Raw genomic sequence first — 55,322 nt, forward strand, 5'->3', positions numbered from 1 at the left:
GGCGTCCGGCAGGAAGCGCTGCAACAGCTGGAAGAACCCTTCGTAGAACTTGGGCCGCGACACGGTCTGGCTGGCCGTCTTCACCAGCGAATCATCGCTGGACCCGAACGGCATCGACACCTGCCCCAACACGCTCACGCCCACGCTGGCGGAACTGCTGGTGCGCTTGATCGAGTAGCGGTCCTGCACGGCATTGGCGAATACCGTGGCGCGCTGGTTGGCGCTGCCATCCGAGGCGCAGTCGATATTGAAATTGATCTGGGTATGCAGCCCATCTTCACCCTGGAAATTCTTGTGCCCCGACACCCGCGCCGGATCGAACCGGTCGATGTTGTAGCCCTGGCTCAGCAAGGCGCGGCGGCCCGCGTCGCAGGCGGTGGTGCTGGCGGTGGGGAACGTGCGGGAAAACACGTCGTTCTGGGTGAAGTCCTCGCGTTCGTAGGCCGGTTTAGGGGAAGTGCATCCCGCCAAAACGACCGACAGGATGGCGAACAGAGGCAAAGCAACACGACGGGTAACGCAGGGCATAAGGGGTCCGGCTGGGAGCAACAGCAAGCATTATCGGCCAAGAATGAAAATCCATATCAGGGACAGATTGCGCCGGTGATAGGTTGAAACAGGTTTGCCGCCGCTACTGGGTCTCGGCCACCCGGATGCACCGTACCTCGTGCCCCGGCGCCACGGGCTCGATATTGGGCACCGCCGCCTGGCAGCGGGGCTGCGCCAAGCTGCAACGGGGCGCGAACGAACAGCCGGGCGGCAAGGCAGCCAGGTCAGGCGGCGAGCCCGGAATGGTTTCAAGTCGTTGCCCTTTGCGCATCGCGCCGTGCGCCCTGCCCTTCAGCAAAGCCTGCGTGTAGGGGTGGCGCGGTGCCCGCAACAGGTCGGCGACCGTGCCTTGCTCGACGATCCGGCCGCCATACATGACGGCGACGCGGTCCGCGATTTCGGCGGCCGCGCCGATGTCATGGGTCACGAAGACGATGGACAGGCCCAGTTCGCGCTGCAATTCGCGCAACAGCAGCAGGATCTGAATCTGGACGGTGGCGTCCAGCGCAGTCGTGGGCTCATCGGCCAGCAGCACCTTGGGATTGCACGACAGGGCCAGCGCGATCATCGCGCGCTGACGCATGCCGCCGGACATCTCGTGCGGATAGGCCTGCAGGCGGCGCTCCGGGCTGGGGATGCGCACCCGTTCGAACAACGACAAGGCCTGCGCACGCGCTTCGGCGGCCGTCTTGCCCGTATGCCGGCGCACCATTTCTTCGATCTGGCGGCCCACGGTGTAAACCGGATCCAGTGCCAGCAGCGGTTCCTGGAACACCATGGACACCACCGGCCCGCGCATGTCCGCCAGTTCGCGCGAGTTCATCGCCAGCACGTCGCGCCCGTCCACCTGCATCTGGCCGCGCATGCGCGTGCGGCGCGGCGGATGCAGCCGCATCAGCGCGCGCAACGTTACGCTTTTGCCCGAGCCCGATTCGCCGATCAGCGCCACGGCCTCGCCACGGCCGACTTCCAGGTTCACGCCATTAAGCGCATGCACGGTCTTCGCGCCGGCCTGGAAAGCGACTTCCAGGTTGCGGATACTGACAAGCGGTTGCGGGGCGGACGTCATGCCAGCGCTCCTGAGGCGGCGTAGCCGGAATCGGGTTGATGGATCAGGCAGCGCACGGCATGGCCGTCGCCCTGCCGCGTCAGGTCGGGCGCCTGCTGCGCACAGACGGCGCGCGCCTGGGCGCAGCGTGTGTGGAAGCGGCAACCCGAGGGCGGATCGATGGGGTTGGGCGGGTCGCCCGACAAGGGCGCGGATTCGGTGCGCTGCCCCGGCTCCATCGACGGCATGGATAGCAGCAAGGCCTGCGTATAGGGGTGACGCGGCGCGTCGAACACTTGATCCACGGGGCCGAGTTCGACGACTTCGCCCAGGTACATGACCATCACGCGGTCAGAGATGTACCGCACCACATTCAGGTCGTGGCTGATGAACATGTATGTCAGCCCGAAATCGTCCTTCAGGTCCAGCAGCAGGTTCAGTACCTGCGCCTCGACGGACTTGTCCAGCGCAGAGACCGCTTCATCCAGGATGACGAGACGCGGATGGAGCGCCAGCGCACGCGCGATGTTCACGCGTTGGCGCTGGCCGCCGGACAATTCATGCGGATAGCGGCCGGCGAATCGCTGCGGCTCCAGCCCCACGCGCCCCAGCAGTCCGCGCGCCACCGCAATGGCATCGTTCCTGGGCGTGCCGTGCACCAGCGGGCCAAAGGCGACCGAATCTTCGATAGTCATGCGCGGGTTCAACGACGAATAGCTGTCCTGGAACACCATCTGCGTCTGGCGGCGGAACTCGCGTAGCGCCAGTGCACGCGAGCCGACCGCCATGCCGTCAAACACCAGTTCGCCGCGATCCTGGGTGATCAGCTGCATCACGAGCCGTGCGGTGGTGGACTTGCCGCAGCCCGACTCCCCCACCACGCCCAGGGTTTCGCCTTTCTTCACGTCGAAGTCGACGCCGTCCACCGCACGCACGGCGTTGCCGCCCCGCTTGCGCGACAGCGGGTCCCGCTTCAGCGGAAAGTGCTTGACCAGCCCACGCACGCTCAGCAGCGGCTGGGCCGGCCCGCCCACATCGCCGTGGGCGGCGCGTGCCGTCTCGATCAGTGCGCTCATTCCTTGACCTCCATGGCGGACCGCAGCCCGTCGGACAGCAGGTTGAATGACATGGACGTGATGAAGATCATCACGCCGGGCAACGCCGCCACCCAGGGCTGGGTGTAGATCGCGGTACGCAGGGTGTTGAGCATCAGCCCCCATTCGGGTTCCGGCGGCCGCACGCCCAGGCCCAGGAACGACAGGCCCGAGGCCAGGATCATGGACACCGAGATCAGGCTGGTGGAATACACGAAGATCGGACCCAGCACGTTGGACAGCACGTGCGCCCGCACGATCGTGAACGGCGAGGCGCCCGACGCCCGCGCCGCGTCGACGTAGTCGCTGCGCCGCACTTGCGCGGTGACGCTTTCGGCCACGCGCACGACCTGCGGGATGAAGACGACGGTCAGCGACACGATGGCGTTGAAGATGCCCGCCCCCAGCGTGCCGGACAAGGCGATCGCCAGCAGCACGGACGGAAACGCGTAGAACACGTCCACCACCCGCATGATCAGCGTGCTGGTCCAGCCGCCCGCGTAGCCCGCCAGGATGCCGATGGCGCTACCCACCACGAAGGCCGCGATCACCGGGACGATGCCCATGAACAACGAGAGGCGCGCGCCCAGCATCAGGCGCGACAGCATGTCGCGCCCCAGTTCGTCGGCGCCCAGCGGATAGCCTTCGCTGCCGATGGGCCGCAGGCGCTTGAGCATCGACGCCTGGAACGGGTCCGCCGGCGAGATCCAGGGCGCCAGGATCGCCATGACGATCAGCGCCAGGATGACGGCGCCGGCGGCCAGCGCCACCGGATCGCGCCGCAGGCGGCGCAGCACGTTGGACCAGTAACCGGGCGACCGCGCCACCGGCGCCACGGCCGGGGCGGCCGCCAGGCTTGCAAGGGAATCGGTCATACGATCAGCTCCTTTCGATACGCGGGTCGAACAGGCCTTGCAGGATGTCGACGGCCAGGTTCAAGACCACGAAGAACAGCGCCAGCACCAGGATCGTGCCCTGCAGCAGCGGCAGGTCGCGCTGGAAGATGGCGGCATTGAGCAGAAAGCCCGTGCCCGGCCAGGAAAAGACGGTTTCGATCAGGATGGAGCCGCCCAGCAGGTAACCCAGCTGCAGGCCCATCACGGCCAGCGCGGTGGGCGCGCAGTTCTTGGCCACGTGCAGGAAGACGCCCAGGTCGGTCAGCCCGCGCGCGCGCAGCCCCACCACGAATTCCTGCGACAGGGTCTCGGCCACCAGCGCGCGCACGGTGCGGGCGATGATGCCCATCGGGATCACCGACATGGTCACGGCGGGCAGGATCATGTGGCGGAAATGCGCCCAGTCCGCCACCCACTCCCCCGAACCGCCCGGGCCCGCGCCGGTAGGCGGCAGCCACATCAGTTGGGTCGAGAACACGATGACCAGCACCATGCCCAGCCAATAGTGCGGCACGCTGACGCCGACGACGGACACGAACGAGGCGACGCGGTCCATCGGCGAGTTGCGGTAATAGCCGCCCACGAAACCCAGGAACGCTCCCACGACGAAACCCAGCATCGTCGCCAGACAGGCCAGCCGCAGCGTATTGCCCACGGCGTTCAGCACTTCGGCGGCAACGGGGCGGCCGGTAGCGATCGAGGTGCCCAGATCGCCATGCAGCGCGCGCCACAGCCAGCCCGCGAACTGCTCGACGAGCGGACGGTCGAAGCCGTAGAGCTGCATCAGTTGCCGCTGCAGGTCGGCGGACGCGTCGGGCGGCAGGATGGATACCAGCGGATCGCCGGGCGCCAGGTGGATCAACAGGAAACAGAGCAGCGCGACCCCCACCATGATGGGCAGGGCGTACACCACGCGCCGGAAAATGTAAGACAGCATAGGCGTCACCGGCTAGTGCGGGAAGGACGCCGCGCCAGGCGCCGTCCTTCCCGCGTTCAGGGTCAATCCATCGACATCGTGGCGATATCGATGAACCAGCTCTTGGGCTGCACCACGCCCTTGACCTTCGGCGACATGGCCCGCGGGCCGACGTCATGCGCAATCCAGACGAACGGCGCCTCTTCGACCACGCGCGCATGCAGCTTGGCGAGCGCGGCGTCGCGTTCCGTGGGCGTGAAGGTCGTGCGCGCGTCCTTGATCAAGCCGTCGATCTCGGCGTTGCCGAAATAGCCCCAGTTGTTCGACGTGGGCGGGAAGGTCTTGGTGCTGACGAAGCGCACGATGGCGAAGAACGGATCCATGGCCGCGAAGCTGACGTTGATGGCGTCGCTGCCGTTGGCCGACGGGTCCTTGGCGCCCTTGCGCCAGTTGGTGAACAGCGTGTTCCACTCCACCACGTCGAAGCTCACGTCGAAGTAGCAGTCTTTCAAGTTCTGCTGCACGAACTCGTTCATGGGCAGGGGCTGCATCTGCCCCGAGCCCGAGGCCGAGGTCTGCACCTTGACCTTCACGGGCTTGGCCTTGGAGTACCCCGCTTCAGCCATCAGCTTGCGGGCGGCGTCCGGGTCGTACCTGATGTCGAACTTGGGGTTGCCCCACCAGGGATGGCCCGGCGGCACCGTGCCCTTGGGCTCGGCCATCATGCCGCCCAGCAGCTGCTTCAGTTCGCCCCGGTTCACGCACAGGTTGGCGGCCTGGCGCACGCGCTGGTCCAACCACGGAGACCCTTCCTTGAACGACAGTTGCCACGGCCACACGTGCGGCTGCTCATTGGAATAAATGACGAAACCCCGAGCCTTGATCGCGTCGAACGCGTCGGGCGCGGGCGCCTCGATCCAATCGACCTGGCCGGACATCAGCGCGGCCGTGCGCGAGTTGGCTTCGGGCAGCGGCAGCATCACCACGCGGTCGATCTTCGGCCGGCGCTTCTCGTCCCAGTACCCGTCGTACTTCACGACTTCCAGCCTTTCGCGCGGCACGAACTTGGCCATCTTGAAGGGGCCGGTGCCTGCGGCGTCGGCCGCAAACGCGGCCCAGGCCTTCTGCGAGCGCTCGGCAGCGTCCGTCACCGACGCCGGAACCGCGGCCAGCTTCTTCTGCCATTGCGCAGGCGACGCCATGTACAGGTTGGTCAGATTGATCGGCAGGAACGAATCGGGCTCCGACGTGGTCAGCTCCACCGTCAGGTCGTCGATTTTCCGGGCAGACACCAGCGTCGGCATACGCGATGCCGTCACGCCCACCTGGCTGGGATCGAACTGCGGCGCGCTCTTGTCGAGCACCTTGCCCACGTTCCACACCACCGCGTCCGCATTGAAGTCCGATCCGTCATGGAACTTCACGCCTGGGCGCAGCTTGAACACCCACTTGGTCTTATCGGCGGCATCCACGTCCCAGGACAGGGCCAGACCGGGAATCAACACACTGGGGCCGTCCTGCTTGGACAGGTCCCACTGGGTCAGGCCGTCGTACATCGGAATACCGGTGAAGCGGTTGCCCTCGAACCCCTGGTCAGGCTGGCCCAGCGTGCGCGGGATGTCCCCCGCCGTCATGCCGATGCGCAGCACCTTTTCGGCATGCGCCGTGGCCGGCGAGAAGGCGGTGGCGCCCGCTGCCGTCAGCGCGAGCGCGGCGGCCAGGGATTTGATGCGGATACTCCGTGTCTGCATTGTGGTTCTCCAGGTACACGTGCACAGAGTTAGTACACAGAATTTGTATAAGCAAGTTCTGTGCCATGTGCAGGGCATCGGAGCGCCCGGGGCAGACACCGGGAAATGCAGTCAGGAACGGCGTGGGCCCGTGGCCGGCGGCACCACGTCAGCGCAGCGTGCGCCGCCGTGGTGCGGGCATGCGCGTCAGCGGATCATGCCGCCACGCCGGCTTGCGCCAGCATGGCGCGCAGCAGGACATTGCATCCCGCCTCCAGGTGCTCGGGGCGCGCGTCCTCGATCTCGTTGTGGCTGATGCCGTCCTTGCAGGGCACGAAGATCATCGCGGCGGGCGCCACGCGCGCCAGGTACACGGCGTCATGCCCTGCCCCGCTGACCACGTCCATGGCCGACAGCGACAAGGACTTGGCGCCTTCGCGTACCGAATCCACCAACGCGGGAGCGAAAGGCTGCGGCGCAAAGTACACCACTTGCTCCACCTGGGCGGCAACGCCCCGGGCCGCCGCCGCGGCATCCACCGCTGCACGCAACGCGGCGTCCATGGCGGACAGCGTGGCGTCGTCGGCCGCGCGCAAGTCCACCGTCATGCGCACGCGGCCGGGTATGACATTGCGGGAATTCGGAAACACGTCCATCCAGCCCACAGTGCCGCGCGCATCCGGCGCGTGCGCCAGCGCGATCTCGTTCACGGCCAGCACCAGGTCGGATGCGGCCAGCAAGGCGTCGCGGCGCAGCGGCATGGGCGTGGGGCCCGCATGTGCTTCCACGCCTGTCAGCACCACGTCGTACCAGCGCTGACCCAGGGCGGCCGTCACCACGCCGATCACGGTATCGGCCGCTTCCAGCACCGGGCCTTGCTCGATATGCGCCTCGAAGTACGCGCCCACGCCGTCCGGCTGCACCGGCGGCACGGCGGCGTCGCCGTCGTAGCGGATGTCGCTCAAGGCCTGGCGCACGCTGACGCCGTCGCGGTCCTGTTGCGACAGCGCGTGCTCCAGCGTGAAGGCGCCGGCATACACGCCAGAGCCCATCATCACCGGCACAAAGCGCGACCCCTCTTCATTGGTCCATACCGCCAGTTCCAGCGGCGCCTCGGTCTGCACCCCGGCGTCGTTCAGCGTGCGCAGCACCTCCAGGCCAGCCAGCACGCCGTAATTGCCGTCGAATTTTCCGCCGGTGGGTTGGGTGTCGATATGGCTGCCCGTCATGACCACGGGCAAGCGGTTATCGCGCCCTGGCCGGCGCGCGAAGATATTGCCGATGGCGTCGACGCGCACCTCACAGCCGGCGTCCATCGCCCAATTGACGAACAGGTCCCGGCCCTGCCGGTCCAGGTCGGTCAGCGCCAGCCGGCACACGCCCCCTTTCTCGGTGCCGCCGATGCGGGCCAGGTCCATCAAGGATTGCCATAAGCGCGCGCCATCCACGCGCAGGTCGGCCAGGGTGTGGGTTGCGGAGGCAAGCGTCATGGGAGTTCCTGTTCAGGGGACGGCCGCAGCATGCGGCATCGGTACGGGCCATTCTTGACTGTGTACCAGCGCCCTGCAAATACACAATCGCATCGCGCCGGCCTCACTGTACAGGTCGTTGCCGTCCGCCTGTACAGGTCGCGTGCGGCCCCCATGCCCTGCCTTCCTATCCGTTCAGGGCATCACCTGCGCAGGCCGCAAGGCCGCCTGCGTGCTGTCCTCCAACGCCAGGCTGCGCCGGTAGCGGGCGCACCCCGCGGCCAGCAACACGATGCACAGCACCGTCGCGCCGCCCACCAGGATGGAGAGCGACTGCCCCACCGCCGCCGGCTGCTTGAACAGGCGGTCGGTCAGCAACGCGACTGCCGTGGTTCCCAGCCCCAGGCCGATCAGGTTCGAGATCAGCAGGAACAGGGCTGACACCTGCGCGCGGATCTGGTTGGGCGGCAGGATCTGCATGGCCGCCGTGGACGTCGGCATGGGAAACGATGCGAAGAACATCGCGGGCAGCAGCAGACCCACCGACAGCCACAGGCTGTCCACCTGCGTGAAGGCCACCGCCGGCAAAGCCATGCCGACGGCGCCGATCACGCCGGCGCGCAGGGGCGCATCGCTGTAGCCGCGCTTGGCCAGCCAGTCCATCAGCCAGCCACCGCAGAACACGCCCGCGGTATTGGCTACCAGCACCACCACGCCCAGCATGTAGCCCACCTCTACCGGCGACATGCCGAACTTCCGTATGTAGAACGCGGGCGTCCAGCCCAGCAGCGCGAACAGCACCATGGCATAGAACGAAAAGCCCAGGTAATGGCAGAAGAACGTGCCCCGGTGCCGGCCCAGGAAGCGGACGGTGTCGCGCAACGTGGGCTTTTGCGCCTGGCCAGCGGCATTGCGGCGCAGGCCAAGCCGCTGCGGATCGCGCACCGTCAACAGGATCAGCAGCGCCACCAGCAGGCCGGGCAAACCCACGATGAAGAACGTGACCTGCCAGGGCCGCATCGCGCCGATCCACGGCACCACCACCGTGTCCACGCTTTTCAGCAGGTCGATGACATAGCCGCCGATCAGAAAGGCCATGCCGCCGCCGATGAACGACCCGATCGAATAGATGCCCACCGCACGCCCCAGCTTCTCACGCGGGAACATGTCGCTAAGCATGGAATAGGTGGCGGGCGACAAGGCGGCTTCGCCCACGCCCACGCCGATGCGCGCCAGGAACATCTGCGCGAAATTGCGCGACAGCCCACAGGCGGCCGTGGCCAAGCTCCAGAACGCCACCCCGATCGCGATGATCTTCGGCCGCGAATAACGGTCGGCCAGCAAGGCGATCGGAATGCCCATGAAGGCGTAGAACAGGGAAAAGGCCAGGCCGTGCAGCAGGCTGAATTGCGTGTCGGACAGCTGCAGATCGTGCTTGATCGGTTCGATCATCAGCGCCAGGATCTGTCTGTCGACGAAGGAAAATATGTACGCTAGCATGCATATCACGACGACGTACCACTCGTAGGCGTAGCTTCGTCTTGTCCCTTGCTGCCGGGTGGCGTCAGTCATGTTTTTCCCTTGGAGTGTGCCGGGATCGGGCTGCGTCCCGTTTGTCCATCTGTTGTAGGTCTTTGCGCAACAGGACTCTATACGCCGGACGCAACGACTGTTCCCACCGCGCAGGAAAGCATGTTCAACGACACCTATCCGCTGAACCGCCATTGCTTGCTCGACTCGGGCAACGCCACCGAGATCAAGGACCAGGTCAGCCAGCACCTGTGGTCGCACCGTATGTGCGTCGCTCAGGGGAAACCCTTGCAGTCACGGCTGTACGGCGTGTTCTTCGGCAGCGCGGCGCTGTTCGACCTGCACTACGGCGCGGAAGTCGAAATCGATGCCGGCGACATCGCCAGCTACTACCTGATCCGCATCACGCTGCAAGGCTCCGGCCTGGTCACGCTGGGCAAGCGCCGCGCGCTGATGCGCGAAGGTGGCCTGACGATCTCGTCGCCCTCGGAACCCAGCGTGATCAGCATCGGGCGGGATTGCCGCAACCTGATCCTGCGCGTGGAACGGCAGGCGCTGGAACACCAGTTGCAACGACTGCTGGACCGGCCGATCCGCCATGCGCTGGTGTTCGACCTGGAAGTGGACCCCGATGCGCCGGGCCTGGCCGCCGTGCGCGAAACGCTGGACTACCTGTGCCGGCTGTACCAGCACCCCGCGATCGACGGCGTGACGCAGACACTGGCGGCAGGCTTCTCCGACTATCTGCTGGCCCTGCTGCTGACGCAGTTGCCCCACAATTATTCGGACCTGCTGCGCGCCGATCGCAGGCAGCCTTTGCCCCAGCATGTGCGCCGGGCACGGGAATACATCGAAACCCACGTCGACGAATCCATCTCGCTGGCGGATCTGGCGGCGCACTGCGGCGTGTCGATCCGTACGCTCCAGAACGGCTTCACGCAGTTCCTCAAGCAAAGCCCCAGCGACTACGTGCGCAACCAGCGGCTGGCGCTGGTGCATGCGGCGCTTGAATCCGCGCGCACGGGCGACAGCGTGACCGACATCCTGCTGCGCCATGGCGTGACGAGCTTCGGCCATTTCGCCACGCATTACCGCAAGCGCTACGGCTGCCTGCCGTCGGACACCTTGCGGCAGCATCGCGGATAAGCGCGGCCCATTCCCTTGCCGGATCGGAACGGCGCTTGCGCGTTTTGCGCAGCCCGCGCCGGACGCCGCCGCTAGGATCAAGCTTCAATCGAAGGAGCTTGATCATGCGAATCAGCGTAATAGGCGGCGGCCACGGCTGCTATGCGGCGGCGGCCGAGCTGGCGGAAAAGGGGCACGAGGTGCGCTGGTGGCGCCGCGACTGCAGCGCGTTCCAGGGTTTGCGGGATGCGGGCGCGTTGACCGTCACCGACTACCGCGGCACACGCCAGGTCCCGGTGGGCGCGGGCCCTGGTCATCTGCAGCTGACGGACGCTCTGGAAGACGCGGTGACCCATGCGCAACTATTGGTCATCCCGCTGCCCGCCACGACGCACGAGGCGCTGGCGCCGGCGCTTGGCCCGCTGTTGCGCAATGGACAGGTCGTGTTCCTGCCGCCGGGCACCTTCGGCAGCTACCTCTTCGCCCGCGCCCAGAAAGACGCGGGCAATCCGGCCCGCGTCGCCTATGCGGAAACCGGCACGCTGCCCTACCTGGCCCGCAAGCACGGCCACCAGGTGGTAATCAGCGGCTACGCCACCCGCCTGCCCACGGGCGTATTCCCCAGCCGTCTGTCGGAGGACGCCCTGGCGCTGCTGCGGCAGGCCTATCCGGCCATCGAACCCATCGAGGACGGCCTGTCCGGTGCGCTGATGAATGCCGGCCCCATCATCCACCCGCCCCTCATCATGATGAACGCCGGCCCGCTGGAACATTTCGACAAGTGGGACATCCACAACGAAGGCACGCAGGCCTCGATCCGCCGCGTGACCGACGCGCTGGACGCCGAACGCATCGCCATCCGCGTCGCGCTGGGCTACGCCGCGCCGCACTTTCCGCTGGCCGACCATTACGCCCGCGAAGGCGACGAATGGATGTACGGCCGCGGCGCCCACGGCAAACTGACCGATAGCGGCGACTGGCGCGAAACCATCGACCTGCATACCCACCGCTACATGATGGAAGACACGCGGCTAGGGCTGTCGTTCCTGGTGTCTGCCGGCCGTTGGGCGGGCGTGCCCACCCCGGTGGCGCAAGGGCTGCTGAGCGTCGCCAGCGCCATCACGGGACGCGATCTGTACGCCGAAGGCCGCACGCTGGAAGGCCTGGGGCTGGACGCCCTGTCGCGCCGTGGCATGGCCGAATTGCTGGCACAAGGATGCTGACCATGGCCGACAGAATCTGCGTGATCGGCGCCGGCCGCATGGGCGAAGGCATCACCCTGTCATACCTGCTGGCCGGGCGGGACGTGACGCTGATCGACATCAAGCCGCGGCCCCCTGCGGAACAATCCGCGCACGACGCACGCGTGCTGGCCAACCTGCGCCGCGAGCTCGCCACGTTCGGCCAACTGGGGCTGCTGGACGCCGGCCAGGCGGATGCCGTGATGGGCCGCGTGCGGCTGTGTCGGCGCGACGACGCCGCGGCTGACCTGCAAAGCGCGCGCATCGTGTTCGAGGCCGTGCCGGAGCGGCTGGACGCCAAGCGCGATGCCTTCCAGTGGCTAGGGGAAACCTGCGCGCCAGACGCCGTCATTGCATCCACCACGTCCACCTTCCTGGTCACCGAACTGGCCGAACTGGTGACGCACCCCGAGCGCTTCCTGAATGCGCACTGGTTGAACCCCGCCGCCTTGATTCCGTTGGTGGAAGTCAGCCAGGGGCCCAAGACGCGCGACGCTGCTGCCCAGCAGTTGCTGGAGGCACTGCGCCAAGCGGGCAAGGTGCCGGTGCAGTGCGCGCCGTCCGCCGGCTACATCGTGCCCCGCATCCAGGCACTTGCCATGAACGAGGCGGCCCGCATGGTGGAGGAAGGCGTCGCCAGCGCCGAAGACATCGATACCGCCGTGCGGCTGGGCTTCGGGCTGCGCTTTTCGGTGCTGGGCTTGCTGGAATTCATCGATTGGGGCGGCGGCGACATCCTTTACTACGCCTCGCGCTACCTGTCCGAAGCCATCGGCCCCCGCTTCGCCTCACCTGAAGTCATTGCTCGCAATATGGAGAAAGGCCGCAACGGCCTGCGCGACGCCCAGGGCTTTTACGACTACGCCGGCATGGACGTGGACGCCTACAAATTGGAGCGTCTGGGGCAGTTGTGCCAGCGGCTGGAAATCATGGGACTGCTGCCGCGGGCGGGCAGAGCCCCTGCCGAACCCCGAACCGCCGCTGACGCTCAGCGTGCGAGTTCTTCCAGTATCCGGTAGGCCAGCCGCACGCGGGCCTCGTTCGGATAGTTCTTGTTGGCCAGGATCACGACGCCCGCCTTCCTGGCCGGCACGAACGCCACATAGGCCCCGAAGCCGTTGGTCGATCCCGTCTTGTTGATCCACACGGCATCCTGCGGTGCAAGCGGGGGAGTCAGTTCGGCCGCCGGATGGCTCTGGCTGTTCAGCGTGCCCGCATTCGCTGTCAACAGCGCATCCAGCGTGGCGGGATAGGCAAGCTGCTCCCAGGCCAGGTCCTGCGTCATGTCCCCTATCCGGTAATAGCCCACGTGCGTGCGGGCGACGGCGCGCTGGATCGCGGCGTCGCCCGCCGTATTCAGATTGGCCTCGACAAAGCGCAGCAGGTCGCGCGCGCTGGTCTTCACGCCATAGGCCTCCGCCGCCAGCACGCCCGGATTCACGCGCACCGGCGCATCCTGTTTGTTGTATCCCTGAGCGTAGTCGCCCATCGCGGCGGCAGGCACGTCGATGTAAGTGTGCGACAAACCCAATTTGGGAAACAGCGTCTTTTCCATGGCGTTGGCGAACGGTTCGCCCAGGCTCTTGGCGGCCACCACCCCAAGCATCCCGATGCTGGGATTGGCATAGGTGCGGTACGTGCCCGCTGGGTACTGGGGCGTCCAGGCCTTCAGGTAATCCATCAACTGCGCGTCGTTGCGCACGGCGTCGGGCACCTGCAGCGGAAAGCCCCCGCCGGTATGCGTGCCCAGATGGACGAGCGTCAGCTTCCCGAAATCCGACCCCTGCAAGACGGGCAGGAAGCGCGCGGGGCTGTCGTTCAACGACAGCTTTCCCAGGACTTCGGCATAGGCTGCCAGGGTCGCGGTGTAGGTCTTGCTGATCGAGCCCACCTCGAACAGGGTGTCGCGGCTGACTTTGGCCTGGGTCTGGCGCGAGGCCACGCCATAGCTGTAGAACTGCTGCCGGCCGTCCCGGGTGATGGCGATCGCCATGCCCGGCACGCCGTATTCGCGCATCACGGCCTGCGCGGCTTCGTCGATGCTGCGGCTGGCCGTGGTCGGGTCCACGGGAGGCGTCGGCGCGGCAAACGCCTGCGCAGCGCCTGCGCCCAGCGCCAAAACCGCCAGCCCCGACAAGGCGATGCGCCGGGTCCTTTCAACATGCATTCTCATGGTCCTATCCCTTCATTTCCAGCCGCTGCCGACCGCCCGACATAGTACTTACCCTGAATCCAATCCGACAAGAACTTGGCTATTCTCTATTCCGTCGATTCAAAACCGCGCAGAAGAGACTGGCCCTTGCGGCCGGCGCCGACGGAGCAACCGCCCCGGAAACTCTCAGGCAACAGGACTGCGCGCGTCTAGACAATCTGGAGAGAGGCGCCGTGCGCGCCCACCGAAGGGGATCCCGCCGCCGTCAGCGCAGCGGGTGAAGCTCTCAGGTACCAAGACAGATGGGGTGCGGCGGCCAGTTCGGGCCGCGGCCACTCAATCTGGAGCCATCATGCCCCGCATCGCCATCATTGGCGCCGGTATCACCGGCGTCACGTCCGCCTACGCCTTGTCCAAGCTGGGATACCAGGTCACCGTCTACGATCGCCAGCGCTATCCCGCCATGGAAACGTCCTACGCCAATGGCGGCCAGCTGTCGGCCAGCAACGCCGAGGTCTGGAACAGCACCGCCACCGTCCTGAAGGGCCTGCGCTGGATGTGGCGCAAGAACGCGCCGCTATTGCTGAACCCCAAGTTCAGCTGGCACAAGTATTCGTGGCTGGCGCAGTTCATGGCGCAGATCCCGAACTACCGTGAAAACACCATCGCCACCACGCGGTTGGCGATCGAAGCGCGCCAACATCTCTTCGACATGGCAGAAGCCGAAGGCATCGACTTCGACCTGGAACGCCGGGGCATCCTGCACATCTACCACGACGCGGCCAGCTTCGACGCCGCCCGCCGTTCGAACGCGCTGCTGCAGGCAGGCGGCCTGGAGCGGTACGCGGTATCCGGCAGCGAAGCCCGCAATATTGAACCCACGCTGCAAACGGATTGCCACGGCGGTTTCTACACGCCGTCGGACGCCACCGGCGACATCCACAAATTCACGAGCGGCCTGGCGCGCGCGTGCGAACGCCATGGCGTCACGTTCGTGCAGGACGCCGACATCGAGCAGATCAGCCGCGACAGCCGTCCCTATGTGCTGGACGTCCTGCGCGAAGGCGGCACCCTGCGCGAGCAGCATGAAACCGATGCCATCGTCATCTGCGCCGGCGCCGTCAGCCGCAAGTTCGCGCGGCAGATGGGCGACACGCTGAACATCTATCCGGTCAAGGGCTATTCCATCAGCGTCCACCTGGACGACGCGCAAAGCCGGGACGCCGCCCCCCGTGTCAGCCTGCTGGACGAAGCGGCCAAGATCGTCACCAGCCGGCTGGGTGACCGCTTCCGCGTGGCCGGCACGGCGGAATTCAACGGCTTCAACATGGACATCCGCGCAGAACGCGTGCAGCCGCTGATCGACTGGACGCGCAAGCATTTCCCCAACATCCGGACATCGCGCGTGGTGCCCTGGTGCGGCCTGCGCCCCATGACGCCCAACATGATGCCGCGCGTCGGCCCGGGCAAGCGCCCGGGGGTGTTCTACAACACGGGCCACGGCCACCTGGGATGGACCCTGTCGGCGGCCACCGCGCAGATGCTGGCGGCAAGCGTCGGGAAGACGCTGCCGCCGGCCTGACGCCGGCGATCCATCGACGCTCAGTGCGCGCCCGGCGCCGGCCGGCACGCCATGGTGAACCCAAAGGTGTTGACCCCGTTTTCGCTGCGCACGAACACGTCGCCCTGGTGGATCGACGCGATGGCCTTCACGATGGACAGGCCCAGACCGTGGTGCTTGTCGCTTTGCGTGCGTGCCGATTCCACCCGGAAGAAGCGTTCGAACAGGCGCGGCAGCGATTGGGCGTCGATGGGCTCGCCCACATTGGAAACGCACACTTGGGCCATGCCGGCCTGCGCTTGCATCGCGACCGCGACGTCGGTCCCCGGCTTGGCGTAGAACGCCGCGTTTTCAAGCAGGTTCGCCAGCGCCCGGTGGAACAGCCTGCGGTCGATCAGCGCCCGCGCATCGCCCCTGAGCGTCACCGTCAGGTTCTTGTCTCCGAACAGCGGTTCGACATACTCCGTGGTCTTGGCGGCCTCTTCGCGCAACGACACATCGCTCAGGTCCATCGCCATGCGGCCGACTTGCGCGTGCGACAGGAACAGCATGTCGTTGATGATGGACGTCATGCGCTCAAGCTCCTCCAGGTTGGACTGGAGCAGCTCCTTGAATTCGTGCACGTCCTTGCCCACCGCCAAGCCCAATTGGGTTTGCCCCACCAGGTTGGTCAGGGGCGTGCGCAGTTCGTGGGCCACATCGGCGTTGAAGCTCTCAAGCTGGCGCCACGCGACCTCTTGCCGTTCCAGCACGCCGTTGAACGACACCGCCATGTCCTTGATTTCCGAGGGCAGATGCTCGGTACGCAAGCGCTGGCCGGAGTTTCCCGGCGCCAGACCGTGGGCTTGCGCACTCAGCCGCCTGACCGGGAACAGGCCCAGGCGGGCGATGAAGTAACCCAACAGCGCGACGAACAGGGTGCCGGCGACCGACATGCCGACGAGCGTGCTGGTGAAGGCGCCCAACGTCTCCATATAGGGCGTGGAATCCAGCGCGACAATGAAGCGGACCTCGGGGCGGCTGCCGACAGGCGGCAGGGTCGTGACGAAGACATTCAGCGGGCGGCAGTCGCCTTCAAGCGGCAGCGTGGAATAGCCGTCGGGCACGGCGCGCCAATCCACGCCCCGTGGTGCGTCGACGCCGTAACGGTAAAAAGGGTCTTCGCTGACCACCCAGTGCTGCGCGTCGGGACCGTCGTCCGGCGCCAGGGCGTTGAGCTTGTTGATGACTTTCGCCCAGGACGCTTGCGAATCGCGCGACATCAGCCAAGGATCCAGCAGTGAGTGGCGCAATTCCAGTTCGTTGCGCATCTGCTGCTGCAACGATGCTTTCAACGATCCATGCAGCAGCACCGCACATACCGACACGATCAGCACCACGGACAGGCCGAACATCAACGCCAGGCGCGTCGAGATGGACGCCCTCATCGTTCAGTCGACCGGTTGCGCCACACCGGGCACATCGCGGCTTTCCAGCAGATAGCCCATGCCGCGCACCGTATGCAGCAGCTTGTTGTCGTAGGGCGCGTCGACCTTGACCCGCAAACGCCGCATGGCCACTTCGACCACATTGGCATCGCTGTCGAAATTCATGTCCCAGACCTGTTCTGCGATCATCAGCTTGGAGAGGATCTCGCCTTCGTGCCGGGCCAACAGGCTGAGCAGCGCAAACTCCTTGGCCGTCAGGTCCAGCCGCTGGCCGCCGCGCATCGCCCGGCGCGCCATCATGTCGACCTGCAGGTCGGCAACCTGAAGCAAGGTGGATTCGCCGCTAGCGCCCGCGCCCCGGCGCAACAGCGCCTGGATACGCGCCACCAGTTCCGTGAACGAGAACGGCTTGGGCAGATAGTCGTCGGCGCCCTTGCGCAGCCCTTTGACCCGCTCATCGACCGAGCCCCGCGCCGACAGCATGAGCACGGGCGTCTTCTTGCGTGCACGCAGCAGTTCCAGGACGGTGTAGCCGTCGTGGCCGGGCAGCATGACGTCCAGGATGATGCCGTCGTAGTCCTGCTCCAACGCCAGGAACAGACCCTCGGTGCCGTCGTCGGCCACATCCACGGTGTAGCCCAGTCCGGTCAGGCCGCGTTTGATGTACGAGGCCGTCTTGGCCTCGTCTTCCAGTAGTAACAGGCGCATTTTCTTCGAGGGCCTTCTCAGTAGGTCTTGATTGGACGCGGCTGCCGCCGGGTTCCACCGCCGGTACGCCCCCCTGCGCCGGCGACAACGGCGCGCCGTCACTCTAGCCCGGCAACCCCGTCAAGAACATGACCTGAACCTGACGCAATTGTCAGCAAGGGTTTTGTCAGTTTTTTGACGCCCTCCCGTCAGCAGCGGGTCACGCTAGGGTAAGTCGAGCCTGACTAGAGTGCCAGGAATCCAAACCTTCAAGCAAGTGCCGCCCGCCTTGCGGGCGCCCTGCGCCTGGCGACCATGAAAATCCTCTACACCAACTACCACAAGGGCGATGGCGGCGGGCACACCACCTATCTCACCACCCTGATCCAGCATCTGGGACCGCGGTATCACGTCACCCTGGCCGCGCCGCAGGCGAGTCGCCTGTACCGGGAAACGCGACAGGCCGGCCTTGCCGAAGCCATGGCGGTGAACTATTCCAGCCGGATCTGGCACACGCCCGCCCTGGTATCGCGCCTGGCGGACATCATGGCGGCCGGGGAGTTCGACATCGTGCACGTCAACGGGTCGCTGGACCACCGCTGCGCGATGCTGGCCAGGATGAAGCTGGCTGGACCGGGGCCGCGGATCGTCTATACCAAGCACGACAACCATGCGGTCTCCGGGCTGGGATCCTTTCTGCGCGCAAGCCTGGCCACCGATCACGTGATCGCCGTCTGCGAAGACACGCATCGGAAACTGCAGCGATCGGCCTACGCACGGCGCCCCATCTCGACGGTGAAGAACGGCGTGGACACCGACCGGTTCCAGCCCTATCCGCAGGCGGCGGGCGCCAGCGTGCGCAGCAGTTGGCCCGTCCGCACGGCGGGCCGCCTCGTCATCGGCAGCAATGCCGGCACCGCCCCATACAAGAACTGGCTGCATATGGTGCAAGCCGTCTCCCTGCTGCCCGCGCCCTTGCGCGAACAGGTGCTGGTCGCGGTGGCCGGGCAGCCGCCCACCGTCGAGCAGCAGGCCCGCGTCCTGGCGCTGGGCATGGCGGACCACGTCTATTACGCGGGCCACCTGTCCGATGTGCGGCCGTTCGTGGCGGCGCTGGACATCGGGTTTGTGCTGTCGACCCGGATCGAGACCATTTCGTTCGCCTGCCGCGAAATGATGGCGATGGGCAAGCCGGTGATGGTCAGCCGCTACGCGGGCCTGCCCGAAAACATCACCGAGGGCGTTGACGGCTGGGTGGTGGATCCCGGGTCGCCGGCCGCCATCGCGCAATGCCTGGCGCAGATCCTGACGCAACGCGAACGCCTGCGCACCATGGGCCAGGCGGCGCGCGCGAAAAGCCTGGCCGAGTTCGGCGTCCAGCGTTTCGTCGGCCGCACGCTGGACATCTACGATCGCGTGCTGGCCACCAACCATCAACGTGCCAGGGCGGCGGGCACGTCGCATTGATCACGGCTACGAACCCGGACGCGCCTCAGCGCGTAGCCGGCCAACTCACGACCGCTGCGGCGTCAGGTTGCGGTTGCGGGCCGCGGCGCGCGCGGCGTCGCGCTCGTCCGTGGGCAGGTACACCGCGCACAGGAAGTTCGCGCCGGCGATGACGGCGAACATCAGCGCCAGGGGCGGCCAGTTCAGGCCGAACTTGTGCGCCACCCACAGCCCCACCAGCGGCGTGGTGCCACCGAAAATCGCGCCGCAAAGCTGGAAGCTGAGGGAAATGCCGGTATAGCGCATCTCGATCGGGAACGCGCGCGGCAGGTATGGGGCCAATACGGCGTAATAGGCGCCGATCAGGAAGATGGCCACGAGGATGCCGATCGCAATGTTGGTGATGTTGCCCGTCAGGATGAGCATCATCATCGGCACGGACCACAACGTCGCCAGCGCCGTCACGTACACGAGGAAGCGGCGCTCGCCGATCTTCATCGCGATGTAGGAAGCCAGCGGGAAGCTGATCAGTTCGACCACGCCTGCCCAAGTCACCACGTCCAGGATCTGCGGGCGGGTGATGTTCAGGTACGTGGTGGTGTAGGTGATCATCAGGGTCGTCACGAAGTAGAACCCCGAAATTCCCAGGAGGCACAGGCCGATTCCCAACGCCAGCGCGCGCTTGCGCTCGCGCAGCACCAGGCCGATCGGCGCAATGTGCTCCTTGCGCTTTTCCTTCAGCCGCTCTTCCATTTCCGGGCTTTCGTTCACGCCGCGGCGGATGATGAAGGCCACCAGGACCAGCAGGCCGCTCACGATGAAAGGCAGGCGCCAGCCCCAGCTCAGGAAGTCTTCCTTGGGCAGGTCGGAGACGATACGGAACACGCCGGTGGCGAGGATCAGGCCGATGGGGCTGCCGTATTGCGGCGCGGACGCCAGCAACGTGCGCCATTTGGGCGGCGCGTGCTCGGCCGCGATCAGCACGGCGCCTCCCCACTCGCCGCCCACGGCGATGCCCTGCACCAGCCGCAACGCCACCAGCAGGATGACCGCTGCCAGGCCAATGGAGTGATACGACGGCAGCAGCCCGATCAACGTGGTCGCAATGCCCATCACCATCAGAGTGATGATCAGGCTCTGCTTGCGGCCGACGCGGTCGCCCAGGTGGCCAAAGATCAATGCGCCGAACGGGCGCGCGAAAAAGCCGATGGCGAATGTGCCCAGCGAAGCCAGCGTACCCATGAAGGGATCGTCGGTCGCGAAAAACACGTCGCCAAACACCAGCGCCGCGGCGGTGGCGTAACAGTAAAAGTCATACCACTCGATCATGGTGCCAAAGAATGCTGCCGAAGCTGCGCGAACCGGCTGGCGCCGGCTGCTCTTGCTGTCCATTTAATTCCCCTTGTATGCCTTGATGGCTGTGATTGACGATAGCAGCGACTGGCTATATCTTGTATAGCCACAAACGCCAATGTTCTAAGGCCACTTGATGAAAGAAGTGCTCCTCTCTGATCTCCTGGCCGGGGCCCTCTCGCGGGAATCCGAGCTGCCCTTGCAACGGCAGATCTACGAGATCGTGCGCCGCGGCGTGCTCGACCACACCCTGGTCGCCGGGCAGCGGCTGCCGTCCTCGCGAGCGCTGGCTGAAGAGCTCGGGATTTCACGCATTACGATCTCCCTGGCTTACGACAGGCTGATCGCCGAGAGCTATCTCACCGCCCGCGAGGGCAGCGGCACTTTCGTCGAACACACCGGCGAGCGTCCGCTGGCGGCGCCTTCCCCGGAAACGGCGGCCCGCCAGCGCCTGGGGCTGTCCACCCGCGGCGAAGTCACGGGCGGCGGCACGGGCGGACTGGGACAGCACACGGGCGCCTTCGTGCCGGGCATCGCGGACGCGACGCTGTTCCCTTTCCATGTCTGGAAGCGGCTGCTGTCGCGCCACCTGGGCAAATCCAACCTGGCGCTGGCGGGCTATTCCAAGGACGGTGCGGGCTTCGTGCCGCTGCGCGAGGCCATCGCGAACTACCTGCGCATTTCGCGCTCGGTCGTCTGCCAGCCGGAACAGGTCATCCTGACGGCCGGCACCCACCAATCCATCGACCTCTGCGCGCGCCTGCTGGCCGACACCGGCGACGCCGCGCTGGTGGAAAGCCCCTGCCACTGGGCCTTTCCGCCGCTGCTGACCGCCGCGGGCATCCGCGTGCAACCCGCCCACGTCGACGAAGGCGGGCTGAATCTGTCCGCCAGCAAGGTGCCGAAGCGCGCGCGCCTCGTGATCAGCAGCCCTTCTCATCAATATCCCACCGGCGTCGTCATGCCGCTGGCGCGCCGTCTGGAACTGCTGCAAGCCGCGCGCGCAAGCGGGCTGTGGATCATCGAAGACGACTACGACAGCGAATTCCGCTACGACGGCGCGCCGATTCCGTCCCTGCAGGGCCTGGACACCGATGGCCGCGTCATCTACATGGGCACGTTCAGCAAGACCATGTTCGCCGGCCTGCGGATGAGCTACATGGTCGTTCCGGAACATATCGCGCACGCGTTCTCCAACGCCTGCGCGCGCATCTACCGGCCGGGGCACTTGCATCTACAGGCCGCGCTGGCGGATTTCATGAACGACGGGCATTTTTCGCAGAACATCAAGCGCATGCGGCTGGAATACGCGGAACGTCAGCGCCTGCTGCGGGAAGAACTGTTACGGCAGGTCGGCCCGATGGTCGAACTGTCGCAGGCCCGGGCGGGGCTGCACGTATACGCGCGCCTGTCACCGCAGGTGTCGGTGTCGCAACTGGTCGCCCACGCGCAGGCCGAGAACATCGTGCTGGGCCAGCCCCACTTCCTGCCCGATCATGCCCAGGGCGACCGCAACGCCGTGGTGCTGGGCTATGGCGGCGTGCCGGGATCGCAGATCCCGGCTGGCGTGGAACGCTTCGCGCGCGCGCTTGACCGCGCCAGCAGCCCCGCGCCCGCAGCCCGGCCCAGGCGCCGCCGCGCGGCGGCCTGAACGGGCCTCCGCGCGAGTCCTTGCCTACAGCTTGGCAAACACCTCGTCGGCCGCCTGCATCAACTGATCCGCGTTCTCCAGGCTGAACGGCAACTGCGGCCGCAGCTTGATGACGTTGCCGCGCAGGCCGGTAGCGCTCAGCAGCACGCGGTGTTCGCGCATCAAGTTCACGAATCGATGCGTCTCTTCGGTGGCCGGCGTTTTGGCCGCCTGGTCCTTGACCAGTTCGATGCCCATGAACAGGCCGTCGCCGCGCACATCGCCGATCCAAGCATGCTTGCGCGCCATCTCGCGGAACTTATCCCGCAGATAGGCGCCCGTGCGCGCCGCGTTGGCCTGCAGGCCTTCGTCCTGGATGACATCCAGCGTCGCCAGCGCCGCCGCGCACGACACCGGATTGCCACCGAACGTGTTGAAGTAGCGCGCATCGCGGCCGAAGCGCTCGAAGATCTCGGGACGCGCCACCACACCGGCTATCGGATGACCGTTGCCCATGGGCTTGCCCATGGTGACGATGTCGGGCACCAGGCCATGGCGCTGGAAGCCCCACATGCACGAACCGGTGCGCGCGAAACCCGCCTGCACTTCGTCGGCAATGAACAGCCCGCCCGCGGCGCGGATGGCCTCGACGGCGGGCGCCAGGAACGGCGCCGGATCGGTATAGACCCCGTCGCTGGAGAAGACCGTATCCACCAGCAGCGCTGCCGGACGGATGCCATGGCGCAGCATATCGTCGATGGCCTCCTGCACCCGGGCGGCAAACCACACGCCGATCGTCGCGGGATCGTGCCGGTAGGTGTCGGGCGCGCTCACGGCACGCACGTCCACGCCCAACGGCACGGTCTTGCCCAGCGAGGGCGACACCGCGGCGACAGCGGCCGTAACGCCGTGGTAGGCCAGTTCCGTCACGATGACGCCGCTGGCGCCCGTGTGGCTGCGCGCAATGCGCAGCGCCAGGTCGTTGGCCTCGCTGCCGGTGCACGTGAACATCGCTTGCGACAGCGCGGACGGGAACGTGGCCACGAGGCGCTCGGCGTATTCCACCACGCCGTCGTGCAGATAGCGCGTGTGCGTGTTCAGCATCGCGGCCTGCTCGGCAATGGCGGCGACCACGCGCGGATGGCTATGGCCCACCGACGCCACATTGTTGTAGGCGTCCAGGTAGCGTTCCCCGGCAGCGTCGTAGAGCCACACGCCTTCGCCGCGCACGATGTGCAGCGGATTGTCATAGAACAGCCGGTAGGCCGTTCCGAGAACGCGCTGGCGCCGTTCGATCAGGGCGCGCTCGGCGGCGGGCAGGCTGCCGGCGGCAGCGGGGTCGAACGCGTTCAACATGGCCTTGTCTTTGCTCATGCAGGATTCTCCAAAGTGGCGCCGCAGGCCCGCGACAGAATGTCCCGGGCGCGCCCTTGCGGCAAGGCCGCCAGTCGCGCCAGGCCGATCCAGGCCGGAGCGTTGTTGCGCAGGATGTAGGTACGGTTTTCGGGGTGCTGCTTGGCTCGCCAGCCCGTGATGGCCACGGTTAGCAGCAGGCGCGCGGCAATCAGGTCCGGCAGCAGCGCGATCTCCGGATCCGTCAGCGGATTCATGCGGTGGTAGCGGGCCACGCACAGCGCAGCGCGATCCAGCGGGCTGGCCGAATCTTCCAGCAGGTATGAGCAGGCCACCGCAAGGTCCTGCACGAGCGGCGCCTGCACCATATCGCCGAAATCGAGAATGGCGGAAATACGGTCAGGCTGCGCCGCGTCCACCAGGACGTTGTAGGGGTTCAGATCATTGTGGATGACCTGGCGGCGCAAGCCCGGCAGCGCCGGCTGCACATGCGCCATGAACCGCGCCAGGGTGCGCTCGGCCAGCGCGCGCTGGTCGGCGTCTTCGATGCCGGCCAGCAGATCCGCCACCTGTTCCGCGTGCTGCAGGTCCCACAGCAGCGTGTGGTTCGCAGTCGGATGCTCGAACCCCCGCAGGGCCAGATCGAAGCCTGCGAGCGCGTGGCCCAGGGCCTGCGCCTGCGACGCGCTGCGTGGGGTCCTGTAGAGCGGCGTGCCGGACAGAAAGGTGATCACCCGGATGGCGCGGCGCACCCCCGCCGGCCCGTCGTGCCAATGCACGTAGCGGCCGTCGCGCGTCAACAGCAGGTGCGGCACCGGCAGGCTGCTGTCGGCATGCATCAGATGCAGCTGCGCCTGCGTCTGGAAGTCCGTCACCGCCGGATCCTCGGCGGGATGCGTGGCTTTCAGGACATAGGCGCTGCCATCGTCCAAGCGCAGGTGAAAATTCTGGTCACGCTCGCTGCTGAGCAATTCCGCCTGGGCGCGCAGCCCGAAGACGTCCCAGGCAATCGCGCGGGCATCGTCGATGGTCAGTTTCGGGGCTTCGGCCGCAAAGAGCGCCTGTTCGGCCGTGGGGGTCGCGGTGCTGCGGATCGTCATGCGGCGATCTCTTCCAGGCCGCACCATTCGGCAATGAACAATGCGATGGTCTGCGTCACCTTGCGCACCGATTCCAGGTTCACCGATTCGTCGTTGCCGTGCGGCATGCGGCATTCCGGGCCGTAGACGATGGCCGGCGTATCCGCGTAGAGGCCATAGAACCGGGCGTCGGTCGCGGCCGAGGTGACGTATTCCTGCAGCGGTTCGTTGAAGACCGCCTCATGGCTGACCCGCAGCGCCGCCTCGACGTCCTCGGAATCCTTCAGTTCATAGCCTTCGGCCATGAAGCCGTGGTAGATCACCTTGGGCGGGTGCTTGGCGAGGAAGGGATCGCGCGCCGCCACTTCCGCGACGAACGCTTCGATCTCCGCGCGGGCGGCCTCCAGGCTCTGGCCCGGGAACACCGCGACGCGCATGTCGAAGGTGCACCAGGCGGGCACGCTGGAGGGCCAGTCGCCGCCGGCGATCTTGCCCAGGTTGAAGCGGATGGGATGCGGATGGTTGCAGAAATGAGTGTGCTCGCATTTGCGGCCATTCCAGCGTTCTTCCAGTTCGTCCATCGCCTGGATCATGAAGATGGCTTTCTGGATGGCGTTGGCGCCCGCGCCCGAGAACGCCGCCGACGCGTGCTGGGGGTCGCCGTCGACCTGCACCTGGAACCACATGGGCCCGACCTGGGCGCGCATCAGCATCGGCAGCAGCGGTTCGGGAATGAATGCGGCATCGGCGCGGTAGCCGCGCTGCAGGCAGGCCAGCGCGCCGTTGCCGGTGCACTCTTCTTCCACCACGGATTGCAGGAACACGTCGGCCGCCGGCTGCAGCCCCACCCGGCGCAGCGCGTCCAGCGCCGCCATGCAGGCGATGAGGCCCGATTTCATGTCGCCCGCGCCGCGTCCGTGCATCCAGCCGTCGATGATGGCGGGATCGTAGGGGTCGCGGCTCCATTGCGACCGGGGCCCCACGGGCACCACGTCGATATGGCCGTTCAGGATCAGCGACCGGCCTTGGCGGGTGCGCGAGCGGTGGGTGCCTACCACGTTGAATGCGTTGTCGTATGAGATGGCTACCGGCGAGAAACCCGGCATGTGCTTGATGGCGTCGATGTCGATCTGCCAGCGGTCCACGTCATAGCCGCGCGCCGCGTACTGCGCCGCCATGAAATCCTGCGCGGCCGCCTCTTCGCCGCGCTGCGAGGGAATTCGGACCAACTGCGCCAGCGTATCGGTCTGGTCGGCATAGCCGTCATTGACGGCCGCGAGAATGCGCGCTTTCAGCGCTTGGGTCAGCTCGGGCATGGATGTTCCACGGTTAGGGACAATGCCAAAGATGATAGGGGTAATTGGCGCTAAGTCAGATAGCCAATCCCAAGCAGTTCATATAGCCACTTTTGGGCATTCCCCATGCGGGGTATCTGCGCCAGGATCTCATTCGTGCGCAGGGTCACTGATAGCGTTCGCGATAGCCCACCGGAGACATGCCACAGTACTTACTGAAGATGTCGCGAAACGCCTTCGTGTCGTTGTAGCCGACCTCGTACATCACTTCCGACACGCTCTTGCGCGAGGTTTCCAGCCGCTTCTTCGCCGCTTCGACACGGACCCGCTGCACGTATTCCACGATGCTGTTGCCGGTGGCCTGCCGGAACCGCCGTTCCAAGGTGCGGCGGCCCATCGCATGGCGCTCGGCCAGGTCTTCCACGGTGATCTTTTCCGTGTAGCGGCCTTCGATGTCATTCTGCACGGCGCGCACGACGTCATCGGCGTGGCCCTTCTGGCCCATGAACACCGAGAACGGTAGCTGGCTCTGGCGGCTCCAGTCCAGCTGGAAGTACTTGGCGCACCAGATGGCGGTATCGCGATCCGTGTATTTCTCGATCAGGTGCAGCACCAGATGCGCGGCCGAAAACGCGCCGCCGCTGGTGTAGATGCCGTTGTCAGCCATGACGATCCGGTCGCAGACCCACTCCACGTTCGGGAACAGGCTGGCGTACAGGTTCTGCGCCACCCAATGCACCACCGCCTGCTGGCCGTCCAGCACCCCGCCCGCCGCCAGCAGCGCGGCGCCCATGCACAGGCTGGCGACTTCGCCGCCGTCGCGGTGGTGGCGCGACAACCAGTCAATCAGTTCACGGTTTGACAACACGGCGTCGGACACGGCGCCCAGCAGCGGCGGCGCGATGCAGATGTCGATGTCCGGCTGGTCGGCCAGCACCAGGTCGGCCTGCACCTTGATGCGGCCGTCGTCCAGGCTAACCTCGCGGGTCAACGCCAGCGTGCGCACCAGGAACCGCGGTTCGCGGCCATGCGCGACCAGATACTCATTGGCTACCAGAAAGCCATGGCGCGCGGTTTCCAGGGAAGCGATATTGGCTCCCGTCGGCAAAAGGAAAGCGACGTTTTTCATCGCCGGGCAGCTCCGAAGATGCCCCCTGGGAAGAGGGCCACAAACCCGCGCAGCGGATGCGGCGCAGCGGCGTTTTTCCAGACGCCAAGCATACGCCTGCCGACTGTCGCAATCCACCCGCAAGAATGTCGCAATCCCCTATCTGAAACCGCCCCCAATCCCGATACAGTGACATCTGCCGGCATCCAGGCCGGCCAGCGGCGAGCGTGACCAGCGGGCATGCCCATCGCCCAATAGAACAACATGGATCAAAGGAGCGTTAGATGGAAAAGTACATAGATGGTTACCTGCTTGCCGTACCCCGCGCCAAGCTGTCGACGTACAAGAACATGGCGGAACAGGCCATGGCCGTCTGGATGGAGCACGGCGCGCTGGACTACCGGGAATGCGTGGCGGAAGACATCGACAGGGAGGGCTTCGGCTCATTCACCGCGGCCGCGGGCGCCAAAGAGGACGAAACGGTGGTGTTCGCCTGGGTCGTGTTCGAAAACAAGGCCGAACGCGACCGGATCAACGCTCTCGTCATGGCGGATCCCAGGTTGGCCGGCATGTCCTGCGAAGGCATTTTCGATTTCAAGCGCATGTGCCTGGGCGGCTTCAATACCTTGGTCGGCAAATAAAAATCGGGCGGCCTGTCGAAATCGGCCGCCCTCATTCGTCGTAGAGAAAGGAGGCGTCCGGACCGCATGGCATCCGGGCGCTCCGTCCCCCACTGATAGTCCACGATTCTGGAGACACACCATGGCTACGCCCGCAAAGAATCCCATCCCCGACGGCATGCACACGCTGACCGCGCACATCGTGTGCGAAGGCGCCTCGGATGCCATCGCCTTCTACAAGAAAGCCTTCAACGCCGAAGAGCTCGCGCGCTTGCCCGGGCCCAACGGCAAGATCATGCATGCCGCCATCCGTATCGGAGATTCCGTGCTGATGCTGATGGACGACTTCCCCGAATGGGGCAGCCTGGGCGCCAAGGCGCTGAAAGGCTCCCCGGTGACGCTGCATCTGTACATGAAAGACGTGGACGCGGCGATGAAGCAGGCCGTGGCGGCCGGCGCCACCGTGACGATGCCGGTGGCCGACATGTTCTGGGGCGACCGCTACGGCCAAGTCGTGGACCCCTTCGGCCACCGCTGGTCCATCGCCACGCATCAGTTCGATTATTCGCCCGAGGAAATCCAGCAGAACATGGCGAAGATGGGCGAAATGACCGGCTGCGGCGACCCGGCCGCCAAGCAGTAACGGCGGCTTACTGCGAATACGGCCCCAGGAAATCCAGCTTGCCGATTTTCACGCCGGCATTGCGCAAGATCGCGTACGCGGTCGTGACGTGGAAATAGAAGTTGGGCAGCGCGAACGTCAGCAGGTAGTCCTCGCCGGTGAACTCCGGCTTGAAGTCGCCGAAGTTCACGACGACCTTGCGGCTTTCCGCGCCGTCCACTTGTTCGGGCGTCACGCTTTGTAGATAGGCGATGGTGTCGGCGATGCGCTGCTGCAACTGCGCGAAGGTCGTCTCTTCATCCGGAAACTTCGGGGCCTGTCCCTGAGACAGGCGCTGCACGGCAAATTTGGCGGCATCGCTGGCGCGCTGGATCTGGCCTGACAGGGGATACATGTCGGGCGCCAGGCGCGCATTGACGAGCGAGGCGGGGTCGAGCCCTTCAGCCTGGGCATGGGCGACGGCCTTTTCCAGCAGGTCGGCCAGAACGGTCATGCCGCGAACGAAAACAGGCACGGACGCCCGATAAATAGAGAGGGACATAGCAGAGATTTCCAGAAAAGCCAGCCTGGGCGAAGCACGCGCTCCGCCTGCGTCAGGAATGCGGCGATCTTACGCCGCGCCCCGCTGTTTCCCCAGCCGGCGGCCTCGACAACTGCATTCCCGATTCGCGAACAATGGTGCCTACGGCGGCGATTGGCCGGCGCCCGTCCGGCGCAAGCCCTGGAAGAATCGCCACACCAGCGCCGAGGCATCGGGGCCGCCGCGCGCGTGGTATTTCACCGACCCATCGCCGCCGCTCCAGGCGTGCTCCACCCGCGTGATTTCACATAGGCGCAAGATCGTCTTGCGTCCGCGCAGCAAGTCCACGCGACGGTACGCCTTGTCGGTGCCCAGCCCCAGCACGCGCTCGACCGGCACGTCTTCCGGGCTCAGGTCGTTCAACGCACGGAACTGTTCGAACAGCTGCTTGCCGTTGCGGGGCGCCACCGTCGGGTCCAACTGGCCTTGCAAAATCAACGCGGGCATGCCCAGACGGAATACAGCGGGGTTGGCCACGCCTTCCAGCAACGGCAGCAAGGGCTTGAGACTGCCGCGCCGCATGGTGCCGATGCCGCCCGTGGCGCTATGGGCATCGCCCACGACCGGGCCGGAATGCATGGCCACGGCGGCGATCAACGCAGGATGCCGCAATGCCACCAACGCCGCCATGCCCGCCCCCGCGGACAGGCCCGCGATGTAGACCCGCTCCGGGTCCAGCCCGTGCCGCGCGACTTCCGATCGGATCAGCGCCGCGATCAGGTCGGCCTCGGCGCCCCCATGCTGGTCATCGGGCTGGAACCACCGCCAGCAGCGCTGGACCTGACGCGTCATGGATTGCTGCGGGTACAGCACCATGAAACCGCCTGCGTCGGCCCACTGATTCATGCGCGTGCCGCGGGCAAATGCCAGCGACGTCTGGCGGCATCCATGCAGCATCACCACCAGCGGCATGCCGGCGCGTGGCGCAGATACCGGGGTGTAACGCGCGAAGGTCAGTTGACGCCCCGCGCCGTCAGAGAATTGCCGCGACGATTCCCAACGGCCGCCGCCCCATGAAGGCGCGGCCGGCTGGCGGGGCGTGGCGGCCGGCGGCGCCGGCTTGGGTGCCGCCTTGCGTACCGACGTGGTTCGCTTCCTGGCGGCCTTGGGGGCTGCCATGCGCATCGCGGCGCGCTGGAGTTTGCTTAGTTTCTTTGCGGCTTTGAAAAACAGGCTGGTAAAACTGCGCGCCATTGCTAGGCCTCGGCCAGTAAACCTTCTCGACTTCGCGTCGGCGTCTAGACGCCGCGGGGCCGCTCGCTGCGGCACGCCGGCCATCGCGCCCGCAAGGTCACGGACGCCTGGATCTCAGAATCTTGGAGCCGGACCGGGACCGCCCGTCAACAATTGCAGACAGGAGATCAACGCAACGGCGATCGTAAGGATGGACAATACCCTGACCACTTTACTGGAGTCGGGACGCGTCAACATGGCTGTCATCCGCGTAACGATGTATGCCCCAACCATAAGGCCAATTGCCGGAATCATCGGTGCCTCCCCTAAGAGTTTCTGTTGCGGCCGCGCGGTCGCGCAGTTCGCGGACGCGAGCCCGGGAAAAAGAACGTACACCGCCTCTGCGGACGGATTTATTTCTGCGTGAAATGTATCACAGAGTAACTTCGCAGCCGCGCATTGCTACGCGCCGACCCCTTGTGCGATTTGCACAAGATCAAGCCGGCCCGCATCAATCGCTCCCAACTGCGCGCGGCCGCTTGAGCGCGCCGCGCAAAGCGCCTATGGTGGAAGCCTTGCACCAACACAACAAGACGCATTCATGTTTCCCAACGACAGACCCCAGACCCTGGGCGAAGAAATCGCCAACACCATCAGCCATGGGGTGGGTGCGGCATGCGCCCTCGCCGCTGCGCCCTTCCTGATCATTGCCGCCGTCCGCCAGGGTGACGCCGCCTTCATCGCGGGGGCCGCCGTCTTCGCGGCATCGATGTGCCTGCTGTACCTGGCCTCCACCATCTACCACGCGCTGCCGCTATGCCGCGCCAAGCAGATCTTCAACGTGCTGGACCATTCGGCCATCTACCTGCTGATCGCCGGCACCTACACACCTTTTGCGCTGGGCGCGCTGCGCGGCCCGTGGGGCTGGACCCTGTTCGGCCTGGTCTGGGGGCTGGCCCTGCTGGGCGTGGGGCTGAAGGCCAGCAAGCGCCTGAATCGCCCGGCCGTCTCGACGGGCCTCTACCTGGCGATGGGCTGGCTGGTGATCATCGCCGTGAATCCGCTGATCGAGCGCGTGCCCTCGGGCGGGCTGTGGTGGCTGGTGGCCGGCGGCCTGGCCTACACGGGCGGTGTGGTGTTCTTCGTGTTCGACAACCGCTGGCGCTACAGCCACTTCATCTGGCACCTGTTCGTGCTGGCCGGCACCGTGTGCCATTTCTTCGCGGTGCTGTGGTACGCGGCCTGACGCGCCGTCAACGGCGGCGGCCCGCGCCCGCCTCCGGCATCGCCAGCAGCCCCCGCTTCATCAACCCGCGCACACCAGGCACCAGCAGCGAACCGCCGAACAGCAGGTCGCGCCACAAGCCCGGACCCGACGACTGGAAACACGGCGTCAGGGCGCGGCTCAGCGTCTGATACATGCGCGACGGCAGCAGCCGGCTGCGTGCATAACGCGCCGGCCCCTCCGCGGCGCCGTACTGTCCCAGCGCGCGGGCCAGCGCCAGCGCGTCCAACACCGCCAGCGTCGCGCCCAGCCCCAATTGCGGGCTCATCGCATGACCGGCGTCCCCCACCGCACAGTAGGGTCCGGCGGCCAGTCCGCGCGGCCACGTGTGGCGGTAGGTGGCCACAGACAGATCCTCATGCCGGGACACTTGGTCCACGACCGGCGCGGCTTCAGGCCACAGCGCCAGCAACTGATCTTTCCACTGCCCGATGGGCGCGGCGCGCCAAGCGGGCAAGGCGTCATGACGGATGCTCCAGAACAGTGACAGGCGCACGCCCTGCGGTCCGATGTCGGTAGGCAGCAGCCCCATCATCTGACGCGTGCCGCGAAAGCGCTGCAAAAGCTGCGTGGCCCCCGGCCAGTCCGGCGCCCAGAACTGCCCCCACAGCGCGCCCCATCGGTAGACGCGGGACTTGCTGGCCAATCCCACCTGTTCACGCAGCGCGGACGCCGCGCCATCGGCCACCACGAACACGTCGAAGGTGGATTCCGCCTGGCTGGCGCCGTCGCCATGAACCACACGCGCCCTACCCGCCTGGTTGTCCAGCGTCTGGACCGGACAGCCGAACGAGAATGCGACGCCCGCACGCCGGCAGGCGTCGAACAGCACGCCGCCCAATGCCGCCCGGGTCAACGCGCGAGCGCCATCGCCCGCGTAATCGATATCGACAACGCGCCAGCCGCGATGCGACACCCCCAGCAGGCGGTCGATCGGCGCGCCCACATTCAGCGCGTCCACGTCCACCCCAAGCGTACGCAGCGCGCGCACGCCGGGCGGCTGCAGCAGCAGGCCCGCGCCCAGGGTCGTGAAACCCGGGTGCTTTTCAAAGACGCGCACCTGATGCCCGGCCTGCGCCAGGGCGAGCGCAGTCGACAGCCCGGCGCTGCCGGCGCCGGCGATCCCAACGGAAAGCGGTGATTGCGACAAGGTCATGGAATCCGTATCGGCGGTCGGCCCGTCACGGGCCGACATTCGTGCGGCGATAGTACCAACACACTAGTCCTGCCGCAGGTACTCCGTTGGGGGGCTTCCCAGCACGCGGCGAAACATCGTGGAGAACGCCGCCGGGCTTTGATAGCCGAAGTCCAGTGCGATGGTGGTAACCGGCTGCCCGGACGCCAGGCGCGCCAGCGCCAGCACCACACAGGCGCGTTGCCGCCACGCCGAAAAGGACATGCCCGTCTGCTGCCGGAAGTGGCGGCTGAAGGTGCGCAGGCTCATGTGCAAGCGGTCGGCCCATGCCTGGGGCGGCACACGCGCATCGGGCGCGGCGATGAAGCCGCGGCACAGCGAGGCCAGACGCTTGTCTTGCGGCAGTGGAATATGCAGGGGCAGCACGGGCGCGCGATCGACCTCGTGCAGCAGCAAGGCCGCCAACGCGCCGTCACGGCCGTCCGGCTCATAGGCGGCAGGCATGTCCACGGCTTCCAGCAGCAGTTGCCGCAACAGCGGCGACACCTCAATCACCTCGCAGGCGTCGCGATCCGCGCGCGCGGCGCCGGGCTCGATGTACGCGCTGCGTGTGCTGACGTCCAGCATGCGCACCTGGTGCATCACGCCCGCGGGTATCCACACGGCGCGCTGCGGGGGCACCACCCAGTTGCCGTCGCGGGTCTCCACCTGCATGACGCCGGTGGCGCCGTACAGCAGCTGCGCGCGCCGGTGCGCGTGGGCCGGCAGCAACTGGCCAGGCGGATAGTCGTTGCCGATGGCGACCACGGCGCGGTCCAGCGAGTCGTAGCGGTCGATATGGGTATTGCGCATGGCGGACAGAGTGAGCAACCTGGCAGGCTTGGCCGAAATACGAACATTATTGACCAATCCTATAAAGCAGGCCAATACCGGCCGCCGTATCGTGACGGCTTCTCTGCGAAAGGATGGAAGGCATGCTTTATCTCGTACTGGCTTTGTTCGGCTGCGTAAGCGGCGTCACCACGGTCCTGTTCGGTTTCGGCGGCGGCTTTGTCGTGGTGCCGGTGCTGTACGGCGTGCTCACCGCTACGCACGGCGCGGGCGACGCCATCGGCCAATCCGCCATGCATATCGCGGTAGCGACGTCCACCTGCGTCATGATCGTGAATTCCATCGCCGCAACGCGCAAGCATCAGCGCGCCGGCAACATCGTGCGCGCCTACGTCTGGCCGCTGGCCGGCTTTATCGCCGTGGGCGCCCTGCTGGGCGCGTGGGCCGCGACCCGCGCCAGCGGCGACCTGGTGCGCTGGATCTTCATCGCCTACCTGGGTGTGACGATCCTGGACTGCCTGCTGCGCCAAGGTTTCCTGGCGCAGCAGCATGACACGCAGGCGCCGCAGCCCTTGGGACAGGGCGTCGTGGTGGGCGGCGGCGTGGTCATCGGCGCCATCGCCACCTTCCTGGGGGTGGGCGGCAGCGTGATGACCGTGCCCTTGCTGCGCCGGCGCGGCCTGCCCATGGCCAAGGCGGCGGCAATGGCCAACCCGCTGACGCTGCCGGTGGCCATCGTGGGCACGCTTGCGTACATGGCGGCGGCGCGCGGCCTGCCGGCCGCGCTCGCGCCGTGGATCGTCGGCTATGTCGATCTGCTGGCTTTCGCGGCATTGGCCCTGGGTTCGCTGGCAGGCATCCGGCTGGCCGCGCCGTTGATTCCCCGCATTCCCGACCGCTTGCACGCCCGCGTCTACGTCCTGCTGCTGGCGCTGGTGATGCTGAGCATGGTGCTGATCTGACCGTTCGGCACGCGAACCGCGCTGCAACGCACAAACCTAAAGACACATCGCGACCAGCAGCGACTACGAAACCGCGCAAAACGTTTCCGCCGCCGCCCCTGGGACCGCCCTCCCGCAGCGCGCCTGGATCTCGTGGCCTGCCGACACAGGAAAACACATCGCGAAACTTGTCCCACGGCACGTCCCGTCGTCATCATGGTCGGACATTCAACCGGAACAAGGAGGTTTCATGCAGCGTTCCACTTACGCATTCCTATCCGCCGCCATTCTGACGACGGCGCTGTCCGGTGCCCCCGCCCTGGCGCAGAACGCCAGCCAGCCGCCGGCTCAACCGCAGATGGCCCCCGCCATTTCGCAACCCACCGACCAGCAGCTGCAACGCTTCGCATCGGCATCGCAGAAGGTGTCCGGCGTGGTCGACGAATACCGCCCCAAGGTCGACGCCGCGAAGTCGGACGACGCCAAGCAGAAGGTGGTGCAGGAAGCGGACGCCAAGATGGTGCAGCTGGTGCGTGCGGACGGACTGACCGTCGAAGAATTCAATGGCATCGGCCAGGCCGTGCAGCAGGACCCGCAGTTGAAGCAGCGGGTCATGAACATGAGCCAGGGCGCGCCGAAGTAACCCAGGGCCGGACCGGGGATTGTCCGGCCTGCGCCACGCGTCTTCGGGCACGTGGCGCTTTTTCTTGCGCGCCGCAACGCGCCGGACGCGTTATCCTGACTGCCGTCCTTATCCACTGGCACGTCCAAGGAGCGCGGCATCTTGAACCCGGATCTCACCCTGTACGATTTGGCCGGCGCCGACGCGTCGCTACGCTTCAGCCCGCATTGCTGGAAAACGCACATGGCGCTGGCCCACAAGGGCCTGTCCGCCAAGACCGTGCCCTGGCGCTTCACCGAAAAGGAAGCGATCGACTTTTCCGGCCAGAAGCTTGTTCCCGTGCTGGTGCACGACACCCATGTCGTCAGCGATTCGTGGCAGATCGCCTGCTATCTGGAAGACACGTTTCCCGAGCGGCCGTCATTGTTTGGCGGCGCGGGCGGGCGCGCCGTCACCCTGTTCACGAACGCCTGGGCGGATACCACGCTGGTGCCGGTCCTGGCGCGCCTGCTGCTGCCCGCCATCCACGGCCTGATCCATGAGAAAGACGTGGACTACTTCCGCGCATCGCGCGAAAAGCGCTTCGGCAAGCTGGAAGACCTGCCTGCGGGTTACGCCGACCAGATCGCGGCGTTGCGGGCGGCGCTGCTGCCGCTGCGGCTGACGCTCGCCAAGCAGCCCTACCTGGCGGGCAGCCAGCCTGGCTATGCCGACTACGCGGTGTTCGGCATGTTCATGTGGGCCCGCTGCACCAGCCCGCTCGTGCTGCTGGCCGAAGACGACCCCGTCCATGCCTGGCGCGAACGGCTGCTTGATGCCTTTGACGGCATGGCCCGCCGCGCGCCGGTAGCCGCTGGCTGATCAGGTCTTCAGCCGGTAACCCGTCTTGAAGATCCAGCGTACGCCGATCAGGCAGGCCACGAGGAACACCAGCGTCATACCGACGCTGACACCCACGCTGACATCCGACACACCGTAGAACGCCCAGCGGAAGCCGCTGACCAGGTAGACCACCGGGTTGAACAAGGTGGCGGTCTGCCAGAACGGCGGCAGCATCTTGATGGAATAGAAGGTGCCGCCCAGGAAGGTCAGCGGCGTGATGATCATCAGCGGGATGATCTGCAGCTTCTCGAAGCCATCGGCCCACACGCCGATGATGAAGCCGAACAGGCTGAACGTGACAGCCGTCAGCACCAGGAAGCCCAGCATCCAGATCGGGTGCGCGACCTCGAACGACACGAACAGGCGCGCCGTGGCCAGCATGATCAGCCCCAGGATGATGGACTTGCTGGCGGCGGCCCCCACGTAGCCCATGACGATCTCCACATACGAGATGGGCGCCGAATGGATTTCGTAGATGGTGCCCGAGAACCGCGGCATGTAGATGCCGAAGGACGCGTTGGCGATGCTTTGCGTCAAGAGCGACAGCATGATCATGCCCGGCACGATGAACGCGCCGTAGCTGACCCCGTCGATCTCGACCATGTGCGAACCGATGGCCGAACCGAACACCACGAAGTACAGCGACGTGGAGATAACCGGCGACAACACGCTTTGCATCAGCGTGCGCCAGGCCCGGGCCATTTCAAACAGGTAGATAGCGCGGATGGCGTAGAAGTTCATGATTGACCGTGTACCAGGCTGACAAAGATATCCTCAAGCGAGCTTTCCGATGAATTCAGGTCCGTGAATTCGATCTGGAGCCGGCTCAGGTCGTGCAGCAGCTGGGAAATCTGGCCGCCGCCCTGGTTGTCGTAGGTGTAGACCAGCTTGTAGCCATCGCTGGACAAGTCCAGCTGATAGGCGTCCAGCGCGGTCGGGATGCCCGGCAACGGCGCTTTCAAGGTCAGGCTCAGCTGACGCTTGCCCAGCTTGGCCATCAGCGCGTCCTTTTCTTCGACCAGGATGATCTCGCCCTTGCGGATCACGCCGATGCGGTCGGCCATTTCCTGCGCTTCTTCAATGTAATGCGTGGTCAGGATGATGGTGACGCCGCTTTCACGCAGGCGCCGCACCATTTCCCACATGCCGCGGCGCAGCTCCACGTCCACGCCCGCGGTGGGCTCGTCCAGGAACAGGATGGCCGGTTCGTGCGACAGCGCCTTGGCGATCATGACGCGGCGCTTCATGCCCCCGGACAACGCCATGATGCGGCTGTCCTTCTTGTCCCACAAGGACAGGTCGCGCAGCACCTTTTCGATATAGGCGGGGTTGGCCGGCTTGCCAAAGAGGCCACGACTGAACGTGACGGTGTTCCAGACGCTTTCGAACGCGTCGGTGGAAATCTCTTGCGGCACCAGGCCGATCTTGGAGCGCGCGGCGCGGAAGTCCGACACGATGTCGTGGCCGTCGGCCAGTACGCGGCCATCGCTGGGATTGACGATGCCGCAGATGATGCTGATCAATGTCGTCTTGCCCGCGCCGTTCGGCCCAAGCAAGGCGAAGATCTCACCGCGCTGAATTTCCAGGTTGACGCTCTTGAGCGCCTGGAACCCTGAAGCGTATCGTTTGGATAAGCCCTGAACTGATATAACCGGCTGCACACGAGCCCCCGACGTGATCGATAGCCGGAGATTTTACCCGCCACGCCGTTACAGCTTGTTCGGCGTGGCGGAACGCAGTGTTCCCGTTTCAGGGATTAACGCCCCCAGCGCAGCACCAGGGGGTCCAAGCGGCGGGCGGTGTCCAAGAGGCCCTGGCGGACCTCGGGGCGCATGGGCGGGAACGGATGCCGGGGCGCCTCGCAATCGATCACGCCGCCGGCCTTCATCAGCGCTTTGGCGGTGAGGATGCCGCCCTGCCGGTTTTCGTAGTTGATCAGCGGCAGCCAGCGCTCGTACAGGCGGTAGGCCTCATCGCGGCGGCCCGCGCGGTGTGCCTCGATAATGGGGCGGATGCCGTCGGCAAAGCCGCCGCCCGTCATGGATCCGGTGGCGCCCGCGTCCAGGTCGGGCAGCAGCGTGATGGCCTCCTCACCGTCCCAGGGCCCCTCCACCGCCGCCCCGCCCAGCGCGATCAGGTCGCGCAACTTGGAAGCCGCGCCCGCGGTTTCGATCTTGAAGTACGACACCTGCCGGATCTCGCGCGCCATCTTGGCCAGCAGCGCGGCGGACAACGGCGTGCCCGCCACCGGCGCGTCCTGGATCATGATGGGAATGTCCACCGCGTCCGACACCTGCTGGAAGAAGGCCTCGACCTGCGCTTCGGGCACGCGGATCGTCGCCCCATGGTAGGGCGGCATGATCATCAGCATGGCCGCGCCCTGGTCCTGCGCGCGCCGGCTGCGCGCCGCGCATACCTGGGTGCTGAAGTGCGTGGTCGTGACGATGACGGGCACGCGGCCCCCCACGTGTTCCAGGATGGTCCGCGTGAGCACCTCGCGTTCTTCGTCCGACAGCACGAACTGTTCGGAGAAGTTCGCCAGTATGCACAGGCCGTCCACCCCCGAGTCGATCATGAAGTCCACCGCCCGCTTCTGGCTGGGCAGGTCCAGTTCGCCCGCCTCGGTAAACGGGGTGGGCACCACCGGGAAGATGCCGCGGTAGCGCGGCGTGGGGTTCGTAGGGGTCGTTGTCATCCGCGGGCCTATTCGATGATGTTGAAATCGTTCAGATACTCGGTCTTCAGCGTCAGCCCCAGGCCCGGCTTATTGTCGTCCAGGTCGATGAAGCCCTCTTTGGCCACCGGCTCGCCGTCGAAGATGTAGTAGAACAGCTCATTGCCGACTTCCACGTCGAACATCGGGAAATACTCACTCATGGGCGAGGCCAGCGTGCTCATGGTGAGGTGGTAGTTGTGCATCTGGCCGGCGTGCGGGATGACCGGCACGCTGTAGGCCTCGCACAGCGCATTGATCTTGTGCGCCGCCGTAATGCCGCCCACGCGGTTCGTGTCGTACTGCACGACCGACACCGCCTTCCTGTCCAGCAGCTGCTTGAACCCATAAAGCGAGAACTCGTGCTCGCCGCCCGAGATCGGGATCGACGTCAGCTGGTTCAGTTCGGCGTAGCCGTCGACATCATCGGCGATGACGGGCTCTTCCAGCCAGCGGGGCTCGAACTTCTCAAGCTTGGGCAGAATGCGCTTGGCGTATTCCAGGTTCCAGCCCATATAGCATTCCAGCATCAGGTCCGTGTCGTACCCGATGACTTCGCGCACGGCCTCGACCGACTTCAGGTTCTCGACCACGCCCTTCTGCAGATGCGCCGGCCCGTAACCGAAGCGCATCTTGAACGCGGTGAACCCCTGGTCCAGATAGGTCTGCGCCTCGTCCTGCATCGCCTTCAGGTCGGTGCGGTACAGCTTGGAGTAGTAGACGGGGATCTTCTCCTTGGTGCGGCCACCCAGCAGCTTGAAGACAGGCTTGTTCACCGACTTGCCCAGGATGTCCCAGATGGCGAGATCGATGCCCGATATTGCCGCCATCGTCACGCCCTTGCGGCCCCAGGCGTGCGTGGCCCGGTACATGCGCTGCCACAGGTATTCGTAGTCCCACGGGTCCTGCCCCACGACCAGCGGCGCCAGGTACTGGTCGATGATGGCCTTGGCCACGCGCGGGGCCAGCGCCACATTGCCCAGGCCCACGATGCCGTCATCGGTTTCCACTTCGACGACGGTCCAGCCGTGGAAGCGGAACGTGCTCATGGTTTCCTGCTTGGAATACAGCAGGTCCATGGCGTTGGAGCAGAAGTTGCCCTGGGGCGGCACGGTCTTGCCGGTCCATTCGAAAACACGGGCGCGGACGGATTTGATCTTCATGTCGGGTTCCTACTTGGAAGACGGGAAACGGTGCGATACGCCCATGCGGCAGGCGATCTGGAAGGCTTGCCAGGTGGCCTCCACATTGGCGCGGCCCTGGCCCGCGATGTCGTAAGCCGTGCCGTGCGCAGGCGTGGTGATGGGGATCGGCAGGCCGCCCTGCACCGTCACCCCGCGCGCGAAGCCCAGCAGCTTGATCGCGATCTGCCCCTGGTCGTGGTACATGGTGACGATCGCCTGGAACTCGCCGGCCTGCGCTCTCAGGAAGATGGTGTCGGCGGGGAACGGTCCCTGCACGGGCAGCCCCTCCTCGTTCAGCTGGCGCACGGCGGGCGCGATAATGTCGACCTCTTCGCGGCCGCACGTGCCGCCGTCGCCGCCGTGCGGATTGAAGGCGGCCACCGCCACGCGTGGCGCGGTGATGCCGTTGGCCTCGAGCGACCGGTAGATCAGCCGCGTGGCCGCCTTGATGCCGTCGATGCTGAGCGCCGCTGCGGCGTCCTTCAGCGGAATATGCGAGGACACCCGCGACGTCCACAGCTCGCCCAGCGTGTTGAATTCACAGAAGTAGCCGGTGACGCCCAGGTACTGCGCGAAGTGGTGCAGTTCGTCGTCGTGCTTCAAGCCGCCCAGCTTCATGGCGAACTTGTTCAACGGCGCAAAACAGATTGCATCCACATGCCCGGCGCGCGCCGCATCCATGCAAACATCCAGCACGCGCAGCACCGACGCGCCGCCCGCCGCCTGGGGCTGGCCCACGGTGACCTGATCGGGCCGGATCGTATCCATCTCCAGCCACGCCGGCAGGCGGGTATCCGGCCGGTTGCGCACCGCCTCGATGCTGTCCACCGCCTGGGTCGCCACCTGAACGCCCGCCACGCGCTGGCCTTCGCGCCATAGCCAGGCATCGCCCACCAGCACGATGTTGGCGCGCTGGCAGGCCTCTGGCTTGGCAAGCAGGCGGGCGATCAGTTCGGCGCCGATGCCGGCGGGGTCGCCCAGGGTCAGGGCAATAACGGGTTGCGGTTGCGGGTTCATGCTGGGCTCATTCCACGGAAATGTTGTTCTTCTTGATGATGCCGGCGTAACGCTGGTTCTCGGTCTTGTGAAACTGCGCGAACTGTTCCTGGCTCATCGGGGTGATGTCCGCGCCGATCGCCAACAGGCGGGTCTGCGTTTCAGGCAGCGCCAGGATCTGGTTGACGTCGTCATGGATGCGTTTCTGGATGGCGGCGGGCGTGGCGCTGGGCATGTAAATGCCGTACCAGGCGCTCATCTCGACGCCGGGCACGCCGGCCTCGGTCATCGTCGGCACATCCGGCAATTGGGCGTTGCGCCGGGCGCTCAGCACGGCCAGCGCGCGCACTTTGCCGCTTTTGATGTGGGGGATGACGGACGACGCGGTCTCGAAGGCGATCTGCACCTGACCGCCCATCAGGTCCACCATGGCCGGACCGCTGCCGCGGTACGGGATGTGCGTCATCTGCACGCCGGTAGCGTCCTTGAACAGCTCCGCCGCGATGTGCTGGGTACTGCCGGAGCCGCTGCTGGCGAAGTTGTATTCGCCCGGCTTGCTTTTGAGCAGCGCGATCAATTCCTGCACCGATTTCGCGGGCACCTGGTTGTTGACGACCAGGATGTTGGGCACCGCGCCCACGAACACCACGGGCGTCAGGTCGCGGTCATTGTCGTAGCCCAGCTTCAGCAGATGGGGCGCAATCGCGTGGGCCGTCGACACGCCCATCACCATGGTGTGGCTGTCCGCCGACTTCGCGGCCAGATCCGCCGCCAGCGTGTTGGACGCGCCGGGCTTGTTCTCGACCACGACCGTCTGCTTGAGCATGGGCCCCAGCTTGTCGGCCACGGCGCGTGCCATGGCGTCGGTGCCGCCGCCGGGCGCCGACCCGACCAGCAGGCGCAGCGGTTTGGTGGGCCAATCGGCCGGTTGCGCCTGGGCGTGCGCGGGGCCGGGGGCCATGACGGACAGGCACAGGGCGCCCGCCGCCATCGCGGCCAATACGCGGATCTTCATGGTTGTCTCCTTGATGAATTCTTTGCCGCTGACGGGCAATTTGTTGTGAATGCATCTTAGGGAGAAGCTCCGTTTCCGTAAAATGAAACTTTCGCACCAATCGTTCACCTGAGGCGATCAATCATGGAACGCAACCTGAATGTCCCTGCCCTGTTGGCCAGGCTGCGCATGCGGCAGGTCGTGCTGCTGCTTGCCATCGACGACCGCGGCACCCTGCGCGCGGCCGCGCAGCAACTGAACATGACCCAATCCGCCGCCAGCAAGATGCTGCACGAGCTGGAATTGGCGCTGGGCCAGCCGCTGTTCGAGCGCGTGGGCCGCGGCCTGGCGCTGACACCCGCGGGCGAGTGCGTCATGGGGCATTTCCGCGGCATGCGCGGAACGGTGTCGTCGCTGGCCCGCGAATTGGATGAACTGCGGCTGGGCAGCGCCGGCAAGCTCTTCATCGGCAGCATCATGGCGGCCTCGCCTGGCCATCTGACCGATGCGCTGCTGCGGCTGAAACAGACGTATCCGCTGTTGGCCGTGGAAATTTCCACCGGCACCAGCGACCTGCTGATCGCGCAGTTGAACGAGGGCAAGCTGGATGTGGTGATTGGCCGCATGCTGACCCTGTCGGACCGCAACTACCTGTTCCGCCCGATCGGCGACGAGGCCTTGTCCGTCATCGCGGCGGTGGATCATCCGCTGGCCCGCAAGCGGCGTGTCGCTTTCGACGCGATGCAGGCCTATCCCTGGATCCTGCAGCCGCAAGGCAGCCCGATGCGGGACGTGATCGAACATGAGTTCCGATCCCACAACACGGCCTTGCCGCCCGGGTTGATCGAGTCCGCCTCCATCCTGACCACCACCAACCTGGCAATGAAGTCGCAAATGCTGGGCGTGATTCCGGAATCGGTCGCCAGCCGGTATGCCCGGCATGGCCTGCTGGCGATCCTGCCCTACCAGATCCGGCAGTCGCTGGCGGCGTTCGGCAGCATCGTGCCGCGCGACCGCCCCTTAAGCGCGGCGGGGCAGCACTTTGTCGACTTACTGCATGAAAATGCGTGAAGATAGGCGCCTGTTAGGGCAAAAATAGAGTCTGCGAGAAGTACAATCGAGCATTGCGCAATTCGCGCGTTTCACCTGAGGTACACCCGTGAGTGCATTGCCTGCCTGTCCGAAATGCCAATCCGAATTCACCTACGAGGATGGCGGCGGCTACGTCTGCCCGGAATGTGCGCATGAATGGTCGGCGCAGGACGCCACGCCCTCGGACGACGACGCCCGCGTCTACCGCGATTCAGCCGGCAACGTCCTGCAGGACGGCGACACCATCACCGTCATCAAGGACCTGAAACTCAAGGGGTCCGGCGGGGTGATCAAGATGGGCACCAAGGTCAAAGGCATCCGCCTGGTCGACAGCGACCACGACATCGATTGCAAGATCGACGGCTTCGGCCAGATGAGCCTGAAGTCGGAGTTCGTCAAGAAAGTCTGACGCGGCGCCCGCCAGATTGGCGGGCCCCTACCTCTCAGCCCACGTCTTTCCCCCCTCCTCCCGTTCCACAGGGAGGCCGAGGGATTACAGCGGGTCTTCCTCGGCCGCTTTCGGCATCAGGTAGGCCGTCAGCGTGCTGGACAAGCCGGCCATCACCCACAACACGAAGAACGACACCGTGTAGAAGCCCATGCGCCCCGTGGGCACGTGCCCAAAGATCGCCACGTCCAACGGATCGATCAGCGCGAAGATCAGGGCGCTGCCCGCCGCAGCCGCCAGGAACGACGGCCACAGTATCCACATCAATGAACGCAAGCCCATTTGTGTCCTCCCATCAGGGATTGGCGCGCGCGGCGCCCGCGGCTTCGCCGGTCTTGGGCGCGGCCTGCTCGATCACCAGGCCGCGCTTGACCACGCCTTCCAGGATCGGCTCGTGCATGAAGTTGCTGTAGGCGAAGTAGATCGTGATGAAGCACCCGATCATGGCCGCGAACGGGCCAGCCATCAGGATCCAGGGCCACGGTTCGTAGTACCAGGGCTTGGGCGGCGGAGCGGATTGTGCGAGGGTCATGAGGTTCGTCCTTTACGTATTCAATCGGGCACGTAGAAGCTGGCGGGTTCGTCGGTTTCGATCGGATGGTTTTCGCCGTCATGGCCGCGCGCGCGCAGCGTGATGGCATGCGCGCCGGGCGTGGCGCCGGCGGGCGCCCGGATCACCATCGGAACCAGCTTGTTGGCGGCGGGTTCCACTTCAACCACATCCGACCCCTGCTGGCCCGTCATCACAGCCAGTCCCGGCATGCCGTCTGCCGACAGGCGCAGGCGCATGGCGGTGTCCGACGTGTTGATGATCTGCAGGCGGTAGACGTTCTCGATCTGGCCACCCCCCACTTCCCGGCCCAGCGCGCCGCGGTCGCGGATGACGTCCACCCGCAAGGGGTTGCGCATTGCCAGCGACGCCACGAACGCCACTGCCATGATCAGGATCAGCGTGCCGTAGATCAGCACGCGCGGGCGCAGCAGATGCGAACGCGCGCTTTTGACGGACAGGCCATCCTGCATGGCGCGGTCCGACGTGTAGCGGATCAGGCCGGGTTCATACTGCATCTTGTCCATGACCTGTTCGCACGCATCGATACAGGCGCCGCAGCCGATGCACATGTACTGCAGGCCGTCCCGGATATCGATGCCGGTGGGGCAGACCTGCACGCACAAACTGCAATCCACGCAGTCACCCAGGCCGGCGGCCTTGTGGTCCACCTTGCGCGAACGTCCGCCCCGCGGGTCGCCGCGACGCTTGTCGTAGGTAACGACAAAGGTGTCGGGGTCCACCATCACGCTCTGGAAGCGGGCGTAGGGGCACATGTATTTGCACACGGACTCGCGCATGAAACCGGCGTTGCCCCAGGTAGCGAAACCGTAGAACAGCATCCAGAACCATTGCCACGGCCCCAGCTGCAAGGCGAACAGTTCATGGCCCAGTTCGCGGATCGGCGCGAAATAGCCGATGAAGGTGGACCCCGTCCACCAGGCCAGCGCGATCCACAAGAAGTGCTTGGTGATCTTCAGGCGAGCCTTGCGCCAGGTCCATGGGGATTCGTCCAGGCGGATGCGCGCGATGCGGTCGCCTTCGACCTTGCGCTCGATCCACATGAAGATTTCGGTGTAGACCGTTTGCGGACAGGCGTAGCCGCAGAACAGCCGGCCCGCCACGGCGGTGAAGAGGAACAGCGCCAGCGCCGAGATCACCAGCAGCACGGCCAGGTACACCACGTCCTGCGGCCACAGCACCAGACCGAACAGGTAGAACTTGCGTGCGCCCAGGTCGAACAGCACGGCCTGCCGACCGTTCCATTGCAGCCAGGGCAGCCCGTAGAAGATCAGCTGGGTAATAAAGACGAAGGCGATACGCCAGCGGGCGAAGATGCCACTGACGGATCGCGGATAGATCTTGCTGCGCACACCCGCCAGGGTCTGCTCCAGCGTTTCCTGGCCGGGACGCGGCGGCCGCGTATACGGTTGCCAGGGCGGCGGGTCTCCGCCAGGCGGCGTGCCGACGCTTGCGGTTGACCCATCTTCCATTTGCTGCTCCGTACGGTAAGTCCAATGATGTGGGGGCCGCGATACGCGCCCCCCACCTAAGCCCTGCTGTTCGCCTTACTTCGCCGCGTTGGCCGCAAGCGGCGCGGCCGGTGCCGCCGCGCCCTTCTCCGCGGCTGCCGGCTTGTTGTTCGACAGGCCCCACACCCACGCCGTCAGCACCTTGATCTGCTCGGGGTTCAGGATGTGCTCGTGCGCCGGCATGCGGTTGTCGCGACCGTCCAGGATCGTCTTGACGATCGAGGCTTCCGAACTGCCGTACAGCCAGACGTCGTCCGTCAGGTTGGGCGCGCCCAGCAACGGGTTGCCCTTGCCGTCCACGCCGTGACAGGCCACGCAGAAATTGGCGAACTCGCGCTTGCCCCGGAACACGCGGATGTCGTCAGACGTCAAGCCCGACAACGAGCGCACGTACTGGGCGATGTCGCCGGCAGTCTTGGCGTCGATCGCCGCTTTCCAGGGCGGCATCACGCCGTGACGGCCCTTGGTGATGGTCTCCATGATGGTTTCGGGCGAACCGCCATACAGCCAGTCGCCATCGGTCAGGTTCGGAAAGCTGGGGCCGCCCTTCGCATCAGAGCCGTGGCATTGCGCGCACGTATTCAGGAACAGGCGCTGGCCCATTTCCAGGGCGGCCGGATCCTGCGCCACCTGCGGCACGGTCATGGTCTCGAAGCGCGCGTAGATCGGGCGCACGGCCTCGGCCATCTTTGCCTGATGGCGCGCGACTTCTTCCGTGCTGCTGTAGCCCAATTGGCCCTTGTACGAACCCAGGCCAGGCATGAAGAACAGGTAGCCCAGCGCGAACACACACGCCAGCAGGTACATCCAGGTCCACCACGTGGGGACCGGGTTGTTGAGCTCGGTCAGGTCGCCGTCCCAGACGTGGCCGGTGTCTTCGACCTGGCCGTTGGCCGGCTTGTTGGTGAGCCAGCGGCGCTGCGTGTACAGCAGCCACACGCACCAGACCACGCCGCCCACGGCGACGACCGAGATGAAATACCCCCAGAAGCCATTAACGAAATCGCTCATGACCGATTCGCTCCATCTTGTTGTGCCTGGCCGAACTCGTCGGGCAGGGCGAACGGCAGCATGGCCGATTCGCGGTTGGCGCTCTGGCGGCCGCGCGAGCAGGCCCACCAGACGATGCCGAAAAAGGTTGCCATCGAAATGGCGGTGACGATCGCGCTCAGGTAGCCCACCATGATCAGCCTCCCGTGGCCGCTTGCGCGGCGGGTTGCACGGCGGACTGCGCGGTAGGCGCTGCCGCCTTCTTGGCCGCTTCGGCCTTCCGGGCGTCCTCGGCCTGCTTGGCCTGGGCCTTGCGCACGCCTACGCCCAATTCCTGCAGGTAGGCGACCAGCGCGTCCTCTTCCGTCTTGCCCTCGATGGCCTTGGGTGCGGCCGCGATGTCGGCGTCGGTGTAGGGCACGCCCAGGGCGCGCAGGGCCCGCATGCGCTCGGCCACGTTCTGGCCGGTAATAACCGTCTTTTCCAGCCACGGATAGGCGGGCATGTTCGACTCGGGCACTACCTTGCGCGGGTCGCGCAAGTGGATGCGGTGCCAGTCGTCGGAGTAGCGCTCGCCCACGCGCGCCAGGTCCGGGCCGGTGCGCTTGGAACCCCACAGGAACGGATGGTCGAAGACCGATTCCGCCGCCGTCGAGTACGAGCCGTAGCGCTGCACTTCCGCCGCCAGCACGCGCACTTGCTGCGAGTGGCAGCCGACGCAGCCTTCGCGGATGTATACGTCGCGCCCCATCAGCCGCAACGGGCTGTAGGGCTCGACGCCGGCAACGGGCTGGGTCGTGCTGTGCTGGAAGAACAGCGGAACGATCTGGACCAGCCCCGCGAAGGACACCACCAGGATGCTGGCGATGATCATCCAGCCGATGTTCTTCTCAAGCGTCTGGTGAGAAAAGAAGCCAGGTTTCTTGTTGGCCATGATGTCCTCGTCAAACAGTAGCCGGCGCGGCGGTCGCAACGACCGGCGGGCGAGCGGCGTGGGGATCGTCCAGCGGAATGGCGGGGTTGACCGGTTGCGCGCCGCGCACCGTCTTCCACACGTTCCAGGCCATGACAAACACACCAGACAGGAACAACGTGCCACCCAGCAAGCGGATCAGGTAGTAGGGGACGCGCGTCTTCAGTTCCTCGACGAAGCTGTAGACCAGCGTGCCGTCGGAAGCGGTATCGCGCCACATCAGGCCCTGCTGCACGCCGGCTATCCACATGGCAGCGATGTACAGCACCACGCCGATGGTCGCGATCCAGAAGTGCAGTTCGATTGCCTTCACGCTGTACATCTTTTCGCGGCCGTACAGGCGTGGGATCAGGTAGTACAGGGAACCGAAGGAAATCATGGCGACCCAGCCCAGCGCGCCCGAGTGCACGTGGCCGATGGTCCAGTCCGTGTAGTGCGACAGCGCGTTGACCGTGCGGATCGACATCATCGAGCCTTCGAAGGTCGACATGCCGTAGAACGACAGCGCCGTCACCATGAACTTCAGGATCGGATCGGTGCGCAGCTTGTACCAGGCGCCCTGCAGGGTCATGATGCCGTTGATCATGCCGCCCCAGGAAGGCGCCAGCAGAATCAGCGAGAACGTCATGCCCAGCGACTGGGTCCAGTCGGGCAGCGACGTATACAGCAGGTGGTGCGGACCCGCCCACATGTACGTGAAGGCCAGCGCCCAGAAGTGGACGATGGACAGACGGTACGAATAGATCGGGCGGCCGGCCTGTTTGGGCACGAAGTAATACATCATGCCCAGGAAGCTGGTGGTCAGGAAGAAGCCCACCGCGTTATGCCCGTACCACCACTGCACCATGGCGTCCTGGACGCCGGAATACGCCGAATATGACTTCCACAACGACACCGGCATTTCGATGTTGTTGAAGATGTGCAGGATGGCGATGGTCAGGATGTACGAGCCGAAGAACCAGTTGGCCACGTAGATGTGCTTGGACCGGCGCTTGATGATCGTGCCGAAGAACACGATGGCGTAGGCGACCCAGACCAGCGTGATCAGGATGTCGATCGGCCATTCGAGTTCCGCGTATTCCTTGCTGCTGGTGAATCCCATCGGCAGCGTGATGGCGGCGGCGACGATGACGATCTGCCAGCCCCAGAACGTGAAGGCGGCCAAGGGGCCACAGAACAGGCGGGCCTGACAGGTGCGCTGGACGACGTAGTAAGACGTCGTGAACAGCGCGCTGCCACCGAAGGCGAAGATCACCGCGTTGGTGTGCAGCGGGCGCAGGCGGCCGTAGCTCAACCATGCGGTATCGAAATTCAACTGAGGCCAAATCAGCTGCGCGGCGATAAAAACGCCCACAGCCATGCCGACAATGCCCCAAACCACCGTCATGAGCGCGAACTGCCTCACGATCTTGTAGTTGAAGGTATCGGCCTTGCTTGCGATTGCGGCGCAATCGTTCATCACCCTTCCCCCAAAGTAACAAATAGCTCCAGGCTCAGATGATGGGACTAGTCACACAAGTCGGCGTTGATATGGATCAAGCACTGGATGGCCCGCAGGGGAACGCGGCGCCCCCGCAACGGAACTGCAAGAAGATGGGCGAATGTTGCGGTCGAGGCGGGCGTGTCGCCCGAACCTGAACCGCGATGCGCAGCGGCTTTCAGCCGCGGCTGGCGGGACCGCTGTCGTCGTCGCGCAGGATGGCCGTGCCGGCGTTGTCGGTGTCGTCGTACTGGCCGTTGAAGACGGCCCACCACAGCGATATGCCGATGGCCAGCACGAACAGCAGGGACAGGGGCAGCAGCAGGTACAGGATGGTCATTGCGCAGCTTCCAGCGCGCCGGAAGGCGAGAGTTCGCCAGACCAGTCCCGGCGGCACAGGCGCCAGGAGTTATAGGCCACCGCCAGCGACGAGACCAGCATGGTGATGGCGGCCAGCCACGGCGTGACCCAACCCACCAGCGCCAGCGGCGTCATGAGCAGATGCCAGACCAGCGATCCATAGAGGTTCTGGCGGGCCTTGTGGCGGGCTTGCCGCAAGAGTTCGTCCAGCGCGGCATCGGGCATGGACGGGTGCGCCGCCAGCGCCGAGTGCGCCGAAGCCATGGCCGTGGGCACCGCCATCGACATGGCGCAGGGGCAGCTCATGACCAGCAGCGCCACCATCACCGGGATGCTGTGCGCGGGATCGATGTAGGCCCACGCGGCAGCCGCTGCCAGCGCCAGCGCCACCTGCGCCAGGACGAAGCGCGAGGCCAGGCGGTCGGCGCGGGCGCCCAGGTCCAGGCGCTGGGCCTCGACCCGCTGGTGCCGCAGGCCGCCTGCCGCGCCGAAGGACTGGCGCGCGCAGAGTTCCAGATATCTGGCGGTCAGCAAGAAGGCCACGAACATCGTGACGGAATCGAAATAGACTTCGCCGTGCCCCGTCCAGGTGGCGTGCACGCTGGGGATGAAGGCCGCGACGATGCCAAGCGCCACCGGCACGTCCATGCCGGCGCGGCCGTGGCGCAGGTTGTCGCCCGCGTGGCGCCAGATGGGCCACGCCGAATACAGCACCACGGGGATGGTCAGCGCGAAGCTGGCCCAGTTCATCAGCACGATGGCCCAGTCCAGCGTTTCCAGGGCGTCGGCGGGCATGCTGTCGTGCCGCAGGTAGCCGGGCCACGCGAACATCATGACCTGCATCATCGCCAGCCAGGCGAGCGACAGGCGCACCAGCGCGTGGCGGCGCTGCTGGCGGTCGGCATCGGGCAGGCAGGCAGGAACGGCGAAGATCGATTTTGCTCGCATGCGCCGATGGTAACCACCGCCCTGGCCAGGCGCCTTGATCTGGATCAAGGCCCTTTCCGCCCCTTGCCGAGGTGGGGCGGCCGGGGCCGCCGCCCGGGTCAGGGGCGCTGCTGGCGCAGCACGTCCACCAGGGCACGCATCAGGGCGGCCAGTTCATCGTCGGCGATGGTCAGCGCCGGCGTCAGGTAAACGACATTGCCGAACGGGCGGACCCAGACGCCGGCCTCGACCAGCCGGCGTTTCAAGGCCTCGCGGTCGGCGATGCCGTCCAGTTCCACCACACCAATGGCGCCCAGCACGCGCACGTCGCGCACCCAGGGCAAGTCGCGGCAAGGCTCCAGGCCGGCAGCCAGCGCCGTCGACAGGCGTTGCGCCTGCGCCAGCCGGGGCTCGGACTCGAACAGGTCCAACGACGCGTTGGCGGCCGCGCAAGCCAGCGCATTGCCCATGAAGGTGGGGCCATGCATCAGGGCGTGCGCGGGGTCATCAGACCAGAATGCCTCGAATACCCGGTTGCTGGCCACCGTGGCGGCCAGCGGCAGCGTGCCGCCCGTCAGCGCCTTGGACAGGGTGATGATGTCGGGCCGGATACCGGCCTGCTCGAACGCGAACATCGTGCCCGTGCGCCCGAACCCGGTGAAGATCTCGTCGAAGATCAGCAGCAGGCCGTGGCGGTCCGCCAGCCGACGCAGGCGGCGCAGCACTTCCGGTTCATGCAGCAGCATGCCGCCCGCCCCCTGCACCAGCGGTTCGACCAGGATGCCGGCCAGTTGCGGCCCGCGCGTCTCCAGGAATTGGTCCAGTGCTGCCATCGAGGCCTCGTCGCGCGGCAGGTCGACGATGTCGTGCTCGGCCAGCATGCCCCGGAACAGGCTGTGCATGCCCTCGTCCGGATCGCATACGGCCATGGTGCCGAACGTGTCGCCGTGATAGCCGCCGCGGAACGCCAGGAAGCGGCTGCGGCCGCGTTCGCCCTGGTTCAGCCAGAACTGCAGGGCCATCTTCATGGCGACTTCCACCGCCACCGAGCCCGAATCGGTATAGAAGACCCGATCCAGCCCCGGGCCCAGCAATCCGGCCAGCCGGCGCGCCAGGGTCAACGCCGGTTCGTGGGTCAGGCCGCCAAACATCACGTGCGGCATGGCCTCCAGTTGCGCGCGCACCGCCTGGGCGATGTGCGGGTGGTTGTAGCCGTGGCAGGCCGTCCACCAGGACGCCACGCCGTCGATCAGGCTGCGCCCGTCGGCCAGCTCCAGCCGGCTGCCGTGGCTGCGCACGACCGGCAGCGGCGGCGTGGCTGTCTTCATTTGGGCATAGGGAAGCCAGATATGTGGCTGGCCCTGGGCCACCCAGTCGGGCGTGTGCATGATTGAACTCCGCAAAAACCGGCGGCGGCCCGGCGGTTCCGGGAAGGTTTGTCCCCGAAAACCGCCGCGCGCGCCTCCACTACAATGGCCCGCATTCTACGGCCTGGCGCGGGGCAGCCCCTGCCCCCGGCCGCTGCCGGAACGATTGATGTCAAAGCTGGATTCCCTGTTTTCCTCCGAGTTGGCCCTGGCCGACACCCGCCGCGTGCGACGCCGCCTGCGCACCGCCACGGCGGCGCCGCCCGGCCGGATCGTGCTGAACGGCGCGCCTGTGCTGAATTTTTCCAGCAACGACTATCTGGGCCTGTCCAAGCACCCGCTCTTGATCGAGCGTGCCCGGGAATGGGCAGCCCGCCACGGGGCGGGCGCCCAGGCTTCGCGTCTGGTCTGCGGCAATCTTGACCTGCACGAGCAAGTGGAGACCAAGCTGGCGCGCCTGAAAGGCACCGAAGCCGCCCTCGTGCTGGCCTCCGGCTGGCAGGCCAACGCCGCGGTGCTGCCCGCGCTGCTGCGTGCCGCCGGCACCCGGGGCGAGGTCGAGCTGTATGCCGACAAGTTGAACCACGCCAGCCTGCACCACGGCTGCCAGGCGGCCGGCGTGAAGCAGATCCGTTTCCGGCACAACGACCTGGACCATCTGGAGCGCCTGCTCGCGGCCCGGGCCGCAGAAGGGTCGGATAAGCCCGTCTCCCGATTCATCATCACGGAAAGCGTGTTCAGCATGGACGGGGACCGGACCGACGTCATCCGGCTGGCCGAACTGGCCGACCGCTATCAGGCCTTCGTCTACCTGGACGAAGCCCACGCCACCGGCGTGCTCGGCCCTGGCGGCATGGGGCTGGCCGGATTGGCGCCCGGCCGCATCGACCTGGCGATGGGCACGTTCAGCAAGGCGCTGGGCGGCTTCGGCGCCTACGTGGCCGGCTCCCGCGCGCTGTGCGACTACCTGATCAACACCTGCTCGGGATTCATCTACACCACCGCGCTGCCACCCGCCGTGCTGGGCGCGATGGACGCCGCCTTGGACCTGGTGCCCACGCTGGACGCCGAACGCGCCCGGCTGGCGGCTGCCGGTGACCATCTGCGCGCAGCGCTCCAGGGCATGGGGCTGGACACCGGCGCCTCGTCCACCCAGATTGTGCCCGCCATGGTGGGCGACGAAGGCCGCGCGCTGGCGATCGCCGCCGATCTGGAACAGCGGGGCCTGCTGGCCGTGGCGATCCGCCCGCCCACCGTGCCTGCCGGCACCAGCCGGCTGCGCGTGACGCTCAGCGCCGCCCACCGCGACGCCGACGTGGCGCAACTGATCGCCGGCTTTGCGGCGGTGCTGGCATGACGGACGCCCACGCACGCCCCGTCCGCCCCACCCTGCTGTTCGTGCATGGCTGGGCCTTCGACGCCTCGGTCTGGACGCCGCTGCGCGCCGAACTGCGCGATTGGCCGCATGCGGTCGCCGACGCCGGTTACTTCGGTCCGGCCCACACGCCAAAGATCGAAGGACCGGTCATCGCCATCGGCCATTCGATGGGCGTACTGCGTCTGCTGCGCTGCTTGCCCCCGGATTGCCGCGGCCTGGTGTCGATCAACGGCTTCCCGCGTTTTGGCGCGGCGCCGGACTTCGACGCCGGCGTGCCGCGCCGCATGCTCGACCGCATGGTCAAGCGCCTGTCGGCCGATCCGGCTGCGGTCCTGCAGGATTTCCGCCAGCGCTGCGGCGACGCCTCCGCCTTTGGCGAACCTCGGCTGGAAACGCTGGCCCAAGACCTCGAAGCGCTTCGCGACGAAGACCAGCGCGGCGCGCTGGCGGCCCTGCCCGTTCCGCTGCTGATCCTGGCGGGCCAGGACGACCCGATCGTCCCGGCGGCGATGACGCAAGCCGCATTTGGCGGCCGCGCCGGCGACGAACGGCATGAGCGGGAACAGGGCGGCCATCTGTTACCGGTGGCGGACGCGTCATGGTGTGCGCGCCATATCGCCGGATTCATTGCCCGACTGACCCAGGCGGCCTGATTGCCTGGCCTGACTGCACGCACCATGACGCAAGCTCCACGCAAGCCGCAAGTCGCCGCCCGTTTCGGCGCGGCCGCGCACCGCTATGAAGACCATGCGCCTATCCAGCGCATCACGGCCGAACGGCTGGCCGGCGATATCGCCCGGCTGCGCCTGCCCCCGCGCCCCCGCATCCTGGAGATCGGCTGCGGCACCGGCCTGCTGACGCAGGCGCTGGCTCGCCGGCTGGGGCCGGCCGACTGGACGGTCACCGATATCTCGCCCGCGATGCTCGCCGCCTCGCAGCGAGGCCCGGCGCTGCCAGGCACGGCAAGGTTTGAAGTGCTGGACGGCGAATACCCCCAGGCGCTCGCCGGCCCCTACGACCTGATCTGCTCCAGCCTGGCCGTTCAATGGTTTACGGACCTGAACGCCGGCCTGGGCCGGCTGGCCACATTATTGGCGCCGGGCGGCCATCTGGCCGTCGCGACGCTGGCCGACGGCACATTCGACGAATGGCGGGCCGCCCACCAGGCCGCGGGCCTCGTTGCGGTCACGCCACGCTACCCGGCGCGCGCCGCCATCCGTCCGGCCATGGGCAATTTGGCCGGTAGCGTGCACAGCGAACGGCTGATACAAAATCATCCTGACGGCCTGACATTCCTGAAGGGCTTGAAAGGCATCGGCGCCACCACGCCCGCGCCCGGGCGGCCGCCGCTCAACGCGGCGGCACTGCGGCGCGTGCTGGCAGCGTTTGACGAACAAGGAGCCACGGTGACGTATCACCTGGCCTACGGTATGTGGAAAAAAACGACTCAACGCCCCGCCGGGGTTTTCGTGACCGGCACCGACACCGGCATCGGCAAGACGCTGGTGTCCGCCATCCTGGCGCGCGCCTGGAACGCCGACTACTGGAAGCCGGTGCAAACCGGCGTGTCCGAAGAACCCGGCGACACCGACACCGTCGCGCAACTGGCCCGGCTGCCGCCCGAACGCCTGCATTTGCCAGCCTACGTGCTGCAAGCGCCGCTGTCGCCCTGGGCCGCCGCCACGCTGGAAGACACGGTGGTCGACGCGACCACCATCGTGCCGCCGACGACCGACGCCCCCTTGATCGTGGAAGGCGCGGGCGGCCTGTACGTGCCCATTGACGACACGCACATGATGATCGACCTGATCGCCCGCCTGGACATGCCGGTGGTGCTGGCCGCGCGCAGCGGCCTGGGCACCATCAACCACACGTTGCTGAGCCTGGAAGCGCTCAAGCGCCGCGGCATCCCCGTGCTGGGCGTCGTCATGAGCGGCCCACTGTCGGCGGGCAACAAGGAAGCCATCGAACGCTTCGGCGACGTGCGCGTGCTGGCCGAAATCCCGCCCCTGTCAAAAGTGGACGCCGCCGCCGTCGACGCGCTGGCGCAGACCATCCCGCCGCTGGAAGACTGCCTGGCGGCATTGGGCGGGGCGCCCGCGGTGGCCGGCTAATGAACTGCGGCCACCCCCATCTTGCCAAATTTTGGCAAGCCTCCTAAGCTGTGGGAATGGGCACCATGAATATCTCCCTCCCGGACGCGCTGAAATCTTTCGTTGACGAACAAGTCACAGAACGTGGCTACAGCACCAGCAGCGAGTACGTCCGGGAACTGATTCGCAAGGATCAAGATCGGCTCCAATTGCGGGGGCTGATGCTTGCCGGCGCGTCGTCCGCGCAAGGCGTAACCGCCGACGCCACCTATTTTTCCGACCTGCGAGCTCGCGCCAGCAAACGTCTCAAACCTGACGCATAGCTGTGAAGGGAAAACCCGTCATACCTCGTTTGCAGGCAAACGAAGATATCGACACTGCCATCGCCTACTACTCAGACCAAGCGTCGGAACAAGTGGCACTGGGCTTCATTGATGCGTTAGAGCGTGCGTATTCTCACTTGAGCCGTCATGCCGCGACGGGGTCGTCCAAATATGCACACGAACTCGATTTACCAGGGCTTCAATCCTGGCCATTGACTCGCTATCCTTACCTGATCTTCTATGTAGATTGCCCGAGTCATATTGATGTCTGGCGAGTCTTGCATCAACAACGGAACATCCCGGCTTGGATGCACGGCCCTGAAGGGTTGTGAGGGGAGCCGCTGCGCGCCAGGACGCCTGCACGTGGCATACACCTCCTCATCCCAGCGCCCCCCGTTCCCGCAACGCCGCCAAGCGCTCGGCTGACACCCCCGCCTCCGCCAACACCGCTTCGCTATGTTCTCCGAACGCGGGCGCGGCGCGGGGTGCATCCGGCTGGCTGCGGCCAAACTTGATGGCTTGGGCGAACCCGCGGTAGCTGC

Annotated in this window: 56 protein-coding genes and 1 riboswitch (1 of these 57 running past the window's edge); of the genes, 19 read left to right on the plus strand and 37 right to left on the minus strand. The window is 66.1% G+C overall.

The features are described from left to right. The 8 genes from AC27VE_RS14020 to AC27VE_RS14055 all read right to left on the minus strand — a co-directional run. The coding region (locus AC27VE_RS14020; protein WP_488704203.1) for a DUF2242 domain-containing protein at window positions 1-528 on the minus strand (528 nt) is incomplete at its 3' end. A 103-nt stretch (window positions 529-631) separates the two neighbouring features. After that, a complete protein-coding gene (locus AC27VE_RS14025; RefSeq protein WP_488704204.1) occupies window positions 632-1,618 on the minus strand; it encodes an ABC transporter ATP-binding protein in 987 nt (328 codons plus the stop codon). Further along, a complete protein-coding gene (locus AC27VE_RS14030) occupies window positions 1,615-2,673 on the minus strand; it encodes an ABC transporter ATP-binding protein (protein WP_488704205.1) in 1,059 nt (352 codons plus the stop codon). The genes AC27VE_RS14025 and AC27VE_RS14030 overlap by 4 nt, the downstream gene beginning before the upstream one ends. After that, the gene (locus AC27VE_RS14035) at window positions 2,670-3,566 is read right to left on the minus strand and encodes an ABC transporter permease (RefSeq protein ID WP_006225741.1); all 897 of its coding nucleotides are present in this window, start codon (window positions 3,564-3,566) and stop codon (window positions 2,670-2,672) included. Before AC27VE_RS14035 ends, AC27VE_RS14030 begins: the two co-directional genes overlap by 4 nt. Window positions 3,567-3,570: 4 nt before the next feature. Next, on the minus strand, window positions 3,571-4,524 hold the full coding sequence (locus AC27VE_RS14040) for an ABC transporter permease (protein WP_006225740.1): 954 nt from the start codon (window positions 4,522-4,524) through the stop codon (window positions 3,571-3,573). 62 nt (window positions 4,525-4,586) lie between these two features. Next, window positions 4,587-6,254 (minus strand): ABC transporter substrate-binding protein, encoded by a 1,668-nt coding sequence (locus tag AC27VE_RS14045; protein WP_006225739.1) that lies wholly within the window; start codon window positions 6,252-6,254, stop codon window positions 4,587-4,589. A gap of 194 nt (window positions 6,255-6,448) precedes the next feature. Continuing rightward, window positions 6,449-7,723 carry a Zn-dependent hydrolase gene (locus tag AC27VE_RS14050; protein ID WP_488704206.1) on the minus strand — a complete coding sequence of 425 codons (1,275 nt, stop codon included), beginning with the start codon at window positions 7,721-7,723 and terminating at the stop codon, window positions 6,449-6,451. A 174-nt stretch (window positions 7,724-7,897) separates the two neighbouring features. Beyond that, window positions 7,898-9,274 carry a spinster family MFS transporter gene (locus AC27VE_RS14055; RefSeq protein WP_488704207.1) on the minus strand — a complete coding sequence of 459 codons (1,377 nt, stop codon included), beginning with the start codon at window positions 9,272-9,274 and terminating at the stop codon, window positions 7,898-7,900. A 120-nt stretch (window positions 9,275-9,394) separates the two neighbouring features. On the opposite strand from AC27VE_RS14055, the gene AC27VE_RS14060 reads away from it, so the two are divergent. The 3 genes from AC27VE_RS14060 to AC27VE_RS14070 all read left to right on the plus strand — a co-directional run bounded on the left by AC27VE_RS14060 (window position 9,395) and on the right by AC27VE_RS14070 (window position 12,617). Then, window positions 9,395-10,378 (plus strand): AraC family transcriptional regulator, encoded by a 984-nt coding sequence (locus AC27VE_RS14060; RefSeq protein WP_315135545.1) that lies wholly within the window; start codon window positions 9,395-9,397, stop codon window positions 10,376-10,378. Between the two features lie 104 nt (window positions 10,379-10,482). Beyond that, entirely contained in the window at window positions 10,483-11,580 is a 1,098-nt protein-coding gene (locus tag AC27VE_RS14065; protein WP_488704208.1) for an NAD/NADP octopine/nopaline dehydrogenase family protein, read from the plus strand. After that, complete coding sequence (locus tag AC27VE_RS14070) at window positions 11,574-12,617, plus strand: 3-hydroxybutyryl-CoA dehydrogenase (RefSeq protein WP_488704209.1); 1,044 nt, start codon at window positions 11,574-11,576, stop codon at window positions 12,615-12,617. Before AC27VE_RS14065 ends, AC27VE_RS14070 begins: the two co-directional genes overlap by 7 nt. On the opposite strand, the gene ampC is transcribed toward AC27VE_RS14070, so the two are convergent. Continuing rightward, window positions 12,587-13,765 carry a class C beta-lactamase gene (ampC, locus tag AC27VE_RS14075; RefSeq protein ID WP_488704253.1) on the minus strand — a complete coding sequence of 393 codons (1,179 nt, stop codon included), beginning with the start codon at window positions 13,763-13,765 and terminating at the stop codon, window positions 12,587-12,589. The two genes, AC27VE_RS14070 and ampC, sit on opposite strands and share 31 nt — an antisense overlap. Window positions 13,766-13,871: 106 nt before the next feature. Then, window positions 13,872-13,962: riboswitch (glycine riboswitch) on the plus strand. A gap of 140 nt (window positions 13,963-14,102) precedes the next feature. On the opposite strand from ampC, the gene AC27VE_RS14080 reads away from it, so the two are divergent. After that, the gene (locus tag AC27VE_RS14080; protein ID WP_315135539.1) at window positions 14,103-15,332 is read left to right on the plus strand and encodes a D-amino acid dehydrogenase; all 1,230 of its coding nucleotides are present in this window, start codon (window positions 14,103-14,105) and stop codon (window positions 15,330-15,332) included. A gap of 20 nt (window positions 15,333-15,352) precedes the next feature. Here the strand turns inward: AC27VE_RS14080 and AC27VE_RS14085 are convergent, their stop codons facing one another. Both AC27VE_RS14085 and AC27VE_RS14090 read right to left on the minus strand, forming a co-directional pair. Continuing rightward, window positions 15,353-16,738 (minus strand): heavy metal sensor histidine kinase, encoded by a 1,386-nt coding sequence (locus tag AC27VE_RS14085; RefSeq protein WP_488704210.1) that lies wholly within the window; start codon window positions 16,736-16,738, stop codon window positions 15,353-15,355. A 3-nt stretch (window positions 16,739-16,741) separates the two neighbouring features. Next, window positions 16,742-17,446 carry a heavy metal response regulator transcription factor gene (locus AC27VE_RS14090; protein WP_488704211.1) on the minus strand — a complete coding sequence of 235 codons (705 nt, stop codon included), beginning with the start codon at window positions 17,444-17,446 and terminating at the stop codon, window positions 16,742-16,744. A 294-nt stretch (window positions 17,447-17,740) separates the two neighbouring features. Between AC27VE_RS14090 and AC27VE_RS14095 the strand changes: the two genes are divergently transcribed. After that, the gene (locus tag AC27VE_RS14095) at window positions 17,741-18,892 is read left to right on the plus strand and encodes a glycosyltransferase family 4 protein (RefSeq protein ID WP_488704212.1); all 1,152 of its coding nucleotides are present in this window, start codon (window positions 17,741-17,743) and stop codon (window positions 18,890-18,892) included. Window positions 18,893-18,937: 45 nt separating this feature from the next. Here the strand turns inward: AC27VE_RS14095 and AC27VE_RS14100 are convergent, their stop codons facing one another. Further along, on the minus strand, window positions 18,938-20,263 hold the full coding sequence (locus AC27VE_RS14100) for an MFS transporter (RefSeq protein WP_006225727.1): 1,326 nt from the start codon (window positions 20,261-20,263) through the stop codon (window positions 18,938-18,940). 97 nt (window positions 20,264-20,360) lie between these two features. Here AC27VE_RS14100 and pdxR point away from each other — a divergent pair, with 97 nt between their 5' ends. Further along, on the plus strand, window positions 20,361-21,875 hold the full coding sequence (gene pdxR, locus AC27VE_RS14105) for a MocR-like pyridoxine biosynthesis transcription factor PdxR (RefSeq protein WP_488704213.1): 1,515 nt from the start codon (window positions 20,361-20,363) through the stop codon (window positions 21,873-21,875). 24 nt (window positions 21,876-21,899) lie between these two features. On the opposite strand, the gene AC27VE_RS14110 is transcribed toward pdxR, so the two are convergent. From AC27VE_RS14110 to AC27VE_RS14125, 4 genes are all read right to left on the minus strand, one after another. Beyond that, window positions 21,900-23,228, minus strand: coding sequence for an aspartate aminotransferase family protein (locus tag AC27VE_RS14110; RefSeq protein ID WP_488704214.1), 1,329 nt, complete (start codon window positions 23,226-23,228; stop codon window positions 21,900-21,902). After that, the gene (locus tag AC27VE_RS14115; RefSeq protein ID WP_427957128.1) at window positions 23,225-24,307 is read right to left on the minus strand and encodes a phosphotransferase; all 1,083 of its coding nucleotides are present in this window, start codon (window positions 24,305-24,307) and stop codon (window positions 23,225-23,227) included. The genes AC27VE_RS14110 and AC27VE_RS14115 overlap by 4 nt, the downstream gene beginning before the upstream one ends. Further along, window positions 24,304-25,602: an ArgE/DapE family deacylase gene (locus tag AC27VE_RS14120; RefSeq protein WP_006225723.1), complete on the minus strand. Its 1,299-nt coding sequence runs from the start codon at window positions 25,600-25,602 to the stop codon at window positions 24,304-24,306. The genes AC27VE_RS14115 and AC27VE_RS14120 overlap by 4 nt, the downstream gene beginning before the upstream one ends. A 145-nt stretch (window positions 25,603-25,747) precedes the next feature. Next, on the minus strand, window positions 25,748-26,710 hold the full coding sequence (locus AC27VE_RS14125) for a GlxA family transcriptional regulator (protein WP_488704215.1): 963 nt from the start codon (window positions 26,708-26,710) through the stop codon (window positions 25,748-25,750). 263 nt (window positions 26,711-26,973) lie between these two features. On the opposite strand from AC27VE_RS14125, the gene AC27VE_RS14130 reads away from it, so the two are divergent. Further along, entirely contained in the window at window positions 26,974-27,330 is a 357-nt protein-coding gene (locus AC27VE_RS14130; protein ID WP_315135523.1) for a DUF1428 domain-containing protein, read from the plus strand. 121 nt (window positions 27,331-27,451) lie between these two features. After that, window positions 27,452-27,952, plus strand: coding sequence for a VOC family protein (locus AC27VE_RS14135; protein ID WP_315135520.1), 501 nt, complete (start codon window positions 27,452-27,454; stop codon window positions 27,950-27,952). A 7-nt stretch (window positions 27,953-27,959) separates the two neighbouring features. Here the strand turns inward: AC27VE_RS14135 and AC27VE_RS14140 are convergent, their stop codons facing one another. Together AC27VE_RS14140 and AC27VE_RS14145 are read right to left on the minus strand one after the other, a co-directional pair. Next, window positions 27,960-28,472 (minus strand): DUF1993 domain-containing protein, encoded by a 513-nt coding sequence (locus tag AC27VE_RS14140; RefSeq protein WP_088588958.1) that lies wholly within the window; start codon window positions 28,470-28,472, stop codon window positions 27,960-27,962. Between the two features lie 141 nt (window positions 28,473-28,613). Beyond that, window positions 28,614-29,630 (minus strand): extracellular catalytic domain type 1 short-chain-length polyhydroxyalkanoate depolymerase, encoded by a 1,017-nt coding sequence (locus AC27VE_RS14145; RefSeq protein WP_488704216.1) that lies wholly within the window; start codon window positions 29,628-29,630, stop codon window positions 28,614-28,616. 655 nt (window positions 29,631-30,285) lie between these two features. Between AC27VE_RS14145 and trhA the strand changes: the two genes are divergently transcribed. Next, window positions 30,286-30,930 carry a PAQR family membrane homeostasis protein TrhA gene (gene trhA, locus AC27VE_RS14150; RefSeq protein WP_488704217.1) on the plus strand — a complete coding sequence of 215 codons (645 nt, stop codon included), beginning with the start codon at window positions 30,286-30,288 and terminating at the stop codon, window positions 30,928-30,930. A gap of 7 nt (window positions 30,931-30,937) precedes the next feature. Here the strand turns inward: trhA and AC27VE_RS14155 are convergent, their stop codons facing one another. Continuing rightward, complete coding sequence (locus tag AC27VE_RS14155; RefSeq protein ID WP_488704218.1) at window positions 30,938-32,125, minus strand: FAD-dependent oxidoreductase; 1,188 nt, start codon at window positions 32,123-32,125, stop codon at window positions 30,938-30,940. A gap of 63 nt (window positions 32,126-32,188) precedes the next feature. Beyond that, on the minus strand, window positions 32,189-32,956 hold the full coding sequence (locus tag AC27VE_RS14160) for an AraC family transcriptional regulator (protein ID WP_488704219.1): 768 nt from the start codon (window positions 32,954-32,956) through the stop codon (window positions 32,189-32,191). Window positions 32,957-33,078: 122 nt separating this feature from the next. Between AC27VE_RS14160 and AC27VE_RS14165 the strand changes: the two genes are divergently transcribed. From AC27VE_RS14165 to AC27VE_RS14175, 3 genes are all read left to right on the plus strand, one after another. Beyond that, on the plus strand, window positions 33,079-33,897 hold the full coding sequence (locus tag AC27VE_RS14165) for a sulfite exporter TauE/SafE family protein (protein ID WP_488704220.1): 819 nt from the start codon (window positions 33,079-33,081) through the stop codon (window positions 33,895-33,897). Window positions 33,898-34,126: 229 nt separating this feature from the next. After that, complete coding sequence (locus AC27VE_RS14170) at window positions 34,127-34,519, plus strand: DUF4168 domain-containing protein (RefSeq protein WP_006225712.1); 393 nt, start codon at window positions 34,127-34,129, stop codon at window positions 34,517-34,519. Window positions 34,520-34,660: 141 nt separating this feature from the next. After that, window positions 34,661-35,359, plus strand: coding sequence for a glutathione S-transferase family protein (locus AC27VE_RS14175; RefSeq protein WP_488704221.1), 699 nt, complete (start codon window positions 34,661-34,663; stop codon window positions 35,357-35,359). On the opposite strand, the gene AC27VE_RS14180 is transcribed toward AC27VE_RS14175, so the two are convergent. From AC27VE_RS14180 to AC27VE_RS14205, 6 genes are all read right to left on the minus strand, one after another. Then, on the minus strand, window positions 35,360-36,121 hold the full coding sequence (locus tag AC27VE_RS14180) for an ABC transporter permease (protein WP_006225709.1): 762 nt from the start codon (window positions 36,119-36,121) through the stop codon (window positions 35,360-35,362). It abuts the gene before it with no gap. After that, window positions 36,118-37,041, minus strand: coding sequence for an ABC transporter ATP-binding protein (locus AC27VE_RS14185; RefSeq protein WP_006225708.1), 924 nt, complete (start codon window positions 37,039-37,041; stop codon window positions 36,118-36,120). Before AC27VE_RS14185 ends, AC27VE_RS14180 begins: the two co-directional genes overlap by 4 nt. A gap of 95 nt (window positions 37,042-37,136) precedes the next feature. Beyond that, window positions 37,137-38,075 (minus strand): dihydrodipicolinate synthase family protein, encoded by a 939-nt coding sequence (locus tag AC27VE_RS14190; RefSeq protein ID WP_488704222.1) that lies wholly within the window; start codon window positions 38,073-38,075, stop codon window positions 37,137-37,139. An 8-nt stretch (window positions 38,076-38,083) separates the two neighbouring features. Next, complete coding sequence (locus tag AC27VE_RS14195) at window positions 38,084-39,256, minus strand: L-rhamnonate dehydratase (RefSeq protein ID WP_006225706.1); 1,173 nt, start codon at window positions 39,254-39,256, stop codon at window positions 38,084-38,086. 9 nt (window positions 39,257-39,265) lie between these two features. Further along, a complete protein-coding gene (locus AC27VE_RS14200; protein WP_488704223.1) occupies window positions 39,266-40,294 on the minus strand; it encodes a 4-hydroxythreonine-4-phosphate dehydrogenase PdxA in 1,029 nt (342 codons plus the stop codon). Between the two features lie 7 nt (window positions 40,295-40,301). Continuing rightward, window positions 40,302-41,288 carry a Bug family tripartite tricarboxylate transporter substrate binding protein gene (locus AC27VE_RS14205; protein ID WP_488704224.1) on the minus strand — a complete coding sequence of 329 codons (987 nt, stop codon included), beginning with the start codon at window positions 41,286-41,288 and terminating at the stop codon, window positions 40,302-40,304. A 123-nt stretch (window positions 41,289-41,411) separates the two neighbouring features. On the opposite strand from AC27VE_RS14205, the gene AC27VE_RS14210 reads away from it, so the two are divergent. Then, window positions 41,412-42,338, plus strand: a complete 927-nt coding sequence (locus AC27VE_RS14210) for a LysR family transcriptional regulator (protein WP_006225703.1) — start codon at window positions 41,412-41,414, stop codon at window positions 42,336-42,338. Window positions 42,339-42,426: 88 nt separating this feature from the next. Further along, window positions 42,427-42,768 carry a zinc ribbon domain-containing protein YjdM gene (locus AC27VE_RS14215; protein WP_169270931.1) on the plus strand — a complete coding sequence of 114 codons (342 nt, stop codon included), beginning with the start codon at window positions 42,427-42,429 and terminating at the stop codon, window positions 42,766-42,768. Window positions 42,769-42,852: 84 nt separating this feature from the next. Here AC27VE_RS14215 and AC27VE_RS14220 read toward each other — a convergent pair whose 3' ends face one another. The 10 genes from AC27VE_RS14220 to AC27VE_RS14265 all read right to left on the minus strand — a co-directional run bounded on the left by AC27VE_RS14220 (window position 42,853) and on the right by AC27VE_RS14265 (window position 51,007). Next, window positions 42,853-43,089 (minus strand): hypothetical protein, encoded by a 237-nt coding sequence (locus tag AC27VE_RS14220; protein WP_006225701.1) that lies wholly within the window; start codon window positions 43,087-43,089, stop codon window positions 42,853-42,855. A 13-nt stretch (window positions 43,090-43,102) separates the two neighbouring features. After that, window positions 43,103-43,339, minus strand: a complete 237-nt coding sequence (locus AC27VE_RS14225; protein ID WP_488704225.1) for a FixH family protein — start codon at window positions 43,337-43,339, stop codon at window positions 43,103-43,105. A gap of 20 nt (window positions 43,340-43,359) precedes the next feature. Then, entirely contained in the window at window positions 43,360-44,850 is a 1,491-nt protein-coding gene (gene ccoG / locus AC27VE_RS14230; protein WP_488704226.1) for a cytochrome c oxidase accessory protein CcoG, read from the minus strand. 75 nt (window positions 44,851-44,925) lie between these two features. Next, window positions 44,926-45,900 carry a cytochrome-c oxidase, cbb3-type subunit III gene (gene ccoP, locus AC27VE_RS14235; RefSeq protein WP_315135480.1) on the minus strand — a complete coding sequence of 325 codons (975 nt, stop codon included), beginning with the start codon at window positions 45,898-45,900 and terminating at the stop codon, window positions 44,926-44,928. Continuing rightward, the gene (locus AC27VE_RS14240) at window positions 45,897-46,073 is read right to left on the minus strand and encodes a cbb3-type cytochrome oxidase subunit 3 (protein ID WP_006225697.1); all 177 of its coding nucleotides are present in this window, start codon (window positions 46,071-46,073) and stop codon (window positions 45,897-45,899) included. The genes ccoP and AC27VE_RS14240 overlap by 4 nt, the downstream gene beginning before the upstream one ends. A 2-nt stretch (window positions 46,074-46,075) precedes the next feature. Next, the gene (gene ccoO / locus AC27VE_RS14245) at window positions 46,076-46,813 is read right to left on the minus strand and encodes a cytochrome-c oxidase, cbb3-type subunit II (RefSeq protein ID WP_088588970.1); all 738 of its coding nucleotides are present in this window, start codon (window positions 46,811-46,813) and stop codon (window positions 46,076-46,078) included. Window positions 46,814-46,823: 10 nt separating this feature from the next. Next, window positions 46,824-48,311: a cytochrome-c oxidase, cbb3-type subunit I gene (gene ccoN / locus AC27VE_RS14250; protein ID WP_006225695.1), complete on the minus strand. Its 1,488-nt coding sequence runs from the start codon at window positions 48,309-48,311 to the stop codon at window positions 46,824-46,826. Window positions 48,312-48,510: 199 nt separating this feature from the next. Then, window positions 48,511-48,672, minus strand: a complete 162-nt coding sequence (gene ccoS / locus AC27VE_RS14255; RefSeq protein ID WP_006225694.1) for a cbb3-type cytochrome oxidase assembly protein CcoS — start codon at window positions 48,670-48,672, stop codon at window positions 48,511-48,513. Then, window positions 48,669-49,640, minus strand: coding sequence for a P-type ATPase actuator domain-containing protein (locus AC27VE_RS14260; RefSeq protein WP_315135670.1), 972 nt, complete (start codon window positions 49,638-49,640; stop codon window positions 48,669-48,671). The genes ccoS and AC27VE_RS14260 overlap by 4 nt, the downstream gene beginning before the upstream one ends. 98 nt (window positions 49,641-49,738) lie before the next feature. Then, a complete protein-coding gene (locus tag AC27VE_RS14265; protein WP_488704227.1) occupies window positions 49,739-51,007 on the minus strand; it encodes an adenosylmethionine--8-amino-7-oxononanoate transaminase in 1,269 nt (422 codons plus the stop codon). 148 nt (window positions 51,008-51,155) lie between these two features. Here AC27VE_RS14265 and AC27VE_RS14270 point away from each other — a divergent pair, with 148 nt between their 5' ends. From AC27VE_RS14270 to AC27VE_RS14290, 5 genes are read left to right on the plus strand one after another with little or no spacing between them, the layout of a single operon-like run. Beyond that, a complete protein-coding gene (locus AC27VE_RS14270; RefSeq protein ID WP_488704228.1) occupies window positions 51,156-52,343 on the plus strand; it encodes an aminotransferase class I/II-fold pyridoxal phosphate-dependent enzyme in 1,188 nt (395 codons plus the stop codon). After that, complete coding sequence (locus AC27VE_RS14275) at window positions 52,340-53,017, plus strand: alpha/beta fold hydrolase (protein WP_488704229.1); 678 nt, start codon at window positions 52,340-52,342, stop codon at window positions 53,015-53,017. The genes AC27VE_RS14270 and AC27VE_RS14275 overlap by 4 nt, the downstream gene beginning before the upstream one ends. A gap of 24 nt (window positions 53,018-53,041) precedes the next feature. Then, window positions 53,042-54,478 carry a dethiobiotin synthase gene (gene bioD / locus AC27VE_RS14280; protein ID WP_488704230.1) on the plus strand — a complete coding sequence of 479 codons (1,437 nt, stop codon included), beginning with the start codon at window positions 53,042-53,044 and terminating at the stop codon, window positions 54,476-54,478. Between the two features lie 56 nt (window positions 54,479-54,534). Continuing rightward, entirely contained in the window at window positions 54,535-54,780 is a 246-nt protein-coding gene (locus AC27VE_RS14285) for a ribbon-helix-helix domain-containing protein (RefSeq protein WP_488704231.1), read from the plus strand. Between the two features lie 2 nt (window positions 54,781-54,782). Then, complete coding sequence (locus tag AC27VE_RS14290; protein WP_006225687.1) at window positions 54,783-55,112, plus strand: type II toxin-antitoxin system RelE/ParE family toxin; 330 nt, start codon at window positions 54,783-54,785, stop codon at window positions 55,110-55,112. A gap of 46 nt (window positions 55,113-55,158) precedes the next feature. On the opposite strand, the gene AC27VE_RS14295 is transcribed toward AC27VE_RS14290, so the two are convergent. Then, window positions 55,159-55,322 carry the 3' portion of a CaiB/BaiF CoA transferase family protein gene (locus tag AC27VE_RS14295; protein ID WP_315135467.1) on the minus strand. The gene runs 1,033 nt beyond the window's last position, so only the last 164 of its 1,197 coding nucleotides appear in the window; its start codon lies off the right edge, out of view; the stop codon is at window positions 55,159-55,161.

The sequence above is a fragment of the Achromobacter sp. 18P8.1.1 genome (assembly GCF_057799415.1).

Excerpts from the sequence above, each read along its gene's own strand:
- AC27VE_RS14025 (WP_488704204.1), bottom strand. The coding sequence starts at position 1,618 with ATGACGTCCGCCCCGCAACCGCTTGTCAGTATCCGCAACCTGGAAGTC.
- AC27VE_RS14030 (WP_488704205.1), bottom strand. The coding sequence starts at position 2,673 with ATGAGCGCACTGATCGAGACGGCACGCGCCGCCCACGGCGATGTGGGC.
- AC27VE_RS14035 (WP_006225741.1), bottom strand. The coding sequence starts at position 3,566 with ATGACCGATTCCCTTGCAAGCCTGGCGGCCGCCCCGGCCGTGGCGCCG.
- AC27VE_RS14040 (WP_006225740.1), bottom strand. The coding sequence starts at position 4,524 with ATGCTGTCTTACATTTTCCGGCGCGTGGTGTACGCCCTGCCCATCATG.
- AC27VE_RS14045 (WP_006225739.1), bottom strand. The coding sequence starts at position 6,254 with ATGCAGACACGGAGTATCCGCATCAAATCCCTGGCCGCCGCGCTCGCG.
- AC27VE_RS14050 (WP_488704206.1), bottom strand. The coding sequence starts at position 7,723 with ATGACGCTTGCCTCCGCAACCCACACCCTGGCCGACCTGCGCGTGGAT.
- AC27VE_RS14055 (WP_488704207.1), bottom strand. The coding sequence starts at position 9,274 with ATGACTGACGCCACCCGGCAGCAAGGGACAAGACGAAGCTACGCCTAC.
- AC27VE_RS14060 (WP_315135545.1), top strand. The coding sequence starts at position 9,395 with ATGTTCAACGACACCTATCCGCTGAACCGCCATTGCTTGCTCGACTCG.
- AC27VE_RS14065 (WP_488704208.1), top strand. The coding sequence starts at position 10,483 with ATGCGAATCAGCGTAATAGGCGGCGGCCACGGCTGCTATGCGGCGGCG.
- AC27VE_RS14070 (WP_488704209.1), top strand. The coding sequence starts at position 11,574 with ATGCTGACCATGGCCGACAGAATCTGCGTGATCGGCGCCGGCCGCATG.
- ampC (WP_488704253.1), bottom strand. The coding sequence starts at position 13,765 with ATGCATGTTGAAAGGACCCGGCGCATCGCCTTGTCGGGGCTGGCGGTT.
- AC27VE_RS14080 (WP_315135539.1), top strand. The coding sequence starts at position 14,103 with ATGCCCCGCATCGCCATCATTGGCGCCGGTATCACCGGCGTCACGTCC.
- AC27VE_RS14085 (WP_488704210.1), bottom strand. The coding sequence starts at position 16,738 with ATGAGGGCGTCCATCTCGACGCGCCTGGCGTTGATGTTCGGCCTGTCC.
- AC27VE_RS14090 (WP_488704211.1), bottom strand. The coding sequence starts at position 17,446 with ATGCGCCTGTTACTACTGGAAGACGAGGCCAAGACGGCCTCGTACATC.
- AC27VE_RS14095 (WP_488704212.1), top strand. The coding sequence starts at position 17,741 with ATGAAAATCCTCTACACCAACTACCACAAGGGCGATGGCGGCGGGCAC.
- AC27VE_RS14100 (WP_006225727.1), bottom strand. The coding sequence starts at position 20,263 with ATGGACAGCAAGAGCAGCCGGCGCCAGCCGGTTCGCGCAGCTTCGGCA.
- pdxR (WP_488704213.1), top strand. The coding sequence starts at position 20,361 with ATGAAAGAAGTGCTCCTCTCTGATCTCCTGGCCGGGGCCCTCTCGCGG.
- AC27VE_RS14110 (WP_488704214.1), bottom strand. The coding sequence starts at position 23,228 with ATGAGCAAAGACAAGGCCATGTTGAACGCGTTCGACCCCGCTGCCGCC.
- AC27VE_RS14115 (WP_427957128.1), bottom strand. The coding sequence starts at position 24,307 with ATGACGATCCGCAGCACCGCGACCCCCACGGCCGAACAGGCGCTCTTT.
- AC27VE_RS14120 (WP_006225723.1), bottom strand. The coding sequence starts at position 25,602 with ATGCCCGAGCTGACCCAAGCGCTGAAAGCGCGCATTCTCGCGGCCGTC.
- AC27VE_RS14125 (WP_488704215.1), bottom strand. The coding sequence starts at position 26,710 with ATGAAAAACGTCGCTTTCCTTTTGCCGACGGGAGCCAATATCGCTTCC.
- AC27VE_RS14130 (WP_315135523.1), top strand. The coding sequence starts at position 26,974 with ATGGAAAAGTACATAGATGGTTACCTGCTTGCCGTACCCCGCGCCAAG.
- AC27VE_RS14135 (WP_315135520.1), top strand. The coding sequence starts at position 27,452 with ATGGCTACGCCCGCAAAGAATCCCATCCCCGACGGCATGCACACGCTG.
- AC27VE_RS14140 (WP_088588958.1), bottom strand. The coding sequence starts at position 28,472 with ATGTCCCTCTCTATTTATCGGGCGTCCGTGCCTGTTTTCGTTCGCGGC.
- AC27VE_RS14145 (WP_488704216.1), bottom strand. The coding sequence starts at position 29,630 with ATGGCAGCCCCCAAGGCCGCCAGGAAGCGAACCACGTCGGTACGCAAG.
- trhA (WP_488704217.1), top strand. The coding sequence starts at position 30,286 with ATGTTTCCCAACGACAGACCCCAGACCCTGGGCGAAGAAATCGCCAAC.
- AC27VE_RS14155 (WP_488704218.1), bottom strand. The coding sequence starts at position 32,125 with ATGACCTTGTCGCAATCACCGCTTTCCGTTGGGATCGCCGGCGCCGGC.
- AC27VE_RS14160 (WP_488704219.1), bottom strand. The coding sequence starts at position 32,956 with ATGCGCAATACCCATATCGACCGCTACGACTCGCTGGACCGCGCCGTG.
- AC27VE_RS14165 (WP_488704220.1), top strand. The coding sequence starts at position 33,079 with ATGCTTTATCTCGTACTGGCTTTGTTCGGCTGCGTAAGCGGCGTCACC.
- AC27VE_RS14170 (WP_006225712.1), top strand. The coding sequence starts at position 34,127 with ATGCAGCGTTCCACTTACGCATTCCTATCCGCCGCCATTCTGACGACG.
- AC27VE_RS14180 (WP_006225709.1), bottom strand. The coding sequence starts at position 36,121 with ATGAACTTCTACGCCATCCGCGCTATCTACCTGTTTGAAATGGCCCGG.
- AC27VE_RS14190 (WP_488704222.1), bottom strand. The coding sequence starts at position 38,075 with ATGACAACGACCCCTACGAACCCCACGCCGCGCTACCGCGGCATCTTC.
- AC27VE_RS14195 (WP_006225706.1), bottom strand. The coding sequence starts at position 39,256 with ATGAAGATCAAATCCGTCCGCGCCCGTGTTTTCGAATGGACCGGCAAG.
- AC27VE_RS14200 (WP_488704223.1), bottom strand. The coding sequence starts at position 40,294 with ATGAACCCGCAACCGCAACCCGTTATTGCCCTGACCCTGGGCGACCCC.
- AC27VE_RS14205 (WP_488704224.1), bottom strand. The coding sequence starts at position 41,288 with ATGAAGATCCGCGTATTGGCCGCGATGGCGGCGGGCGCCCTGTGCCTG.
- AC27VE_RS14210 (WP_006225703.1), top strand. The coding sequence starts at position 41,412 with ATGGAACGCAACCTGAATGTCCCTGCCCTGTTGGCCAGGCTGCGCATG.
- AC27VE_RS14220 (WP_006225701.1), bottom strand. The coding sequence starts at position 43,089 with ATGGGCTTGCGTTCATTGATGTGGATACTGTGGCCGTCGTTCCTGGCG.
- AC27VE_RS14225 (WP_488704225.1), bottom strand. The coding sequence starts at position 43,339 with ATGACCCTCGCACAATCCGCTCCGCCGCCCAAGCCCTGGTACTACGAA.
- ccoG (WP_488704226.1), bottom strand. The coding sequence starts at position 44,850 with ATGGAAGATGGGTCAACCGCAAGCGTCGGCACGCCGCCTGGCGGAGAC.
- ccoP (WP_315135480.1), bottom strand. The coding sequence starts at position 45,900 with ATGAGCGATTTCGTTAATGGCTTCTGGGGGTATTTCATCTCGGTCGTC.
- AC27VE_RS14240 (WP_006225697.1), bottom strand. The coding sequence starts at position 46,073 with ATGGTGGGCTACCTGAGCGCGATCGTCACCGCCATTTCGATGGCAACC.
- ccoO (WP_088588970.1), bottom strand. The coding sequence starts at position 46,813 with ATGGCCAACAAGAAACCTGGCTTCTTTTCTCACCAGACGCTTGAGAAG.
- ccoN (WP_006225695.1), bottom strand. The coding sequence starts at position 48,311 with ATGAACGATTGCGCCGCAATCGCAAGCAAGGCCGATACCTTCAACTAC.
- ccoS (WP_006225694.1), bottom strand. The coding sequence starts at position 48,672 with ATGACCATCCTGTACCTGCTGCTGCCCCTGTCCCTGCTGTTCGTGCTG.
- AC27VE_RS14260 (WP_315135670.1), bottom strand. The coding sequence starts at position 49,640 with ATGCGAGCAAAATCGATCTTCGCCGTTCCTGCCTGCCTGCCCGATGCC.
- AC27VE_RS14265 (WP_488704227.1), bottom strand. The coding sequence starts at position 51,007 with ATGCACACGCCCGACTGGGTGGCCCAGGGCCAGCCACATATCTGGCTT.
- AC27VE_RS14270 (WP_488704228.1), top strand. The coding sequence starts at position 51,156 with ATGTCAAAGCTGGATTCCCTGTTTTCCTCCGAGTTGGCCCTGGCCGAC.
- AC27VE_RS14275 (WP_488704229.1), top strand. The coding sequence starts at position 52,340 with ATGACGGACGCCCACGCACGCCCCGTCCGCCCCACCCTGCTGTTCGTG.
- bioD (WP_488704230.1), top strand. The coding sequence starts at position 53,042 with ATGACGCAAGCTCCACGCAAGCCGCAAGTCGCCGCCCGTTTCGGCGCG.
- AC27VE_RS14285 (WP_488704231.1), top strand. The coding sequence starts at position 54,535 with ATGGGCACCATGAATATCTCCCTCCCGGACGCGCTGAAATCTTTCGTT.